The organism is Pyxidicoccus fallax (assembly GCF_012933655.1).
GTDB classification, from domain to species: Bacteria; Myxococcota; Myxococcia; order Myxococcales; family Myxococcaceae; genus Myxococcus; species Myxococcus fallax.
Genome location: NZ_JABBJJ010000017.1, coordinates 1 through 57671, shown reverse-complemented (window position 1 = coordinate 57671; position 57671 = coordinate 1). Strand labels below are relative to the sequence as shown.

Sequence of the window (57671 nt, the reverse complement as noted above, 5' to 3'; positions counted from 1 at the left end):
TCGTGCTGCTGCCCGACGAGGACCAGGTGGTCCTGGTCTGGCGGGGGCACCGCCGTCTCTCGCCCGCGGACATGTTCTGCCTCGACTACCTCGAGGTGAGACCCCAATGAGTCGGGGCATCGCGCCATGAGCAGCCCTTCGCTCGTCATCACCGGCCTGGGCATGGTGTCCGCCGTGGGGGCGGACCTGGTCGGCAGCTGCGCGGCCATCCGCGCGCGCATCAGCCGGTTCCGGGAGGTGGACACCTTCGGGACTCGCGAGGCCCACGCCGAGGGAGAGCCGCGGCCCGTGGTGGCCTCGCCCGTGCTGTCCGAGCGGGGGCCGGACTGGGCGGTGCGGCTGCTCGCTCAGGCATTGCAGGACCTGGTGCGCAATGCCCGGCTCCAGCGCAGGGATTTGGCGCGATACCGGCTCCTCCTGTCGTTGCCCGACCCGACGCTGTCCCCGGCCCACGCCGCGCTGCACTCGCAGCTGGTGCCCCTGCTCGCGGCCCGCACCGGCATGGTCACCGTGCCCACCAGCGCCGTGGCTCCGGGGGGAAACGCGGGCATGCTCCAGGCCGTGCAGGCGGTGCTGGCCGCGGCGGCGCAGACCCGCTGGGAGCCCTGCATCGTGGCCGGGGTGGACTCCCACCTGCTCTCCGAGGGACTGGCGCGGCTCGACCGGACGGGGCGGCTGAAGAGCCCACGCAATCGCGACGGCTTCATCCCCGGCGAGGGGGCGACCGCCGTGCTGCTGGAGCGGCGCACGGAGGCGCTCCGGCGGGGCGCGGCGCCGCTCGCCTCGGTGGTGTGCGCGGAGACGGCCGTCGAGCCGCGCGCCATCGGCTCGGGCGAGCCTTCCTCGGGGGAGGCGCTCACCCGCGTCCTCCGCGCCGCGTGCGCGGCGGGAGTGCCCGAGGGCCACGGCTGGGTGGTGTGCGATCTCAACGGGGAGAGCTACCGGTTCCGGGAGTGGGGCCTGGTCCGGGCTCGGTTGACGCCCCAGCTCAATGGGCTGCGCCGCATCTGGCACCCGGCGGACTGCCTGGGGGATGTGGGCGCTTCCACGGGCGGCATGCTGCTGGCGGTCGCCGCCCGTGCCTTTCAGCGGGGCTATGCCCCCGCGGACCGGGCGCTGCTGTGGGCGGGCTCCGACGACGGACACCGCACCGCGCTCGTTCTCACCAGACAATGACAGGGAGGTTCGAGGGATATGGCGACCAAGGTGGGCGTGAACCAGCGGACTGTCGTCCACAAGGACAGCGGCGGAGTGACCATCGCCGCACCCGATGTCTGCCTGACGCCGGCGCCACCCGCGCCGCCGGTGCCCATTCCCTATCCGAACATCGCGAAGTCAGCCGACACGGACAAGGCCGCGAAGTCCGTCACCGTGGACGGAAACCCCATGTGCCATGCGGAGTCCGTCTTCTCCACGAGCACCGGTGACGAGGCCGGCACCAACAAGGGCGTCGCCTCCGGGAAGACGCAGGGCAAGGCCGAGTTCGTCAGCTACTCCTTCGACGTGAAGGTGGAGGGCAAGGGCGCGGCGCGCGCCCTGGATTTGATGCTCCACAACGACAAGAACACCCCGCCCGCGCCGCTCGTCCAGCCGCCCCTCGTCGCCATCCTCCCGCCCGAGCCGGAGGAGAAGCCGAAGGAGTGGAAGCTCGTGAAGATTGAAGTCCTCTAGAGGCCGGCGATGCCCCCCATCAAGCAATACGTCAACCTTCCCACGGACGCGGCCCACCCCGAGCGCGGAGACACGCGCAAGCTCCAGGTCACCCCGAACACGGTTCCCAACGTGGGCGCGGCGGACCCGGTGGAGTGGTGGATTGAGCCGGACCCCAAGAACACCGACCCCATCTACCTGAGCCCCGCCCAGCGGGCCCGGCTCCAGAACAATGAGACGGTCCTCAACGCCGCCACGAGCAAGTTCGAGAACAGCCTCAACTTCCCGCCCGCCGGGGGCGACAAGTACGTCGTCAAGGTGGCCAAGAAGGGCGACCGGGCGAACTTCCTCAAGACGGACGAGTTCGAGACGTGGAGGAAGATTTTCTACACCGTCTATTACATGGGGGCGGGAGCCCAGAGCCTCTTCAACTCCCTGAAGCCGAGGTTCGAGGCGGCCTTCAAGGAAGGGTTCGTGGAGGTCGAGCAGGTCCAGATGGTCGCCACCGCCACGGTGATGGCGCGGGTGGATGGCACCCTGGGCAATGCGATTGGCCGGCCCCAACTCCACTACCTGAGAGACCCTCCCCACGGCGTCGTCGGCCTGAAGCCCGCCGGGAGCGGGACGCTCGTGGACAAGCCGTTCCACGTGGCCATCCTGGTGGTGCCGGACATCTACACGGTGAAGGAGGAGAGCCTGGCCAAGACGGGACTCCTGAGCGCCACCGGCACCAGTTCCGTGCCTTATTGCCTCCACACCGACCCGGCGAACCCGCGGGCCTTCGTGTACCGCGCCAAGGCGAGCTGGCCCGGCCGGCTCGCCATCGACGTGCTCGACAAGCTGTCCGTGGTGGGCGTGCCGAGCGAGCAACTGGGCAGCATGGTGGGCTGGGACCTCAACGCCGTGCCCGGTCTGACCAACCATCTGGCCGCGGCGCCCACCAACACCTTCGACCTCTCGCTCATCCTGGTCTCCGAGAAGACGGTGATGGGCTACAGCGCGGCCAACATCTGCATCGTCCGCACCAAGGATTCTCCCACCGACGTGCTCCAGACCTTCACCCATGAGCTGGGGCATGGGTTCGGACAGGTGGTGGAGAAGGAGGAGCGGTGGGACACCGGCGGCAACAAGCTGTCCGATGAGCACAACCCCAACTGGCATACGGACCCGTATGGGGGCCGGGGCAATCATTGCACGACGAACGCGGTGCTGAAGACCGCCCCCGCGTATGCGGGCCTCACCACCGGACAGTGGTACCGGCACGGGGGTTCTGGCCATCTGTGCACGATGTTCTTCTCGGGAGAGCCCAACGTGGAGCCGGATGGGAAGTTCTGTCCGAAGTGTGTCCCCCGGCTCACGCGGTTCAACCTGGATTCGACCTCGATGACGTCCCGGAAGTGGAGCTATTTCGGCTGAGGGAGTTCGCCATGAAGTTCGAAGTGCAGCCCTTTGGTTACTCGCACGACCCGGACGTGCCGGACGTCGAGATGGGGAAGGAGAGCATCCGGCTGACCGTCACGGAGGTGGTGTGCTCGGAGGACCATCAGGTGGAGCTCCGGTTCTGCGCCAATGCCCTCTTTCCGGCGGAGGTGGGTTGGCGCTACCACTCCCTGGGCGAGGCGCTGGTGCTGGTGGTCAACGACGTGGACCAGCATGACGGCTTCGCGGTCCGCACCTACAACTCCTTCATCCGGTTCGAGCAGGACCTCACCATCAATCTCAAGTCGCCACCCGCGCTGCCGCTGCCTCCCCGCGGCTCGCTGAAGGCCAACGATTTCCAAGGGGCCTTCGTGAATGGCGTGGTGTCCTTCCAGGCCGCCCCACCGGTCCACCGGCCCAGCGTGTTCCTGTACCTCGTCCTGGAGAACTACGTGTCCAACGTGGTGGGCCTGGACCTGGTGGACCGCCGTGCCGTCCCGTTCTGAGCGAGGGAGAGCTCCATGCGAATCCTGTCGCTGACCTTTGGCCGGACGGCGCGCACGCCGGCCTTGAAAGCCCCTGGCATCGCCATCGCCGTGACGCGGGAGCCGGAGCGGGAGCCGGGACTCATCGTCTACGGCACCTGCCGGGCGCGGCGCACGGACGTGCCCGCCGGACGCGAGGCGCTTCCGCGCGGCGTCCTGCTCGTCGCCGTCAACCCCGTGACGCAGGGCTCCGCCGTCCTCAACCTCGTGGAGGACCGGCTGGTGTTCGATGACGACGTGGAAGAGGAGGGGAGCGACTACGTCGCGTCCTTCCGCTGCGTCCTGGAGCCTTCCACCAGCATGGTGGCCCCGATGTTCTTCCACGCCTCCTTCCGGCAGTACGTCTCCGACGTGCTCTGGGTTCCCCTGCCATAGCCGCCCATGGATTTCTCCGTCATCGTCGTCACCCACAACGGTCTGGAGATGACCGTCCGCTGCGTGGAGTCCCTGCGCAGGAACCTCCCACCGAAGGCGGAGCTCCTCTTCGTCGACAACGCGTCCACCGACGGGACCCGCTCGTACCTGCGGGAGGTGGCCGAGCGGATGGGAGACGCGGCCCAGCTGCTCCTGCTGGACGGGAACGAGGGCTGGTGCGGGGGCATCAACGCCGGGCTCGCGCGGGCGCGCGGCACGTACCTCGTCCTGCTCAACAACGACGTGGTCGTCACCCCGGAGTGGCTGGCGGGCCTGCGCGAGTGCATGGACACCGCGGGCGCGGTGGTGCCAGGGCTGCGGCGGGTGGGGCTGGTGGGGCCGGTGACGAACTCCGCGGGTGGGCCGCAGCAGGTCGCCAACCCTCCGCCCTTCCACGCGGCGAGCCTGGACACCCATGCCCGGAGGCACCGGGCCGCCTTCCGGCGCCAGTGGGGGGCCAGTTACTTCCTGTCCGGCTTCTGCCTGATGCTCCACCGCGACTGCTACGCGGAGGTGGGCGGGTTGGATTCGCGCTTCTCCCCGGGCGGCTTCGACGACAACGACCTGGTGCTGCGCGCGCAGGAGCGGGGCTGGGACTGCGTCATCGCCGGTGACGTGTACATCCACCATGAGGGGAGCGCGACGTTCCGCGCGGTGGCGCCGGAGCTGCGCAGCGGGATGGTGAACCGGGCTCGCTTCTACGAGAAGTGGCGCGAGCGCCGCCGCCCGGAGCCGCGGCTCATCGCCGCCTACCGGGTGAAGAACGGCGAGGCCACCCTGAAGGAGAGCCTGGACGCCACCGCCCGCTTCGCGGACGGCATCGTGGTGCTGGATGACGGCTCCACGGATGGGACGCGGGCCCTGTGTGAGCAGCACCCGGCGGTGGTCCACTACGAGTACCAGGACCTGCCCTTCAACGAGCGCAGGGACCGCAACCACGTGCTGGCCATGGCCGCCGCGCGGGACGCGGACTGGATTCTGTCCGTGGACGCGGACGAGGTCTTCGAGATGGACCGGGCGCGGGCCCGCCAGTTGATGCGCCTGACGGACCCCCACGTGAAGGTGCTCGGCTTCCACTGGTACACCTTCTGGGAGCCGGAGCACACCTGGTTCCGCGCGGACGGAATCTTCGGGCGCATGTCCGGCTACCGGATGTACCGGGTCGAGCCCGGCCAGCGCATCGTGCTCGGCACCGAGAACGGGCTGCACTGCGGCAACATCCCCCAGTTCCCGGACGGCGCCGCGCGCTACACCAACATCCGGGTGAGGCACCTCGGCTATGACACCGAGGCGCTCCGCCGCGCGAAGCTCGCGCGCTACCGGCAGCTGGACCCGACTCCCCGGGCGGAGCTGGTGGGCAACAGTGACTACTCCCATCTGGTCAGCGGCACGGTGACGCTGCGCCGCTACGCACCGGCGGACGGGGTGTCGCTCTGCATCATCACCCGCGACGAGGAGGAACGGCTGGAGGGCTTCCTCGCCACGCTGGAGGCGTTCGTCGACGAAATCTGCGTCGTCGACAACGGGAGCCGGGACGGCACCCGCGAGATTGCCCGGCGCTTCACCGACAAGGTGGTGGAGTTGCCCACGGACCGGGTGGAGCTGGCGCTCCTACGCAACCGGTGCCTGGAGCTGGCGACGCGCCCGTGGATTCTGGTCATGGACCCGGACGAGGAGCTGTCGCCGCATGACCTGCCCCGGCTGCGCAGGCTGATGGATGACCCGGACGTGGACGCATACACGTTCCAGGTGTCGAACCACCAGAAGGAGGGGCCGCCGATGATGACGCTGGCCGCGCGGCTGTTCCGGAACGACCCGCGCATCCGCTACTCGCGCCCCGTGCACGAGACGGTGGAGCAGAGCCTCACGGCCCATCCGGAGCTGGTGGTGAGACCCTCCAACGTGCCACTCCAGCACTACGGCTTCCTGAAGGATGACCAGGCCATGGAGGCCAAGCTCCAGCGCTACTACGAGCGCAACCGCGCCTATCGCGAGGCCCATCCCGAGGACGCGATGGCCTGGTACAACGAGGCACTCCACCTCCAGAACGAGGGCCGGGAGGCCGAGGCCCAGCGCTTCCTGGAGCACGCCATCTCCCTGGACCCGTCGTTCCTCTCGCCGCGCAGCCAGCTGGCGCTGATGTTCCAGGAGCAGGCGGTGCGGCTGTGGGGCGCCCTCGCCGAGCGCACCTCTCCGGAGCATCCCGTCCATCGGGTCGCACTGGAGGCCCTGGAGGCGCTGTACCGGGTGACGCCCGGGAGACAGCCCATTGGCAGGGCTCGCGCGGAGCTGCTGCGATGAGCCGCGGCCCTTTTCGGTGGAGCCGGCGCTCGTTCAACAAGGGACTGCTGCTGGGAGGCGCGGGGGCCCTGGTGTCCGGAGCCTGTGTTCATCGTGACACACCCTCCATGCCTGCCCCCGCCGTGGCCACCTCATGGGAGGAGGGGCTCGTGGTAGTGCTGGAGGAGAGCCGTCTCCACCTCACCTACCGGCTCACCCAGGCCGTTGCTGGGAGCTTGAAGCACTCTCCGGTGGAGGGAACCCTCGTGGTCGCCATCCACAGCCACACCCAGCTTCCCATCTGCCGCCCCTTGTCCGCGGCGAAGTCCCTGGAATGGAGCGGACCGACGACGATTGACGGTGGCCAGCAGTGGCTGGCGACGGTGGACTCCCGGGAGCTGCTCGGACCGGGCGAGGCCGCGGGACTGTGGTTCCTGCACGCGTCGATGATGCAGTTCCGCTCGGGGGTGCTCGCGCTGGAGCGGGTGGGCTGAGTCTTTTCCCCGGATTGGCAGGTCACCGTGCGTACTCCTGTCGACCACTCCCTGCCGCCCCACCTTCCGGACGTGGCCCCTCCGCCCCGGGGACGCGTGGTGGTCATCGCTCCCACGCGGGCCGCCTGTGAGACCATCGAGCTCGCGGTGGGGCTCCACCTGGACACGTGGCTGGAGCGGCACCACGGCGCGCGGGTGCGCGAGCTGGCTCGCGCGAGGAAGGGCTTCGGCATCGTCGCCGGCACCGGGACGGGGAAGACGCTGGCCATCCGGCCCATCGCCGAGGAGCTCCTGCGCCAGCCGCTCCGCGTGGGCGTGGTGAACCGCGAGCGCGAGGCGACGCCCGAGACGCCCCACTGGAATGTCGTCATCGTCACCACGGGCATCGCGCGGCGCTGGTTCCAGAACGGCGACATCCAGGCGGACGACACGCTCGTCATCGACGAAATCCACCAGACGTCCGCGGAGCTGGAGCTGTGCCTCGCGCTGGGCAAGCGCGTGGGCTGCCGCTTCATCTGGCTGTCGGCCACGGTGGACCCGGAGTTCTACGTCCGCTACCTCGACAGCGCCGAGGTGCTCCAGGTCTCCGCCTTCGACCCGGCGAAGGCCGCGCGCGTCTCCGTCGAGCGACGCGAGCCCCTCGCGTTCCTCGACGAGACGTTCCTCGAGGAGGTCCAGGCGCAGCGGCGCGGCGTGGGCGTCTTCCTCCCCACCCGGGCGGCGGTGGAGCAGGTGGCCATCTCCGTGCGCACCCGGTGGCCCGACATCAACGCGGCCTGGTACCACGGTGGGCAGCCCATTCGCGTCATCCGGCCGTTCCTCGAGGGGACGGAGCCCCGGCCCTACCTGCTGGCCATGACGGCTGCGGGGCAGAGCGCGCTCAACGTGCCGGGGCTCGACACCGTCGTCATCGACGACACGCGCTTCGCCAACCTCATCTCCCAGGGGCGCAACGTGCTCACCCGCGTGCACCTGGGCAACAACGAGCTGCTCCAGATGGCCGGCCGCGTGCACGGCCGCGTGGAGGGCGGACGCGTCTTCATCCTGAGCGACCGGGACATCGACTTCTTCGCGCTCCGCCCGACGACGCCCGAGTTCCAGCTCGCGGGCGACGCCGAGCGCGTCGTCCTCACCGCCGCCGCCCTGGGCGTGCGCGCCGACACGCTGGACCTGCCGGTGCCGTTGGACAGGGCCGCCTACACGGAGGCGCTCCTGCGGCTGCAGGCGCGAAACGTCGTCGATGCACAGGGGCGGTTGACGTCGTACGGCCGCGCCGTGGAGGCGCTCCCGGTGGAGCGCGAGTGGGCGGAGCTCATCGTCCACGCGGAGGACGCGCTGCTGCCCGTGCTCGCCGTGTGCAGCGCCATCGAGTCCCTGCACCGCATGACGCGCGAGGAGCGGAACCTGGACGGCGTGCTCGTCCCCGGCAGCGACCACCTCACCGCGTACAACCTCTATGCGGACGCGTACCGCGAGGCGGGCTCGGTGGGCGAGGTGTACGGCCTGCCGCGCCACGTGTTCCACGCGGAGAAGCTGGCGCTCTGGGCGGAGCGGCGGGGCGTGCTCGTGAAGGCCGTGGAGGACGCGGCGCTGGCCATGGCCAGCGTCTACCGGAGCGTGGGCCTGGAGCTGCCCGAGCGGATGCCGCTGGTGGACGAGGACGTGCACCGGCGCCTCATGGACCTGCTCGCGTGTTACATGCCCTTCGACCTCGTCATCGACGAGCAGACGGCCGCGGGTGAGCCGGTGCGCGTGGCGAAGACGAGCGTGTGCCCCAACTTCGGCGCGGTGGCGGGCACCCTCCGCTACTTCGCGGACCGCTCCGGCGGGACGAACGCGTCCATCGAGGGGACGCAGGTGCCGCTGGAGCTGCTGCGCAAGTACGCGCGCCGCGGCGGCCCCGACGTGGCGTACGACGCCCGATACGACTCGGTGGTGCTGGAGTGGAGCCTGGAGCACTCCGGCTTCGAGCTGGACCGTGAAGTCGAGCCGCTCGCCGCCTGGGGGCCGGACGTGGCCCCGCGCGCGCGGCGGGTGCTCGCCGAGGCCCTGGCGTCCGGCGAGGCGCACCATCCGGCCGTGCAGCGCAACCAGCCGCTCATCGACGAGGTGCGTGAGGTGTGGCGCCGCTCGGGAGGGCGCACGCCCCGGCTGGAGGAGGCCGAGCTGGCGGCCCTCTACGAGACGCGGCTCGACGGGGTGGACTCCATGGAGGCGTTCCTGGCGCGCCCGCTGGCGCTCGACCTGGACGCGCTCGTCCCGCCCGAGGTGCGCGCGCCGTACCTGGAGCTGCCGGACACGGTGAGCCTCCGCGACGAGGACGTGGACCTCGTCTACGACGTGGAGGAGGACGAGGCGGGGGAGCCGCATGGAGTGGTGTGGCTCCAGCTGCCGGAGAAGCTCGCGCGCACGCTCGTGGAGGAGGAGCTGCCACTGTTCGACCGGCCGGTGCGCTTCCGCGTGCGCCGTGGGCGGCGCGGCCTCGTGCGCGGTGACACGCTCTATGACTTGCAGGACCAGCTCGAGATGCCGTGGACGCCGGATGAAATCGAGCAGGCGGGAGACGGTGGCCATGGCCGGGCGGCGCGGTCCGCTCGGGAGCCGCGCCGGCCGGGACGCCGGTGAGGCCGGGCGCTATAGCTGCGTGACGCCGCCGTCCACCGTCAGCTCGGCGCCCAGCACGTAGGAGGACTCGTCCGAGGCGAGGAAGAGGGCCGCGCGGGCGACCTCCTCGGCGGCGCCCAGGCGCTTCATGGGGATGCGCGCCATCATCTTCGCGCCGTAGTCCATCAGCACCTCGCGCGGGCTGTCCATCCTCGCGCCGATGGGCGTGTGGATGGCGCCCGGGCTCAGCGCGTTGACGCGGATGCCCCGGCCCACCAGCTCCGCGGCGAAGCTGCGCGCCAGCGAGCGCACCGCGGCCTTGGTGGCCGCGTATGCGCTGGTCATTGGCACGCCAATCGAGCCCGCCAGCGAGGTGTTGAGGATGATGGACGCCTTCTCGTTGAGGTGGGGCAGCGCCTTCTGCACCGTGAAGTAGGTGCCCTTGAAGTTGATGGACACCAGCTTGTCGAACAGGGCCTCGTCCGTCTCCTCCAGGGTGCGCAGCTGCACCACGCCGGCATTGGCGAACACGATGTCCACCTTGCCGAAGGCCTCCGTCGTCCGGGCGTAGAGCCGGTCCAGGTCCTCCATCCGGGAGATGTCACCCTGCACGGCCAGCGCCGCGGGGCCGAGCCCCTCCGCCGCCGCCTTCAGTGTCTTCTCGTCCCGGCCGAGGATGGCCACCCGGGCCCCCTGCTCCACGAAGAGCTGCGCTGTCGCCAGTCCGATGCCGCTGTTGCCACCCGTGATGACCGCCACTTTGTTCTGCAAACGCTTCGACATGACGCTCCTGAAACGGCGCGAACTCGCGCGCCGGGCCAACGGGCCCCTTCCCGGAAGCGTAGCAGCGCCGGGGAAGGGGCCTGGACGGCCGCCTGCCCTCACGCCGGGTCAATGCGCAGGAGCGCCGCGAAGAGCTCTCGCGGATCCAGACTGGGGGGCAGTCCTGACACCCCACCGTCATTCACCTCGACCACCGCCCAGCCGCCGTCCTCCAGCATGGCCACGTCCAGGGTGAAGAAGGGCGAGTCGATGCGGCGCGCGAGCGGCTCGAAGGCGGAGAAGTCGGGCACCTCCACGTCGAAGTCATGGTACGGCTCCGCGGCCAGCAGCCGGCCGCGCCCGAAGAAGAGGCGGAACTCCAGGTGGGCGGGCCCGGCGGGCGTCCGTCCAAAAGTCTTGAGGGGAAGGTAGCGGCGGACCACCAGCCCGCGCTCGAAGCGGTCCCCGCGCTCCTCGACGAGGTTGGCGCAGATGCGCTCGAAGTCCTCGCGCGTGGCGCCGGCCGGGACGAAGCAGGCCTCCGCCCACCGCTCCTTGGCCGACTTGACGTGGTCCTTCACGAGCCAGGGCGGCGAGCCGAGCGCCTTCGCCGCGTTCCAGGCCTCCGTCGCATCCGTCCCCTCCGTCCACACCGAGCGCGCGGTGTAGGGCGCGAGGCGCGGGTACCAATTGGGCAGGTAGTGGGCCGCCGCGTACTGCTCCGGCGTCGTCATCAACTGGTGGCCGAGCTCGGAGACGGCCTCGTCCAGCGCGGCGTACTCCTCGCCGGTGAGCATCCAGCCGCGGTACAGCAGCCGGAGGCTTCCGCACGCGGGCACCGCCGCCAGCGCCTGGGAGGCATTGCCCGACAGCAGGGCCGACAGGTCCGCCTGGTACGTGTCCACGCCGAGGGCCTCGGCGGCCTCGGCCTCCACGTCGAAGGTGTCGTACTGGTGCGGGTTGCGGCCGAACAGGATGGCGTGAGCGCGCTTCGGATTCCGGGAGGAGGACATCGCGAGCCTTTCGTCGGGTGGGCGCAGCGGGGCCATCCGACGTCGGCCTGCGTGAGAACTGACAGCACCGCGGCGGGCACACTCCGTGCGCCACCCGGCGGTGTTTCGTCTGTTCGTGTCCTCTGGAGAGAACGGACGGGCCCGCCAGGTGGAACCTGACGGGCCCGCCTTTTCCGCTACTGCACCTCGAGCCGGCCGACGGCGAACCCGGCGCGGCCGACGACGTCGTTGCCGAGCCGGTCCCTCAACAGCGCCTGGAACTTCGGACCGAGCGCCGTCCCGTCGAACACCACGCCGGAGTCGGCGCCGGGCCTCAGGGCGAGCTGCACCGAGTAGAGGACGGAGCCGGCCGGAATGGCCGTGTCGGTGGCCACCGCGCCCTCGCCCGCGGCCTTCTGGCTCAGGCCGGTGGTGAGCACGCTGGCCAGTGGGCCGCTCGCCGGGAGCTGCCCATAGGCGGCCACCGGGTTGACGCCCGGCGACAGCACCGCGCCCGGAATCATCAGCGAGCCGCCAGCCTGGACGCGGCTCGCGTCGAGCGGCAGGTTCATGCCCACCGCGTAGCCCGTGAGGTCCTCCAGGGTCACCACGTCCAGCACTACCGTGGTCTGCGTGGACGCCGGGTTGCTCACGAGGGCGATGCGGCCACCCGGCTCCGGCTCCACGTAGACGAGCCGCGTGCCGGCGATGACCGCGTCGAAGGCCGTGCTGGTGGCGCCCGTGAGGTCCGGCGTGCTGGCGGTGAGCGTGTAGCCGTTGCCGCGCGCGTCCAGGACGAGGTCTCCGAAGGAGGCCACGCCTTGGGTGGCGGCCACGGTGAGGGTGCCGGACAGCGTGGCGCCGGACGGGTTGTTGCCCAGCGCCACGGTGATGTCATTCGCCGCGTCCGTGCGGGTGTTGCCGTGCGCGTCCTGCACGCTCACCTGCACCGGGCCGAGGGCCAGGCCGACGGAGGCGCGCGAGGGCTGCACGGTGAAGGCCAGGTGGTGCGCCGCGCCCGGGGTGACGTTGAAGGTGTTGCTGGTGGCCGCCGTCAGGCCGGTGGCGCTCGCGGTGAGGGTGTAGCCGGAGCCCGCCCGGACGAGCGACACGCCGGGGAAGCTGGCCACGCCGCCCGCCGCGCTCACGACGGTGGTGCCGGACAGGGGGCCGCCTCCGGGGTTGTTGCCCAGGGCCAGGGTGATGCTCGCGGTGGAGGTCGTCACCGTGTTGCCGCCGGCGTCCCGCACCGTCACCTGGACCACCGGGTCGAACGTCCCGCCCGCGCTGATGTTGCCGGGCTGGACGGTGAAGGCGAGCTGGGTGGCCGCGCCCGCCGTCACGTTGAAGGCGGTGGACGTCACCGCCGTCAGCCCGGAGGCGGTGGCCTCCAGCGTGTAGCCCGTGCCCACCTTGTCCAGGCGGAGGTTGGTGAAGGTGGCCACGCCGTTGCTGGTCGTCACCGGGGACGTGCCGGTCAGCACCGCGCCGGTGGGGTTGTTCGCGATGGCGATGAGCACCGAGACGCTGGACGTCTGCACCGTGTTGCCGAAGGCGTCCTGCACCGCGACTCGCACCGAGGGCGTCATGACGGCACCCGCGGCCACGTTCGCCGGCTGGGTGGTGAAGGCGAGGCGGACGGCGGGGCCCGCCACCACGTTGAAGAGGGCGGACGTGTTGCTCGTCAACCCCTGGGAGGCCGCCGCGAAGCGGTAGTTGAGGCCCGTCCGGTTGAGCGTGAGGTCCGGGAAGGTGGCCACGCCATCCACCGCGTTGACGGTGAGAGTGCCGCCCAGCGTGGAGCTGCCCGGGTTGGCGGACAGCGACAGGGTGATGGGCGCCGTGGAGCTCGTCACCGTGTTGCCGTAGGAGTCACGCACGCCCACCTTCACCGCCGGGGTGATGGGCAGGCCCGCGGACACCACGTTGGGCGCATTCGTATAGAAGGACAGCGCGCTCGCCGCGCCATGCGTCACGGTGAAGGGGGCGCTGACGCCGGTGGTGAGGCTGTTGCCGCCGACGGAGGCCGTCAGCGTGTAGCCCACGCCCGACCTGGTGATGGACAGCGTGGAGAAGGTGGCCACGCCATTCACCGCGCTCACCGTCTTCGTGCCGTTGAGGATGCCCACGCCCGGGTTGTTGCCGATGGCCACGATGATGCTGTTGGTGGCCGTGGTCACCGTGTTGCCATGCGCGTCCACCACCCGCACCGTCACCGCCGGAGCGATGGCGACGCCGGCCACGACGTTCGACGGCTGCACCCCGAACTCGAGCCGCGCGGGCGCGCCCGCCGTCACGTTGAAGGCCGAGGAGTTGGCGGTGAGCCCCGGGGTGGAGGCGGAGAGCACGTAGCCCGTGCCCACCTGATTCACGGAGATGCCCGGGAAGCTGGCCACGCCGTTGACAGGGGTGACGGACACCGTGCCGGTCAGCGAGGCGCCGGAGGAGTGGGTGGCCAGCGCCAGTTCCACGGGCGTGGAGTGGCCCGTCACCGTGTTGCCGAAGGCGTCACGCACGGTGACGGCCACGGCCGGGTTGAAGGTCGCGCCGAAGGCGATGGTGCGGGGCTGCGTGGTGAAGACGAGCGTCGCCGCCTCGCCCGGCGTCACGTCGAACGGGAGGGAGGTGACGGAGGTGAGCCCCTGCGCCGAGGCGGAGAGGGTGTAGCCCGTGCCCACGCGCCGCAGGGACATGGCGCCGAAGCGGGCCACGCCGGCCACCGCGCTGACGGCGACGTTGCCCTGGAGCGTGTCGCTGGTGGGGTTGGAGGCAAGCGCCATCGTCACGAGGCCCCCGAAGGAGGTGGCGACATTGCCGCGCGCGTCGAGCGCCGTCACCTCCACCTCCGGGGCCACGTCGTCGCCCGCTCTCACGCGAGAGGGCTGCGTGGTGAAGACGAGCGTCGCCGCCTCGCCCGGCGTCACGTCGAACGGGCGCGAGGTGGCGGAAGTGAGCCCCTGCGCCGAGACGGCCAGGGTATAGCCCGTGCCCACGCGCCGCAGGGACAGGTTGCCGAAGCGGGCCACGCCGGCCACCGCGCTGGTGGTGAGGGTGCCCTGGAGCGTGTCGCTGGTGGGGTTGGCGTCGAGCGCCACCGTCACCACGCCCGTGAAGGAGGTGGCGATGTTGCCGCGCGCGTCGAGCGCCGTCACCTCTACCGCCGGAGCCACGTTGTCTCCCGCGCTCACGCGGGAGGGCTGCGTGGTGAACACGAGCCGAGCGGGAGCGCCCGCCGTGACGTTGAAGGCCGCGGAGGTGGCGGTGCTCCTCGTCGTGGAGGTGGAGGCGGAGAGCTGGTAGCCGGTGCCCACCTGATTCACGGAGACACCCGGGAAGGACGCCACGCCATTGACCGGGGTGACGGACACCGTGCCCGTCAGCGAGACGCCGGTGGGGTTGTTGGCCAGTGCCAGCTCCACGGGGGCGGAGTGGCCCGTCACCGTGTTGCCGAAGGCGTCATGCACGGTGATGGCCACGGTCGGGTTGAAGGCCGCGTCGATGGCGATGGTGGAGGGCTGTGTGGTGAAGACGAGCGCCGCCGCCTCGCCCGGCGTCACGTCGAACGGGCGCGAGGTGGCGGAAGTGAGCCCCTGCGCCGAGACGGCCAGGGTATAGCCCGTGCCCGCGCGCCGCAGGGACAGGTTGTCGAAGCGGGCCACGCCGGCCACCGCGCTGGTGGTGAGGGTGCCCTGGAGCGTGTCGCTGGTGGGGTTGGCGTCGAGTGCCACCGTCACCACGCCCGTGAAGGAGGTGGCGATGTTGCCGCGCGCGTCGAGCGCCGTCACCTCCACCCCCGGGGCCACGTTGTCTCCCGCGCTCACGCGGGAGGGGTGCCCCCTGAAGGCGAGCCTCGCGGCGGGCCCCGGGACGATGTCGAAGGTGGCGGACGTGACGCCCTCCAGCGCGGGGCTGGTGGCGCCGAGCTCGAAGATGCCCACCATGTCCACGGAGAGGTCCGCGAAGGTGACGACGCCGTCCACGGGGGTGGCGGTGAGGGTGCCCCGGAGCGTGCCGACGAGACTGCCGGCGAGCGACACGGTGACAGCGTCGGTGGACCCGGTGGCGGTGTTGCCGTATGCGTCCACCAGCCGCACCTGCACGGCCGGGGAGATGTGCGCGTCCACGGCGGCCGACGAGGGCCCGGTGACGAAGACGAGTGACTTCGCGGGGCCCGGCTTCACGCGGAACGCGGCGCTGGTGATGGGCGCCACGCCCGGCGTGGTGGCGACGAGCGTGTAGCCCTCGCCGGCCTTGTCGATGGACAGCTCGGTGAAGAGCGCCACGCCGTCGATGGTGTCGACGGTGAGGGTACCAGTGAGGGTGCCGCCCGCGGGGTTGGCGCCCAGCGCCAGGCTCACGGGCACGTGCCCCTGGACGGGCCTGCCAGCCGCGTCCGTCACCGTCACTCGCACGCCCGACGCGAAGGTGCCACCGGCCTCCAGCTCACCGGGCTCTGGCGTGAAGGCGAGCGCGCGGGCGGACGAGGGGATGATACCGAAGGGCTGACTCGTCGCGGACTCCAGGCCGTCGGCCCGGGCCACCAGCGTGTAGCCCTCGCCCGCCTTGTCCAGCGTCAAACCGGAGAAGGTGGCCACGCCCTGGGCGGTCCGGACCGGCGCGGCGCCGGAGAGGGTGGCGCCCGTGGGGTTGGCCTCCAGCGCGAGCGTCACGGTGACCTGCGCGCCAGCGACCGTCTTTCCGTCGGCGTCCTGCACCGTCACCTGCACCGCGGGGTCGAGCGCCGCGCCCGTCACCGCCTGCGAGGGCTGCACGGTGAAGGCCAGCCTGCGGGCCACCGGCGCCGGTGGCTCCGTCGGTCCCGGCGGCTTGGAGTCGCCGCCGCAGCCACTGAGGATGAGGGCGCTCGCGAAGACGAGGAGCGCCAGGTTCTTCAAGCTCACGGAGGTCATCTCCAGGAAGGGGGAGGTGGAGGCGCGGCTCACGGGCGGCCTCCCATGCGGTTGAGCAGCTCGGAGAGGTCGGCCGAGTCGATGCCGTTCACCGTGCCCGTCATGTCGCTGTTCCAGTCGTAGTGGGGCAGGGCCGTGGTGGACGGGTCGCTGCCCAGGCGGCTGGCGGCGGCGGCCAGGTCCACGAAGTCGAGCTGCTGGTCGCGGTTCCAGTCTCCGTTGCCGCTCACGCCCTTCTCGGCGGTGGCGGACGGGTACAGCTCCCACAGGCCGCGCCCGTAGGTGGCCACGCGCATCAGCGCGCCGGTGCGGCTGATGAACATGTCCGACACCCGCGCCAGCGGCAGGCCGGAGCCGAAGCGCTCCCACGTCTCGCCCGCGTCGGTGGAGCGGTACACGCCCAGCTCGGTGCCCACGTAGAGGGTGCGGTTGGTCAGGTCCGACGGGTCGTACTGCACCACGTCGATGCCCACGTTGGGCAAGTCATGGCCAGTGCCGTTGCCGTGCAGCGGCGCCCACGTGGTGCCGCGGTCCCGGGTGATGAAGAGGTGGCCCAGGGCGTCCGGCACCACCGTGGCGTTGTCGCCCGTGAGGGGCGCGACGCTCGCCGCCACGAACACGTCACCGGGGCTCGTCCCTTGCGGCGTGGTGGGCGGGAAGGCCGCCTGCGTGGTGTAGGAGAGCTGCTCGTCGAGGGCGATGGTGCCATTGCCGTTCACGTCGAAGCCCAGCACGCTGGTGCGCGTCCAGGTGCAGTTGGTGGTGCTGCCCTGGCAGTTGCTGGTGACGTAGAAGCGACCGCCGCTCATGCTCACGGCGTACAGGCCGTCAATGGTGGGCGACGCGGACAGCAGGCGCGTGTAGCCGGTGAGGCAGGGGCTGATGACCTGCCAGTTGCCCGTGCCGCTCACCCGGTGGATGGAGCTGTTGGTGGCCGTCAGCACGGTGTTGGGATTGGGGCTCGCCGGCGCCAGCGCGTAGCGGATGATGAACTGGTAGCCGTCCGTGGAGCAGCTGCTGATGGACCGGGGCGTCGGGTCCCTCGTCGTCCAGGCCGTGCCGGCGTTGCACTGGTTGTTGGCGGCCGTGGGGATGCAGTACTCGCTGCTGCCGTTGACGCTCGCCCAGTAGATGGTGGCGCCGGACACGGGGTTCTTCGCGGCCACGGCGCCGAAGCCGTCACCGCCGATGACCTGGTTGAAGGTGGTGGAGAGGGGGCCGGCGGACGGGTCGCGGAAGCGCGTGCCGTTGTCCTGCAGGCCCGTGTAGGCCAGGTACGGGTTGCCCGTGGCCGGGTCACCCGAGGCCACCGAGTAGCTCAGGTGGGTGACGATGCCGCGGTTCTGCCCGTCCCACGCCACCCGGTACGCGGGCGTGGCGTCGAAGAGGTTGCGCGACACGTAGAGGCCGCCGTCCGTGCCGGCCAGGGCCACGGACCCCGTCGCGGTGCGGACGATGAGCGCCCGGTGCCAGTCCGCGTGGACATAGTCCAGCGTGCCGCCCGTCACCTGGCCGTAGCCGCTGCTGGGCAGCCAATGGGAGACGTTCTCCCACGAGGGCGAGGAGGCCAGGCCGTTGCGCGTGCGCAGGCCGCACAGCATGCCGCCGACCAGGACGTTGTTGTCGTTGGCGGGGTCGACGGCGATGGCCGCGTTGTACCAGGCCTGCGCGTCATTCACGTTGACGCTGCCGCAGTCGCGCTCGCCATTCACGGAGGTGGTGGCGTTGGCGAGGGTGCCGGTGATGGACGTCCAGTTCGTGCCCGAGTTGATGGAGCGCCAGTACCCCGCGCCCGCGGAGCCGTAGTACTCGTCCTGGTTGCCGAGCTGCGCGTACACCACCGTCACCGGCGGGGTGGCGCTGGACGGCGTGCCCGCGGCCAGGGTGATGCGGCCCACGAGGGTGGAGGGAATGGTGCCCGCCGCCTTGCGCGAGCTCCACGTCGCGCCCGCGTCGGTGCTCGTCCAGATGTCACCCGGGTTTCCCGCGGCGCACCCGACCTCACCCGCCTCCTGACCCAGGCCGGGCTCCGGGGGCGGCAGGTTGGCGGCGCACGCGTACGTGCCGCTGAGGGCCCAGCGGCTCACGCCGCCCACCGCGCCCGTGTAGACGATGCTCCAGACGCTCTCGGACTTCTGGACGGTGCCCGAGTTGGGCAGGTCCACCAGGGTGAAGCTCGCGCCCGCGTTGGTGGAGCGGAACAGGCCCACCTCGGTGCCCACCAGCACGACGCTGGGGTTGGCCGGGTCCACCTTCACGGCGCGGATGCGCAGCGCCTTGACGGACAGGCCGCCGGAGCCCGCCGGGTACTGGCCGGACAGGCCCACCGGCTCGCCCCAGGTGGCGCCGCCGTCCTCGCTCTTCACGACGTGGCCGCCCGGCGTGTCCACGAAGTCACCGGCGCCCACGTAGAGCGTCTCCGGATTCGTCGGGTCCAGGTCCATGGCGCCAATGGCCAGGTTGCCCAGCGACTCGCTCACCGGCGCCCAGGTGGGGTTGGCCGTGCCGAAGTTGAACGTCTTCCACACGCCGCCGCCGCTCGTGGCCAGGTACACCACCTGCGGGTCCACCGGGTGCACGGCGATGCCGGAGATACGGCCCGAGTCCACCTCGTTGTAGAGGGTGCCGTTGAACTGGAAGTTGGCGTTGGTGGGCCCCAGGTTCACCCACGACAGGCCGGAGACGACGGCCTTGTTGGCGCCGGACGGCTCCGCGAACCAGTCCCACGGCGCGCGAGCGCGGGGCAGCGTCTTCTCCCAGCGCCGCGACTCCCGGTACGCCACGCGCGCCCGGTGCTCCATCACCTCCGGCGTGGGCACGCCCCACAGCATTCGCGAGGCGACGCGGCGGCGCATCGCATCGTCACCCTCCGCCTCGCCCTGCTCGGGCTCCGCCTCTCCGCGAGTGGCCATGAGCTCCTGGAGCACCTCCGGAGAGACTTCTCCGGCGCTCGGGTCCTTCAGGAAGTGGGAGATTTTCGTGCGCGCGTTGCGCGCCTTCCAGCGCTTGTACGCGCTGGCACCAGAGGGCACGGCCACGACCGCGACCACCACGACCGTCGAGGTCGCGATGAGCCGCCGATGACGCTTGAGCAAGAGGGGCCTCGTGTGGGGGGAGTACTGAACCCACACTCTCCGACGCGGCGCCTCCAAACGTCAACCATATGGCATTAGTACATTGTGACTGTACTGGCGTCTTGACTCGGGGTGTGGGGCCCTGCGGGTCAAGGTGTGCCCAGGACGCGGGGAATCCGTCCGGGGCCGGAGGCGAGGCGGGGCTGCCGCCCGAGCGTCGTCAGCCTGTCGTACGCGATGACGAGCAGGAGTGCGTAGAAGCCGAAGGAGACGAGCACGTGCCACCACGCATGGAACTGCGGGTTGGGGACGCCGTGCGCGGGGAGCACCTGGTTGAGGGTGGGGCAGAACTGGATGTCGCTCAGCCACAGGACGATGGCGAGCGCGTACGCGCCGATGCCGAGCCGGAACAGGCGCTTCACCCGCGCGTCGGGGCTTTTGCGCTGGAGAAAGTAGGTGCGGCCGAGCGCGTAGAACTCGAGCGACGCGAAGCTCACCTGGAAGAGGAAGAACTGGACAGTGCCCCGGGTGAAGGCCGTCAGGTACGTCACCAACACGGCGTGCGCCAGCAGCAGCAGCGGGAACCAGACGCCGAAGCGGCGCTGGGGCCGGTTCTCCAGGAGGATGTAGACGATGACGATGGCGAGGTAGAGCATCGGCAGCTCGTCCAGCATCTGGTACTCGCGCAGCAGCGTCGCGTGGAACGCGGTGCTGCCCACGCCCACCACGGACAGCAGCGCGAAGGCGAGGAGGAAGCGCCGCTCCAGCACGCGCCGGTGGAGCACGAGGCCGGCGAGCCCCACGAGCACCAGGACGAGGCTGGAGGCCGAGTTGAAGAGCTCGGCGACATGGTGGAGGTGCTCGTAGTTCGTCTCGCACCAGTCCACCGACGAGGTGCTCGGGCCCCAGAAGCCCACCGTGGTTGCCGACATAGGGCGGCGGACGGTAGCCGAGCCCGGGCGGGCCGGCGAGCGTCGGAAGGCCCGCCCCGGGAGGAAGCCGGCCGCGCGCCCGGGCCCCTCCGGGACGCGTGACGGTGGCCACTCTTCCCGGGAGGAGGCTCCCATGGCCAAGTGCGAGGTCTGCGGCAACGATTACTACCTGGCCTTCCAGGTCATCACCGCTGGCGTCACCCACACCTTCGACAGCTTCGAGTGCGCCATCCACAAGCTGGCCCCCATCTGCGACCATTGCGGCTGCAAGGTGCTGGGCCACGGCATCGAGGCCAACAACACCTTCTATTGCTGCGCCCACTGCGCCAACTCCGCCGGGGCCCGCTCCATCGTCGACAACGCGGACCACGCGCCCGCCCAGTGACGAAGATGGCATGACACTCGCGGTGCCACCTGGGGTAGACGGGAGGCATGACCTCCAGATCTTCCCTGGTATTCGCCGTGTCCGTGGGGTTTCCCCTCCTGATGAGCTGCGGGAGCCCCGTGTCCTCCAACGAGCCTGGCGCGTCGCTCGCGGTGTCGCAGTCGCAGGCGCTGGCCGACGGGACGCCCGCTTCCACGGGCGTGCTCGCCTTCCTGAATGACGGGTCCACCACGGTGGCGGTGCTGGACAACGAGGTGCCGCTGGACGTGCGCGCCGCGCAGGCGCTGATTGCCTGGCGCGCGGGGCCGGATGGCGTGGAGCACACGGCGGATGACCGCCGCTTCGTCTCCATCGCCCAGGTGGACGCGGTGGCCTACGTGGGCCCGGCCACGCTCGCGGACCTGGAGTGGTACGCCCGGGGCACCGGCCGCGTGACGGAGCTGCCGCTGGACGCGCTGGTGGGCCACTTCGACGGGCTCCCCTTCACGCTGGCCGAGGCGCGGCGCACGCTGAAGCTGGCCAACACGGAGAGCGCCTCCTCCCTGGAGACCACGTACGGGATTGCGCCGCTGGCGGTGCAGGACATCCTGGCCGCGCGCCCCATCGCCCACATGGTGGAGCTGTCGCGGCTGGCCAACGTGGACGGCACCGTGATGCAGCAGTTCAAGACGGCGATGTCCACGCTGGTGCCCGAGGGTGACCCCTGCACCATCGACACGACGTGCGCGGCGGGGCTCGTCTGCGAGGGCATTCCGAATGACGGCTCCAGCTCCTACGGGCGCTGCCGGAACACCGCGCCCATCGCGGGTGACGGCGATACGTGCTCCGTCTTCGCGCCGTGCCAGTCCGGGCTGTCCTGCCACGGCATCCCGTCCGGTGCGTCCGAGGGCTGGTGCCGGCCGGCGTGGATGACCGGGGAGTTCACCCAGTACGCGGACGTGGCGCTGCCGGCTTCCACCGCGCTGGTGGAGTCCGCCAACGTGGTGGTGGGGCTGGCCACGGTGCCGGAGGACATCATCGTGGAAGTGGACGTGGCGCACTCCTCGGCGCACCGGCTGGTGCTGACGCTGGTGGACCCGGGTGGGGACACGGCGCTGCTGTGGGACGGGCCGAACGAGGGCACGCCGCCCTCGCGCATCTCCGTGACGCGAGGCATCTCTCGCGACAGCTCCGTCAACGGCCGCTGGCGCCTGCGCGTCACCAACCCGTCCGGCGTGGGCAGCGGCACGCTGCGCTCGTGGAAGCTGAAGCTCAACAGCCGCTGGGACTGACGCGGGGAAGCGGCGCGCCGCGGTCCGGGCTGGCGTGGGAAGCGGCACGCCGCGCGCGTGGACGCTGAAGCCGGACCGCGGCGACGACTCACGGGCGGTGGTGGCACGCCGCGCGCGTGGATGCTGAAGCCGGACCGCGGCGACGACCGATGCCGCGGTCCGGGCCGGCGTGCGTAGGTGCGCCGGCTTGGGTTGTGCCGAGCGTCAAGCAGGGAAAGCTTTACGCGGGCCGGCGAAAACCAGCCGGGGCCCCACGCGCCTTCGCGGTAGATTGCGCCGTCAACCGGCGCTGGAGGACGCGATGGGCTGCTGCCACTACCACCCTGTCGGCGAGGGCTGCGACAACGCCTTCACCGTGGACACGTCTCGCGTCACCTTCGGGCGCGGGTGCCTCGCGGAGGTGGGGGACCGGGCCCGCGCGCTGGGGATGAAGCGCGTGGCGCTGTTCTCCGACGCGCGCGTGGCGCGGCTGCCCTTCTTCGAGAAGGTGCGCCAGTCGCTGCTCGCCGCCGGGCTGGACGTGGTCGTCTACACGGACGTGCACATCGAGCCCACGGACCAGTCCTTCCTGGCCGCCGCGCGCTTCGCGACGGAGGTCCAGCCGGACGGGTACGTGTCCCTCGGCGGCGGCTCGGTCATCGACACGTGCAAGGGCGCCAACCTCTACGCCACCTATCCGGCGGACTTCCTGACGTACGTCAACGCCCCGGTGGGGGCGGGAAAGCCGGTGCCCGGCCCGCTCAAGCCGCACATCGCGTGCCCCACCACGTCCGGCACGGGCAGCGAGGTCACCGGCATCACCATCTTCGACCTGCTCTCCATCTCCGCGAAGACGGGCATCGCGTCACCGGCGCTGCGGCCCACGGAGGCGCTCATCGACCCGGACTGCACCACGAGCCTGCCCGGCGAGGTGGTGGCCGCCAGCGGGCTGGACGTGCTGTCCCACGCGCTGGAGTCGTACACGGCGCGCCCGTACGTGCGCCGTCCCGCGCCCGCGCGACCGAGCCTGCGGCCCATGAGCCAGGGCGCCAACCCATGGAGCGACCTGGGCTGCCGCGAGGCGCTGCGCCTCATGGGCCTGTACCTGGAGCGCGCGGTGAAGGACGCGAGCGACTCGGAGGCCCGCGAGCAGACGATGTGGGCCGCCACGCTCGCGGGCATCGCCTTCGGCAACGCGGGTGTCCACGCGCCGCACGGCATGGCCTACGCGGTGGCCGGGCTGGTGCGTGACTTCCGCCCGTCCGGCTATCCCGACGGCGAGCCACTGGTGCCGCACGGCATGGCCGTCATCGTCAACGCTCCGGCGGTGTTCCGCTACACGGCGGAGGTCAGCCCCGAGCGGCACCTGGAGGCCGCCCAGGGGCTGGGCGCGGACACGCGCGGCGCCACGCCGAAGGACGCGGGCGAGGTGCTGGCCCGGGAGGTCATCCGCATCATGCGCGCGGTGGGCATGCCCAACGGGCTGGGTGGCGTCGGGTACACCGAGGCCGACGTGGCGGCCCTCACGGAGGGCGCCTTCCCGCAGCAGCGCCTGCTGCAGAACGCGCCCCGGGAGATGTCCCGGCCCGTCCTCACGGACCTGTTCCGTCACGCGCTGAGCTACTGGTAGTCCACTTCCGGGGAGACCACCGCCGTGTCCGAAGTCGAGTCCGACGACCGCTACCGCTACTTCCTGCCCATCACCACCCGGTGGATGGACAACGACGTGTATGGCCACATCAACAACGTCACGTACTACAGCTACTTCGACACCGTCGCGAACCACTTCCTCATCCACGAGGGCGGGCTGGACATCCATGCGGGCCCGGTCATCGGGCTGGTGGTGGAGTCGAAGTGCGCGTACCGCGCGCCGCTCGCGTACCCGGACCGGCTGCGCGCGGGGCTGCGCGTGGACAAGCTGGGCAACCGCTCGGTGACGTACGGCATCGGCATCTTCAAGGAGGGCGAGTCTCAGGCCGCCGCCCACGGGTACTTCGTGCACGTCTTCGTGGACCGGGAGACACGCAAGGCCGTGGCCATGCCCGAGCGGCTGCGGGATGCGCTCGCGCGCATCTCGGTGGGGTAGGGGAGCCGCCATGCGAACCTTCGTGTGTGTCGTCTCGAGTCTCGTCGCGGTGATGGCCCTGGCGGCTGAACCCGCCGACGCGGGCACCCGCCACGTGCCCCTGCGGACCGTGGTGGACTCGCTGGTCGAGGAGGCCGCGCGCATTACTCCCGGCACCGACGTGGCCATCGCGGTCAAGGACCTGCGCACCGGGGAGTACGCGGGCAGTGCGGACACGGTGCCGCACATTTCCGCGAGTTCGGCGAAGGTGTTCTGGGTGGCCGCCGCGCTGAAGAAGGCGGACGTGGCGAAGGTGTCGCCACTGGCGGAGAAGGTCTTCCGCACCTCCGACAACGAGGCCTCCGGTCAGGTCATCGACCTGGTGGGTGGGCCGGACGCCATCAACGGGTACCTGCAGTCACTGGGCCTGTTGAACACCGCGCTCACGAAGTGGAACTACGGGCGTCCGCGCCGCGCGACGAACTCGCCCCGGGCGCTCGACAACGACAACTATCTCTGCGCGGCGGACGCGGTGTCCTTCCTCCAGCGGCTGGAGAAGGGCGAGCTGCTGAAGCCCGCCGCCACCTCTCGGTTGCTGGGGTGGATGGAGCTGACGCCGCGAGACGGCTGTGGTGGCTGGCTGGGGACGCGACTGCCTCCCGCGGCGCGCGCGTCCCTGCGGCACAAGGCGGGCTGGCTGCCACCGGGCTGCTGCTCGGACGATGCGCGCTACAACATCCTCAACGAGGTGGGGTTGGTGCGCCTGCCGGACGGAGGACGTTACGCGGTGGCGATTCTGGCGGCGCATGGGCCGGACTGGCCCCGGCAGGCGTTCTTCGTCGAGCGTGCCTCGTGCGTCCTCTACCGAGCCCTCTCCGGAGACACGGCGCTGGACTGTGGCGAGGCGCTGGCGAAGCAGGGCGGGCCGACGCCCATCGTCGTGCCGGATGGGGGCACTCCGCCCAATTACGACTGTGAGTGAGACCTCATCGGGCGGGCCAGCGTCTATTCCGGGTCCAACGCCCAGGTGCCATTCGCCCAGTTCGTCAAGGACACCCCCGAGCCCGAGCTTCGGAGCCGCGCATTCCCTGAGCCGGCTCGCTAATGCGTAACTGAACGCCGTGCTCCGTGATGCCAGTTGCCCGCGTTTCCGCTGCGGGCCCCTGGTCATCGTTGGAGGATGGGTAGGCCCGTGTCTCAAGCCGCCTGCGTGACGTGCACCGGCGGCCGGCGCCCCGCCCACGGGCGGGCCTCTTCCAGCTGTCCCGCCAGCCGGAACAACGTCGCCTCATCCGCGAAGCGGCCGGCGAACTGCACACCGATGGGCAGGCCCTGGGCATTCCAGGAGAGCGGCACGGACATCGCCGGCTGGCCAGTGACGTTGAACACCGCCGTGTACGGGCAGAAGCCGAAGACGTACGCGTACCAATCCTCGGGCGCCCTCGGCACCGTCGCGTCCATCAATCCAAGCTTGTACGGCGGCACCGCCACCGTGGGCGTCAGCAGCACGTCGTGCTCCACGAAGAACGCCCCCACCGAGCGCGACACCTGGTTGAAGACCGCCAGCGCCGCCTGGAGCTCCGACACCTTGAGGTCCCGGCCGAGCTGCACCGCCGCCAGCGAGGTGGCCTCCAACGTCTCCGGCCCCGCCGTGCGCCCCAGCATCGCGCTGAGCCCGTCCGCCCAGTTCGCCAGCGCCGCCGCCCAGACCTTCGTCATCGCCGCGTTCAACGCCCGGGCGTCGTACGCGATGTTCGCCTCCACCACCTCGTGCCCCAGCTCCCGGCACAGCTTCGCCGCGTCCTCGACGGCGGCGACGCAGTCGGGGCTCACCGGCTCGCCTCCGGCCGCCGTGCGCGCCAGCGCGATGCGCAGCCGGCCCGGCTTGCGGCGCACCTCCTCCAGGAACGGGCGCTGCGGCGGCGGGGGGTAGTAGGGGTCACCCACCTCCGGCTCGCACGTCGCGTCCAGCATCGCCGCGCTGTCTCGCACCGTGCGGGACACCACGTGCTCACCGGCCATGCCGTTGAGCGCCTCGCCCACGTCCGGGCCCAAGGAGATGCGCCCGCGCGTGGGCTTCATGCCGAACAGGCCGCACAGTGACGCGGGGATGCGGATGGAGCCGCCGCCGTCGTTGGCGTGGGCCACTGGAACGATGCCCGCCGCCACCGCCGCCGCCGAGCCGCCGCTGGAGCCGCCCGGGCTGTGCTCCAGGTTCCACGGGTTGCGCGTGGGCCCGTGGAGGACGGGCTCGGTGGTGGCGTTGTTGCCGAACTCGGGCGTGTTGGTGCGGCCCAGCAGCACCAGTCCCGCCCGCTTGAAGCGCGCCATCAACGCGCTGTCATGCGGAAACACCAGCCCCTGGCCCAGCCGGCTGCCGAGGTCCGTGGGCACGCTCGCGGCATGGAGCACCAGGTCCTTGATGAGGAAGGGCACGCCGTGGAAGGGCCCCTCCGGGAGGCCCCGCTTCACCGCGTCCAGGGCCTCCGCCTCGCGCACGTCGATGACGGCGTTGAGCCGGGGATTCACTCGCGCGATGGCGGCCGCCGCCGTCCGTACCAGTTCCTCGGGAGTCACTTCTTTACGTCGGACCAGCTCCGCCAACCCCACCGCGTCATAGCGACTGTAGTCATCCAGGTGCATGGGTCCTCGCTGGCGCTCCGGGGAGAGAAGGAGCCGCTCCGGGCGCAATCCGACGATACTCCCGGTCCGGGACGGCTCGCGCTGACGCGGCCAGTCATGCTCGAGAAGCAAGACCTCGCTCGGCGGGCCCGGCCTCCGTGGGGGCGAGCCGTCGTCCAGTGCACCCACGCCCGAGGGAGCCGGCAAATGCCGTCCTGTACCGCCCGGCCCGCTGTTAGACGAGAGGGCCTGCCGCATCCGGATCCTTCCAGCCAGGAGCCCCTCGGGTCTCAATGACGAACGACCAGGTCCTCGACATCTTCGACAGGGGAGGAGAGATGGGCGCGCTGATGCGCTCCATCGATTGGGCGCGGACCCCCCTGGGAGCGGTGGAGACCTGGCCCACGAGTCTGCGCACCGCGCTGGGGCTGGTGCTCGGTGGCCGCTTCCCCATGCTGCTCTGGTGGGGAGACCAGCTCATCCAGCTCTACAACGACGCGTACCGTCCCATCCTGGGGGCCAAGCACCCCCGCTCGCTCGGGGCGCCCGGGGCGGAGGTGTGGGAGGAAATCTGGCACATCATCGGCCCCCAGGCGGATGACGTGCGCGCGGGCGGGCCGGCCACCTGGAACGAGCACCTGCTGCTGCCCATGCTGCGCAACGGGTTCCTGGAGGAGACCTACTTCACCTTCTCGTACAGCCCCGTGCCGGACGACTCGGGCCGGGTGGGTGGCGTCCTCGTGACGTGCCAGGAGACGACCGCCCAGGTGCAGGACGCGCGGCAGCTGCGGACGCTCAGAGAGCTGGGCACCGCGCTCGCGCAGACGCGCTCCGCGGAAGAGGCGTGTGAGGTGGCCGCGCGCATCCTCGGCGCCAACACCGAGGACGTGCCCTCCTGCCGCGTGTTCCTGGCGGAAGAGGCCGGCACGGTGGCACGCCGCGTGGCCACCGCGGGCTTCGTCGAGAGCGAGGAGCCGGCGGGGCCCTTCTCCCTCCAGCAGGGGGAGGGCGCGCCCAGGACGGGGCCGTGGCCGCTCGGCCAGGTGGCACGCACCGGCCAGCCCGCCATCCTCCGGGGCTCCATTCCGTCCTCAGGGGCCGAGGGAGTCCCGGAGGGGGGCATGCCCCATGCGACGGTCTGCGTGCCCCTGTCGCGCCCGGGGCAGCCCCACGTGGATGGCTTCCTCGTGTGCGGGACGAACCCGATGCGCCCGCTCGACGAGCGCTACCTGGGCTTCTTCCGGATTGCCGCCGACCAGGTGGTGACGGCCATCTCCAACGCGCGCGTCTGGCAGGAGGAGCGCCGCCGGGCCGAGGCGCTCGCGGAGGCGGACCGGGCGAAGACGGTCTTCTTCAGCAACGTCTCCCACGAGTTCCGCACCCCGCTGACGCTGATGCTGGGGCCGGTCGAGGACTGCCTGTCGGACACGCGGCATCCGCTGCCGGAGCCGCATCGCGAGCGCCTGGCGCTGGTGCGCCGCAACGGACTGCGGCTGCAGAAGCTGGTCAACAGCCTGCTGGACTTCGCGCGCCTGGAGGCGGGCCGGGCCCAGGCCCACTTCGTCCCCACGGACCTCGCCACCCTCACCGCGGACCTGGCCAGCTCCTTCCGCTCGGCGATGGAGGCCGCCGGCCTGGAGCTCACCGTGGAATGCCCACCGCTGCCGGAGCCCGTCCTCGTGGACCCGTCCGCGTGGGAGAAGGTCGTCCTCAACCTGCTGTCCAATGCCTTCAAGCACACGCTGCGCGGTGGAGTCCGCGTGGGCCTGCGGTGGCTGGGCGGCCGGGTGGAGCTGTCCGTGCGGGACACCGGCACCGGCATCCCCCCCGAGGAGCTGCCCCGCGTCTTCGAGCGCTTCCACCGCGTGCAGGGCGCCATCGGCCGGAGCCACGAGGGCAGTGGCATCGGGCTCGCGCTGGTGAGCGAGCTGGTGAAGCTGCATGGCGGCACCGTGGACGTGCGCAGCACGCTGGGGGAGGGCTCCACCTTCACGGTGACGCTGCCCACGGGCACCGCCCACCTGCCCGCCGGGGCGCCCGCGACGGGGCCGCGGACCTTCGATTCCGCCGGGGCCGCGGCCTTCCTCGTGGAGGCGACCCAGTGGAGCACCCCGCCGCCGGCCGGGCCCCCGCCGGAGGAGGGCGCGGCGGGGCCGGTGCCGTCGACGCTCCAGACGGGGGCGCGCATCCTGGTGGTGGACGACAACGCGGACATGCGCGGCTACCTCGTGCGCCTGCTCTCCGCGCACTGGCACGTGGAGGCGGTGGGGGATGGCCTGCGGGCCCTGGCCGCGGCGCGCGCACGGCCTCCCGACCTGGTCCTCTCCGACGTGATGATGCCGGGGCTGGATGGACTGGGCCTGCTGCGGGAGCTGCGCGCGGACGAGCGCACCCGCACCACGCCCGTGGTGCTCCTGTCCGCCCGGGCGGGCGAGGAGGCCACGGTGGACGGGCTGAAGGCGGGCGCGGACGACTACCTCGTCAAGCCCTTCGCCGCCAACGAGCTGCTCGCCCGCGTCAACGCGCAGCTCACCCTGTCCCGCCTGCGCCACGAGGCGCTCGCCGCCGAGCGCGCGCATGCGGCGGCCGCCACGCGCCTGCTCGCGGAGGCGGAGCGTGCCACGCGCTCGCGCGAGGAGATGCTCGCCGTCGTCAGCCATGACCTGCGCACGCCGCTCACGTCCGTCTTCGCCTCCGTGGAGCTGATGGAGCGCGCGCTCGCGGGGAGGGACGGCGAGGCCTCGCTGAAGAAGCACCTCGCCTCCATCCGGCGCGCCGCGGGACGGATGCGGCGGCTCATCGGCGACCTGTTGGATCTGGCGAGCATCGACACCGGGACGCTGTCGCTGGACAGGCAGCCCCATGCGCCGGAGGAGCTGGTGCGCGATGTCCGCGAGGCGTTCGAGCCACTGGCCCGGGAGAAGCAACTGGCGTTCGACCTCGAGGTCGAGCCCGGGCTGCCGGTGCTCGTCTGTGACAGGGAGCGCGTCTTCCAGGCCCTGTCCAACCTGCTGGCCAACGCCATCAAGTTCACGCCCGAGGGGGGCCGCGTGGCCCTCCGGGTCCACGCCCGCGAGGGAGGGCTGGACTTCCTCGTGGAGGACACCGGTCCGGGCATCGCCGCCGAGGCGCTCCCGCGCATCTTCGAGCGCCACTGGCACACCGCCCAGAAGGGCCGCGAGGGCCACGGCCTGGGGCTGCCCATCGCGCACGGCATCATCGCGGCCCACGGGGGACGCATCGACGTGGCGAGCACCCCGGGGCAGGGCAGCCGCTTCACCGTTCAGTTCCCGGTGGCCGTGGTGCCGGTATCCCTCCCGGAGGGACGCGCGCCGGAAGGTGGCGCCCGCTTCCCACGACCACCAGGGGAGCAGTTCCTGCAGGGCGGTGGCGAGCTGGGGGCGCTGATGCGCTCCACCGACTGGGCGAAGACGGAGCTGGGCGCCGTCGCCACCTGGCCGCAGAGCCTGCGGACCGCCATCGGCATGATGCTGTCGTCCCAGTTCGCCATGGTGGTCGCCTGGGGGCCGCGGTTCCGGTTCTTCTACAACGACCGGTACCGGCCCATCATTGGCAGCAAGCACCCGGCCGCGCTGGGGACCCCGACGCGGGACATCTTCCCGGAGGTGTGGTCCGTGATAGGCCCGCTCATCGAGCGGACGCGGACCGGTGAGTCCGTGGCGCTGGAGGACATGCTCCTTCCGCTGGAGCGGAGCGGCTACCTCGAGAACGCCTGGTTCACCATGGCCTACAGCCCCATCCGGGACGAGTCCGGCGGTGTCGGCGGCATGCTCGCGGTCGTCGTCGAGACGACGGAGCGCGTGGAGGGCGAGCGGCGGCTCGCGACGCTGCGCACGCTGGCGCGACAGGTGTCCGACGCGAGGACCCGGGTGGGGGCCCTGGAGATGGCCGCGGCCGTCCTCCAGAAGAACCCTTCCGATGTTCCCTTCGCGCTGCTGTACGTCACCTCCGGGGACGGGAAGAGCGCGCGGCTCGCCGCGAGCGCCGGGCTGTCACCGGGCGAGGCGGGCGCGCCGGCCGGGGTGGACCTCGTGGGGCCCGGCGCGGAACGCGACTGGCCGCTGGCCCGCGCGCTGCGCTCCCGCCAATTGGAGGTGGTGACGGACGTCGTCCGCCGGTTCGGCGGGCTTCCGGGAGGGACGTGTCCGGAGCCCGCCCACACGGCGGTGGTCCTGCCGCTGGCGAAGGCGGGCGCGGACCATGCGTCCTGCTTCCTGGTGGCGGGCGTCAGCCCCCGGCGGGCGTTCGACGAGCGCTACCGCGCGTTCTTCGAGCTGGCGGGCGAGCACGTGTTGGCGGCCATCGCGAACGCGGACGCCTATTCGGATGAGCGCCGCAGGGCCGAGTCGCTGGCGGAGCTGGACCGGGCGAAGACGGCCTTCTTCTCCAACATCAGCCACGAGTTCCGCACGCCGCTCACGTTGCTGTTGGGACCCGTGGAGGACGCGCTGGCGGACGCGACGAAGCCGCTCACCGGCGAGCGGCTCGCCATGGTGTGGCGCAACGTCCTGCGCCTGTCGAAGATGGTCAACGGCCTGCTCGACTTCTCCCGCGTGGAGGCGGGGAGCGCGCAGGCCGTCCTCGTCCCCACGGACCTGTCCGCCTTCACGTCGAGCCTGGCGAGCGCCTTCCGGTCCGCCGCCGAGCACGCCGGCCTGCGGCTGACGGTGGACTGCCCGCCCCTGCCCGTGCCCGTCCTGGTGGACCCCGAGATGTGGGAGAAGGTCCTGTTCAACCTCCTCTCCAACGCGGTGAAGTACACGCACCAGGGAGAGGTGGGCGTCTCGCTGCGAGCGGAGGACGGGCAGGTCGTGCTCGTCGTCCGGGACACCGGCGTGGGCATCCCCGAGAGCGCGCTCCCGCACCTCTTCGAGCGCTTCTACCGGGTGCGCGCCACGCGGGGGCGCAGCCACGAGGGCACGGGTATCGGCCTGTCGCTGGTGCGGGAGTTGGTGACGCTGCATGGGGGCACGGTGGACGTGGCGAGCCGGCTGGGGGAGGGAAGCGCCTTCACGGTGCGCCTCCCGGCCCGGCGGGCGGAGAGCGGGCCCGTGGTGGGCGCGCGGCCGGTGGTGGCGGAAGCGGCGCCCTTCGTCGAGGAGCTCCGGCACTGGACGCGCGCGCCCGAGCCCGAGTCCGGGGACGAGGCTGCCGCGGAGCAGGACCCGGCGCTGGCGGAGGCGCGCATCCTGGTCGCGGACGACAACGCGGACCTGCGCGCGTACGTCACCGGCCTCTTGCGGCGGGACGTCTCGCGGGTGGAGGCGGTCGCCGACGGGAGCGCGGCGCTGGAGCGGGCGCGGGAGTGGCGGCCGGACCTCATCCTCTCCGACGTGATGATGCCGGGGCTGGACGGCTTCGCGCTGGTGCGCGAGCTGCGCGCGGATGCGCGCACCCGGACCGTGCCGGTCATCCTGCTGTCCGCGCGCGCGGGGGAGGAGGCCACGGTGGAGGGGATGGTGGCCGGCGCGGACGACTACCTGGTGAAGCCGTTCAGCGCGCGCGAGCTGCGGGCGCGGGTGCGGACCACGCTGGAGCTGGCGCGCGTGCGGCGGGAGGTGGCGGCCCGCGAGGCCCTGGAGGCCTCGCTGCGGGAGGCGGTCCGGGCGCGGGACGAGTTCCTGTCCGCCGCGAGCCACGAGCTGAAGACGCCGCTGGCGGCGTTCCGGCTGAACCTGGACCTCATCGAGCGGGGGCTCAGCGAGGACTCACGCGCCAACGTCCAGGAGAAGCTGATGGCGGCGAGCCGCCAGGTGCAGCGGCTGCGCGCGCTGCTGGAGCGGCTGCTGGATGTCTCGCTGATGACGACGGGGCGGCTCCAGCTCGCGCGGAGCCGGACGGACCTGGGCGGGCTGGTGCTGGAGACGGTGGCGCGGCTGCGGGACGAGCTGGCGCGGAGCGGGACGCGAGTCGAGGCGCGGGTGGAGGACGGGGTGGGCGGCGACGTCGACCCGGCGCGGGTGCGGCAGGTGCTGACGGGCCTGCTCCAGAACGCGGCGGCCTATGCCCAGGGGCGGCCCGTGGAGGTGGAGCTCACGCGGCGGGCGGGGCGGGCCCGGCTGCGCGTCGTGGACCATGGCCCGGGCATCCGTCCCGAGGACCGGGCCCGCCTCTTCGAGCGCTTCGAGCGGGCGGTCCCCACGCGCCACCACAGCGGGCTGGGCGTGGGGTTGTGGATGGCGCGCGTCATCGTGGAGGCCCACGGCGGCGCCCTCTCCGTGGAGGACACGCCGGGCGGCGGCGCCACGTTCGTCGTGGAGCTGCCGCTCGGTGGGCCTGGAAGCGGGTAGCTACCTGCGCAGCCGCACGCGCAGCAGGGGCCGCAGCGACGGGCGCTCATTGCCGTCCACCGCGAGGGGGGTGATGGAGATTTCGCCCTGCGCCAGCGCGGAGGTGTCCGCGTCGGCTTGCGTCTCCGGCGCGCACTCGGTGGCGAGCCCGCAGATGGGGCCCTGCGCGATGTACGTGTCCGGCGCGTTCGGCACGGGCAGGTACGTGGGCCGAATCACCTCGGCGTGGCCCACGGATGTCACCGTGGGCCCTTCCACCTGCGCCGGGTCGAACTGCCCGGCCTCGTTCAGCACGACGGGGTAGTTCACGTTGAGGGCCACGCGGTCCGGCAAGAGGCGCTCGTCGCGGCCGACCGTGTCACGCAGCCGCTCGGCCAGGTCCTTCACGTACGTCGCCACGTGTGGCGCCGCCGCCAGCGTCTGCGAGAAGCCCGTGCCCGAGTCCGCCAGGTTGAGCCCGATGCTCACCGCGAGGGACGGCACGCCTTCCTCCGCCGCCGCCACCGCCGCGCCCACGGTGCCCGAGTGGTTCACCGCGCGCCCCACGTTCTGTCCGTAGTTCATCCCCGAAATCACCAGGTCGGGACGCTGCTCGCGGAACACGACGGACAGGCCGAACAGCACCGAGTCCACCGGAGTTCCCGTCACCGCCCACGACGCGCCCGTCCCCTCGCCGCAGGGGAAGCCGCCGCGCGTGGTGCGCATCACCACGTTGGTGGTGAGCGCGCCGCTGCTGCCACTCCGGTCCGCCGAGGGCGCCACCACCGTCACCTGATGGCCCGCCGCGCACAGCGTGTCGCGCAGGATGCGCATCCCCGCGCCGTTGATGCCGTCATCCGTCGTCAGGAGGATGCGCAGCGGACGTGCTGGCTCAGCGGGAGCCGCCGCATGGGCCTGAGCCCCCAGCCCGAGCACCGCCGCGGTGAGGAACGAGAAGAATCGATGGGTGTGCATGTCTTCCTCGAAGAGGCACCGTGCGCACGCCAGTACCGGGTCCCCCCAAGGGCCCGCGCCGCGCATTTCCGTGCCTCATCTGGAGAACGGAGCCCGGCCCGCGACGTCGCAGGCCATGCCTGCGATTGACGCAATGTTTCCATGCCAGTGGACACGTTTTGCGTGTCTCGCATGTCTTTCGGGCACTGCTTCCACTAAGAGAGTGGGTTCCATTCGTCTCTCGGAGCGAGAGAAGGGAGCCTCGTCATGCCCGGGTATCACCGTCTGGCCGGCCCAGGTGCGCTGGCCGCGTTGTCGTTCACCCTCGGTCTGGGCTGCGGCCCTGTCGAAGAGGCGCCGCCGCCTCCCGTGCCGGAAGCGGCGGCCGAGGCGTCGCAGCCGCTGGCGGTGCCGGGCTTCGCGGAGCTGCATCACCACATGTTCGCGGAGGAGGCCTTCGGCGGCGGCTGGTTCCACGGGGACCACCTGGGCACGCTGGCGAGCTGTGACGGCGGCCTGCCGGAGAGCGACCACGCCCGCGTGCGCATGGATTTGAGCAACATGCTCAACCTGTGCCCCAACTCGGGCAACGTGGACCTGAGCGGCGTGCCCATCCTGTCCGCCTTCTTCGGCATCGGCGGGGCGGTGGCCTCGGAGTTCATCGGCAAGATTGAGGGCACCGAGGGCGACACCGGCCTGCACCTGGGCCGCGCCACGGTGCACACGCAGTGGCCGCGTTGGGACACCATCGCGCACCAGCAGTCGTGGGAGGGCTGGCTGCGGCAGGCGCACCAGGGCGGCATGTCCCTGGTGATGGTGTCGCTCGTCAGCAACGAGTTCCTCTGCAAGGCGCTGCCGTATCAAAACCTCAAGCGCCCCTGCGACGAGATGGCCGACGTGGAGGTGCAGCTGCAGATGGCGCGCACCTTCGACGCGAACAACGACTGGGTGGAGATTGCCCTGTCGCCCTCGCACGCGCGCAACATCATCAACTCCGGCCGGCTCGCCATGGTGCTCTCCATCGAGGCGAGCAAGCTGTTCGGCACGAGGGACTGGCGCACGGAGCTGGACCGCTACTACTCGCTGGGCGTGCGCTCGCTGCAGCCGGTGCACCAGCTGGACAATCGCTTCGGCGGCGCGGCGCTGCACAACGCCATCTTCCAGGCGGCCCAGTTCCTGGAGACCTGCCACATCGACTACGACTGCGGCGTGACGACGGACTCCTTCACGCTCGGCTTCGACGTGTACAAGGACGCCGCCGGCAACTGCCGCAACACCAAGGGCCTCACCGCCGACGGCAAGGCGCTGCTCCAGGCGATGATGACCCGGGGCATGCTCATCGACGTGGCCCACCTGTCCGAGAAGGGCCTGCATGACGCGTACGCGCTGGCCCAGGCCAACGCGTACTACCCGCTCGTCATCTCCCACGGCCACTTCCGCGAGGTGATGAACCCGGAGCTGGCGGACGACGAGAAGACGACGCCGTCGTGGGCCGTGCGCTACCTGCGCCAGACGGGCGGCATCTTCGGCCTGCGCACCGCGCACGACGAGACGCGCGCGTATTCGCGCTCGGGCGTGGCGAACAACTGCCACGGCTCCACGCGCTCGCTGGCCCAGGCGTACGAGTTCGGCCGCCAGGGCCTGAAGGTGCCCATGGCCTTCGGCGCGGACCTCAACGGCTTCATCCAGCAGACGCGGCCGCGCTTCGGTGACCACGGCGCGTGCTCGGCGGGCTTCCAGGCGGAGGCGGACGCGCAGTCGCGGCAGCAGACCGTGGGCGGCCCGGCGCGGCTGGGCACGTCCTTCGACGAGTTCGGCCTCGCGCACGTGGGCCTGCTGCCGGACCTGCTGCGCGACCTGGGCCGCGTGGGCGCGAACACCACCGCGCTGACCGGCTCGTCGGAGTCGTTCCTGCGCGTGTGGGAGCGCGCTGCGGGCACGCGCTCGGGCATGGCGGACGCCGCGGCGGACATCGACACCAGCGGCGTGTCCCCGTACGTGGACAAGGCCACCCGCGAGGCGCAGTACCCCGTGCTGTGCGGTGAGCACTACGCGCCGGACTCCAAGGAGGTGGGCCAGGAGTGCCGCTTCGACGAGGAGTGTCTCAGCGACACGTGCAGCGCGGACGGCTGCGACGCCGTGGGCCTGTGCACCTGCGACTCGGATTCCGAGTGCGCCACCTCCCAGTACTGCGGCTGGGGCCTCAACGCCGGCAAGTGCATGAACAAGAAGCCGAAGGGCGCCTCGTGCCTCTACGGGCGTGAGTGCCTGTCCGGCTCGTGCAGCTGGCTGTCCTGCCGCTGAAGAGCGGGCTGGTGGGCCCGGGTCCGTCTTCGGGGCGGTCCAGGGCCCACCCCCGTACACCCGACGCTCCGCGACGTGTTCGCGGGGCGCCTGTCGGGGGGCGGGGCGGCCTCATGAGCATTGCGCGGCGCACCCGCGGGGCGTAGGGAAACATCGCCCCATGTCTGCCACTGCCCAACTGCTCGAAGCCGTCCGGAAGGAAGCCAAGCCGGGAATCTGGTCCAACGGTGTGAATCTCGCCCGCTCCGGCGCCGTGGTGCTCCAGGCCCAGAAGGCCGGCGAGCTGGAGCTGAGGGTGCGAGCCAAGGGCCGCCCGGTGCCCCTCACGGTGGTCCTCTACCCGAACGACGACGCGTGGGAGTGTGATTGCCCCAGCCAGGTGGACCCGTGCGAGCACGTGGTGGCGGCGGCCATCTCCATCCAGCAGGCGGAGAAGCAGGACACGCCGATGGAGACGGTGGCCACGCGCTGGTCCCGCGTCGTCTACCACTTCACCCGCGCGGACGGCGGCCTGGAGCTGCACCGGGCGCTCGCGCACGCGGACGGGAAGGAGGAGGCGCTGGAGGGAAGCCTCGCCTCCCTGGTCGCCCAGCCCGCGAAGGCCGCGACGCTGCAGGTGGAGCAGTCGGACCTGCTGGCGGACCGCATCCTGGAGCAGCGCCGCACGCGCGGCACGCTGGCGCCGGAGACGCTGGAGAACATCCTCAAGGTGCTGGAGAACGCGCGCAACGTCCTCTTCGACGGGCGCCCCGTGGCCGTGTCCGACGAGGTGGTCGCCCCCCGGGCGGTGGTGGAGGACCGGAGCGGGCAGCTCGTGGTGACGGTGACGAAGGACCCGCGCGTCGTCGAGGTGGTGAGCCCGGGCGTCGCGCTGCTCGGGGACGCGCTGGCCCGCCTGGGCGAGACGCAGATGACGGGCGCGTGGCTGCAGAACCTGCCCATCGTCCGCACCTACGCGCCCGAGCAGATGGGTGAGCTGTCCTCGAAGGTGCTCCCCGAGCTGGCGAAGCGCATGCCGGTGGACATGCGCAGCAAGCGCCTGCCCCCCGTGGACCGGGAGCTGAGGCCGCGCATCCTGCTGGAGCTGAACCAGCTGGAGTCGGGCCTGTCCGTGCTGCCCACGCTGGTGTACGGCGCGCCGCCCTCGGTGCGCATCGACGCGGGCCGGATGACATACCTGCGCGGCGCGGTGCCCGTGCGCGACGAGGCCGCCGAGCAGCGCCTCATCCACCAGCTGCGCGACGAGCTGAACCTCGTCCCCGGCCGCCGGCTGACGGTGCAGGGCCAGGAGATGGTGCGCTGGGCGGACAAGCTGCGGCGCTGGCGCGGCGACCTCGCCGGCGACGCGGCGGGCGTGGTGAGCCCGGATGTGAAGCTGCGGCCGCTGCTCCAGGTGCAGTCCGGCGTCACCGAGCAGGGCATCCCCGACGTGCGCTTCACGCTGGAGTTCCAGGTGGAGGGCGGCAAGGGCGAGGCGAAGTCCGTGGACGCGGCCGCCGTCATCCGCGCGTGGACGGAGGGGCTGGGGCTGGTGCCGCTGGAGGGCGGCGGCTGGGCGCCGCTGCCCCGCGCGTGGCTGGACAAGAATGGCCAGCGCGTGGCGGACCTGCTCGCCGCGCGACAGGCGGATGGCAAGGTGTCCAACCACGCCCTGCCGGAGCTGGGCGCGCTGTGCGAGACGCTGGAGCAGCCGCCGCCTCCGGGGTTGGACCGGCTGGCGCCGCTCGTCGCCGGCTTCGAGAAGCTGCCGCCTCCGACGCTGCCGTCGGACCTCACCGCGACGCTGCGCCAGTACCAGCTCCAGGGCGTCAGCTGGCTGGGCTTCCTGCGCGGGGCGGGGCTGGGCGGAATCCTGGCCGACGACATGGGCCTCGGAAAGACGCTGCAGACCATCTGCGTCTTGGGGCCGCGCACGCTCGTGGTGTGCCCCACCAGCGTGCTGCCCAACTGGGCCGCGGAGCTGAAGCGCTTCCGCCCGTCGCTCAAGGTGTCCGTGTACCACGGGCCCGGCCGCGCGCTGGACGCGGCCGCCGATGTGACCATCACCACGTACGCCATTCTCCGCCTGGACGCGGCGGTGCTCGGGGCGAAGACGTGGGACGCCGTCGTGCTGGACGAGGCGCAGGCCATCAAGAACCCGGAGAGCCAGGTGTCGCGCGCGGCCTTCGGGCTCAAGGCCGGCTTCCGGCTCGCGCTCAGCGGCACTCCGCTGGAGAACCGGCTGGAGGAGCTGTGGAGCCTCATGCACTTCACCAACCCGGGCCTGCTCGGAGGTCGCAAGCACTTCGAGGACAAGGTGGCCCGGCCCATCTCCGACGGCCAGGCCGGGGCCGCCGAGGGGCTGCGCCGCCGCATCCGCCCCTTCGTCCTCCGCCGCCTCAAGCGCGACGTGGCGCCCGAGCTGCCGCCGCGCATCGAGAACGTCATGCACGTGCAGCTCGATGAGCGCGAGCGCAGCGTCTACGACGCCGTCATGGCGGCCACGCGCAAGGAAGTCGTGGCCCTGCTCAACGAGGGCGGCAGCGTGCTCAAGGCGCTGGAGGCGCTCTTGCGGCTGCGGCAGGCGGCCTGTCACCCGGCGCTCGTCCCGGGCCAGCGGGCCAACACGTCGTCCAAGGTGCAGACGCTCGTGGACGCGCTCGACACCGCGGTGTCCGAGGGCCACAAGGCGCTGGTCTTCTCGCAGTGGACGTCCATGCTGGACCTCATCGAGCCGCACATGAAGCAGGCCGGCATCGCCTTCGAGCGCCTGGACGGCTCGACGGCCGACCGTGGCGCCGTCACCTCGCGCTTCCAGGCCGACGGCGGGGCGCCGGTGCTGCTGATGTCGCTCAAGGCCGGCGGCACGGGCCTCAACCTCACGGCGGCGGACCACGTGTTCCTGGTGGACCCGTGGTGGAACCCGGCCGCCGAGGCGCAGGCCGCGGACCGCGCGCACCGCATCGGCCAGGAGCGGACCGTCATGGTGTACCGGCTGGTGTCGCAGGGCACGGTGGAGGAGCGCATCCTGGGGCTCCAGGAGAAGAAGCGCGCCATCTTCGAGGCGGCCCTGAGCGAGGCGTCCGCCGCAACCGCCATCACCCGCGAGGACCTGCTCGAACTGTTCTCCTGAAGGAGCACGAATGCTGACATTGACCAGGTCGCACGTTCGGTTGGGGCAGGCCGCCGGCAGCAAGGCGGAGGCGATTCGAATCGTCGGGCAGACCATGGTCGAGGCCGGCTTCATCGAGCCCGGCTACATCGACAGCATGCTCCGCCGGGAGGGCGTCTCCGCGACGTACCTCGGCAACGGCATCGCCATCCCGCACGGCACGCCCGACGCGCGGGAGCTGGTGCGGGCGACCGGGGTGGTGGTGGTGCAGTTCCCCCGGGGCGTGGACTGGGGGAAGGACGGCCAGGCGCGCGTGGTGGTGGGCATCGCCGCCCGCTCGGATGAGCACCTCCAGGTGCTGGCCAACCTCACCGGCGTGCTCGGCGACGCGGTGAAGGCGGAGGAGCTGGCGCGCACGACGGACCCGGGCGTCATCGTCGTCGCGCTCAACGGAGCCTCCGCCGCGCCCGAGCCCGCGGCCGAGCTTCCGCCCATCACCGGGCCCTCCATTCAAGTCACCTCGCCGGTGCCCCATGGGTTGCACGCGCGGCCGGCCACGGCGCTCGTGGAAGTCGCCAAGCGCTTCCGCGCGAACATCACCGTCCAGTCCGGGCGCAAGACGGCCAACGCGAAGAGCCTGGTGACGCTCCTGTCGCTGGGCGCGGTGGGAGGCTCGTCGCTGACCATCACCGCCACGGGTGACGACGCGCAGGCGGCGCTCACCGCCCTCCGCGCGGCCTTCGAGGCGGGACTGGACGAGGAGGTGGCGGCGCCTCCTCGCGCGGCTCCCGCGGCCCCCGCGCCGGCTCCGGCCGCGCGGCTCGACTATGACGGGCCGCTGGTGGTGGGCATCTCCGCCTCGCCGGGCATCGCGACGGGGCCGGTGTGGGCCATCCAGCACGAGCGGCTGGAGGTGAAGGAGCGGGCGCCGGACCCGGCCCGCGAGCACCAGCGGCTGGACCAGGCGCTGGCCGGCGCCACCGCGGAGCTCCACAACCTGTACCAGGAGTTCCTCAAGAAGGCCGGCGCCGCGCGGGCCGCCATCTTCAAGGCGCACCAGGAACTGCTGGACGACCCGGACATGGTCTCCGAGGCGCACCGCCGCGTGGACACCGGGGCGAGCGCCGGCTGGGCCTGGCGAGACGTCTACGAGGAGCGGGCCGGCGTGCTCGCGGGCCTGCCGGACCCGTTGCTTGCCGCGCGCGCTGGGGATTTGCGCGACGTGGGCCGGCGCGTGCTGCGCCTGCTGGCGGACGTGGTGGAGGGCGCGGCCTCGCTGCCGGACCACCCCGTGGTGCTGCTGGCCGAGGACCTGGCGCCGAGCGACACCGCGAAGCTGGACCCGGCGATGGTGCTGGGGCTGTGCACCGTCGGCGGGGGCGCCACCTCGCACACGGCCATCATCGCCCGCTCGCTGGACATCCCCGCCGTGGTCGCCGCGGGGCCGTCGGTGCTCGACGTGCCCAACGGGCGGCAGTGCATCCTCGACGGAGAGGCCGGCGTCCTCGTGGCCCGTCCCTCCGAGAAGGATTTGGAGCGGGCGGCCTCGCGGCGCGAGCGGGCGCGGGGGCAGCGGGAGACGGAGAAGCTGGAGCGCTACAAGCCCGCCATCACCCGCGACGGCCACCGGGTGGAGGTGGCCGCCAACATCGGCTCCGCCAGCGACGCGGAGAAGGCCGTCAACGCGGGCGGCGAGGGCGTGGGGCTGATGCGCACGGAGTTCCTCTTCCTCCAGCGCGAGGACCCGCCCGGCGAGGAAGAGCAGTACGAGGCCTACCGGAAGATGGTCCGCGCGCTGAACGGGCTGCCCATCATCCTGCGCACGCTGGACATCGGCGGGGACAAGCAGGTGCCCTACCTGTCGCTGCCGGCCGAGGCCAACCCGTTCCTCGGTGTGCGCGGCATCCGCCTGTGCTTCGAGCGGGAGGACCTGTTCCGCACGCAGCTGCGCGCCATCCTCCGCGCATCGCTCGAGGGACCGGTGCGCATCATGTACCCCATGGTGGCCACCCTCGCCGAGGTGCGCCGGGCCCGCGCCATCACCGACGAGGTGCGGCGCGAGGTGGGCGCGGGGCCGGTGGAGACGGGCATCATGATTGAAGTGCCCTCCGCGGTGCTGCTGGCGGACCAGCTCGCGCGGGAGGTGTCGTTCTTCTCCATCGGCACCAACGACCTCACGCAGTACACGCTGGCGATGGACCGAGAGCACCCCGTCCTCGCGCCGCAGGCGGATGGCGTGCACCCGGCCGTGCTGCGCATGGTGGACCTGACGGTGAAGGCCGCGAGGAACGCGGGCATCTGGGTGGGCGCCTGTGGCGGCGTGGCGGGAGACCCGGCCGGAGCCCTGACGCTGACGGGGCTCGGCGTCACCGAGCTGAGCGTGGCCATTCCCACGATTCCGTCCATCAAGGCGCTGCTGCGGAGTGTCTCGCTGACGGATGCGGAGGCGCTCGCGCGCCGGGCGCTCGCCTGCGCGGACGCGGCGGAGGTGCGGGCCCTGGTGCGCGGCATGTTGTCCAGGACAGGGGAGGGCGCGTGACTCCGACGAAGCCCGGCATCGTCACCGTCAGCCTGAACTCGGCCATCGACCACACGCTGGACTGCCCGGGCTTCACGGCGGGCGCCGTCAACCGCGTGGTGTCCGAGACGCGCACCGCGGGGGGCAAGGCCATCAACGTGGCGGCGTTCCTGTCCGGCGGCGCCTCACCCGTCACCGCCACGGGCTTCCTCGGGAGGGACAACGCGCAGGTGTTCGAGGCGTTGTTCCGCGAGCGGGGCATCCAGGACCGCTGCATGCGCCTGCCCGGCTCCAGCCGCGTCAACATCAAGGTCGTGGACCGCGCGGGCGGCGCGGTGACGGACCTCAACCTGCCGGGTCTGCGCGTCCCGGACGGGGCGATGGAGCTGCTCACCGAGAAGGTGGAAGGACTCGCCGATGACAACGGGTGCTTCGTGCTCGCCGGCAGCCTGCCGGCCGGCGTGCCCGAGGACGCCTACGCGACGCTGACGGCGCGACTGCGGGCGCGGGGCGCGTTGGTGGCGGTGGACACCAGCGGCGCGCCGCTGCGGCACGCGGTGGCCGCGCGGCCCGACTTCGTGAAGCCGAACGCACACGAGCTGTCCGAGCTGCTCGGCCGGCCGCTTCCGGACAGGGCGGAGGTGGTGCGCGCGGCGCGGGAGCTTCACGCGACGGGCATCGCGCTGGTGGTGGTGTCACTGGGGGCGGACGGGGCCATCTTCGTCGCGCGGGAGGGCGTGCTGCTGGCGGTGCCGCCCCGGGTGGAGGTGGCGAGCACGGTGGGCGCGGGGGACGCCATGGTGTCCGGCGTGCTGGCGGCGCGGCTGGCGGGGAGCGACCTGGAGACGTGCGCGCGGAGGGCCACGGCCTTCGCCGCCGGCAAGCTGGCGCGGGTCGGTCCGGTGGCGCCCCCGCCGGAGCGCGTGGAGGAGTTGATGCGGGGGGTGGCGATTCATTCCCTGGGCAGTGCCTGAGCAGGAGTGAGGAGGAGGGACGACCATGGCGAAACTGGTAGCCATCACCGCCTGCCCGACGGGAATCGCCCACACCGTCATGGCCGCGGAGGCGCTGCGCCGGGTGGCCACGCTCAAGGGGCACGAAATCTCCGTGGAGATGATGGGCTCCGGAGGCGTGCGCGAGCCGCTGGACCCGGCGGCGGTCGGCGCCGCGGACGCGGTCATCGTCGCCGCGGACATCACCGTCGACGAGTCCCGCTTCCAGGGCAAGCGCATCATCCGGACCTCCACGGCGGCGGCCATCCGCGAGACGGACCACATCATCGAGGAGGCGGTGGCGCGCGCGACTGGCGCGGGCCCTGTCCCTGGCGGAGCGCCGGGAATGCACGCGCCACGGGCCGGCCCGTCGCTGTCATCGGCTCCGGGTGGGGCCGGAGGCTTCGCGGGTGGGGCGCCATCCGGCCCGGCTGCGTCGCCGTCTTCGGGCGCCGTGGGGACGGGTGGCTCCTCGGCCATGCAGCCCTCGGGTGCGGCGACGCCTCGAGGTCCGGCCGGAGCGGAGAGCGCGGTCGGCGCGCAGGCCGCCGCGCCTGGCGGCTCCGGCCGCCTCGTGGCCATCACCGCGTGCCCCACGGGCATCGCCCACACCTTCATGGCGGCCGAGGCCCTGACGCGCGCCGCGAAGGCGAAGGGCTACACCATCAAGGTCGAGACGCAGGGCTCCGTGGGTGCGAAGAACCTGCTGACGCCGGAGGAGATCGCCGCCGCGGACGCGGTCATCATCGGCGCCGACACGCACGTCTCCACCGAGCGCTTCGCCGGCAAGCGGCTGCTGAAGACGTCCGTGGGCGAGGCGCTGAAGCAGGCCGATTCGGTGATTTCGAGGGCCCTCGCGCTGCCTGAGGGCGGAACGGCGGCCACTCCGGCGGAGGCCGTGCCCCAGGTCCACACCGGCACGCGCGTGAAGGCGGAGCCCACGGGCGCCTACAAGCACCTGCTGACGGGCGTGTCCTTCATGCTCCCGTTCGTGGTGGCGGGCGGCCTCGTCATGGCGCTGTCCTTCGTCTTCGGCATCGAGGCCTTCGAGCAGGAGGGCACGCTGCCCGCGGCGCTGATGCAGATTGGCCAGGCCGCCTTCGCCCTCATGGTGCCCGCGCTGGCGGGCTACATCGCGTACTCCATCGCGGACCGGCCGGGACTGGCCCCGGGCTTCATCGGCGGCATGCTGGCGAGCGGCATCGGCGCGGGCTTCCTCGGAGGCATCGCCGCGGGCTTCCTCGCGGGCTACGTGGCGCGGTGGTTCCGGGACCACATCAAGCTGCCCGCCAACCTGGAAGGACTGAAGCCCGTCCTCATCCTCCCGCTGCTGTCGTCGCTCGTCGTCGGCCTGCTGATGGTCTACGTGATTGGCGCGCCCGTGGCCGCCATCATGCGCGGACTGACGGACTTCCTCACCGGGCTGCGCGGTGCCAACGCCATCCTCCTCGGGCTGCTGCTGGGGGCGATGGTGGCCATCGACACCGGCGGCCCCGTCAACAAGGCGGCCTATGCCTTCGCGGTGGGGCTGCTCGGCTCCAACGCCTTCACGCCGATGGCCGCGGTGATGGCCGCCGGCATGACGCCGCCGCTCGGGCTGGCCCTGGCGACGGTGGTGGCCCGGAACCGCTTCACGCTGCAGGAGCGTGAGGCCGGCAAGGCCGCCGCCGTGCTGGGTTTGTCCTTCATCACCGAGGGGGCCATTCCCTTCGCCGCCAAGGACCCGCTGCGCGTCATCCCCGCCATCGTGTTCGGCTCGGCGGTGACGGGGGCACTGTCCATGTGGTTCGGCTGCGGGCTGCGCGCGCCGCACGGGGGCGTGTTCGTGCTCGCCATCCCCAACGCGGTGCAGCCGGTGGGGCTCTACCTCGTGGCCATCCTCGCCGGCACGCTGGCGACGACGCTGGCCCTCGTCATCCTCAAGCGACCGCTGCCGGAGGCGCCTGTGCCAGCGAGTCCCTGACGCGCCCGGGGATTCGCGGTGAGTGTCTCGGGCCGGACGCGGGAGCGGTGGATTCGAGGCCCTGACGGTGCGAAGAAGGACCATGGTCCGCGTCCTCTTCCTGCTTGCCCTGGGGTCCATCGCCATGCTGTCTCCCGATGCCGAAGCCGCGAAGTCCGAGGCTCCCGCCGCCGCGCTGCACAAGCTCATCCAGAGCGAGTGGCAGTACCAGCTGGAGCACAGCCCGACGTATGCGTCCGTGGCGGGGGACCGCCGGTGGAATGACCGCTGGGATGACCTGAGCCTCCAGGCCATCGAGGCGGACCATCAGCACAACCTCCAGGTCATCGCCCGGCTGAAGAAGCTGGACCGCGCGAAGCTCTCCGCCGCGGACCAGCTCAACTACGACCTGTTCCTCCGCGACTACGAGCTGTGGGCCGAGGAGCACCGCTTCAAGTGGTACCTGCTGCCGTCTAACCACATGGGCAGCATCCCCGAGGGCATCAAGCAGCCGCCCGGCGTCCAGACGGCGTACCAGCTCGCGGACAACCTGCGCTTCGAGACCGTGCGGGACTACGAGGACTGGATTGCCCGGCTCAAGGGCTTCAGCACCTACGTGGACCAGGTCATCGCGCTGATGCGCGAGGGCCTGCGGCAGGGGCTCGTGCATCCCCAGCCCGTCGTGCGCAGGATGCCTTCGCAGGTGGAGAAGCAGCTCGTGGAGGATCCGGCGAAGAGCGGCTTCCACAACCCCTTCGAGCGATTCCCCGCCAGCATCCCCGCGGCCGAGCAGCAGCGGCTGGCCGCCGCGGGCCGCGCCGCCATCGCCCAGGGCGTGCTGCCCGCGCTGAAGCGCTACCACCAGTTCCTCACCACCGAGTACGTCCCCAAGGGCCCGGAGCAGGTGGGCATCTGGCAGCTTCCGCAGGGCGCGGAGCTGTACGCGTTCCTCGCGCGCAAGTACACGACGACGTCGCTGACGCCGGACGAGATTCACGCGCTGGGGCTGTCCGAGGTGAAGCGCATCCGCGCGGAGATGGAGGCGGTGAAGGCGAAGGCGGGCTTCCAGGGCTCGTTGGCGGAGTTCTTCCGCTTCCTGCGGAGCGACGCGCGCTTCTATTACAAGACGGGCGACGAGCTGCTGACGCGCTACCGCAGCCTGTCCAAGCGCATCGACCCGCTGCTGGTGCGACTGTTCAAGACGCTGCCGCGGCAGCCGTACGGCGTGGAGCCGACGCCGGAGGCCATGGCTCCGGACGCGACGACGGGCTTCTACTACCCGGGTGCGTCGGACGGCTCGCGCCCCGGTACGTACCTCGTGAATCTCTACCGCCCGGAGACGCGGCCCCGCTGGGAGATGGTGCCCCTCACGCTGCATGAGGCGGTGCCCGGCCACCACCTCCAGACGTCCCTGGCCGCGGAGCAGACCGGCATCCCCGACTTCCGGCGCTTCGGCTACCACGTGGCCTACGGCGAGGGCTGGGCCCTGTACTGCGAGACGCTGGGCGACGAGCTGGGCCTGTACGAGGACCCGTACGACAAGTTCGGCCAGCTCGCGTACGACATGTGGCGCGCCGTCCGGCTCGTCGTGGACACCGGCATGCACTCCAAGCGCTGGACGCGCCAGCAGGCGCTCGACTTCTTCATGGAGAACTCGCCGCGCCAGGAGCTGGACACCACCAACGAAGTCGACCGCTACATCGCGTGGCCGGCGCAGGCGCTGGCCTACAAGATTGGCCAGCTGAAGATTCGCGAGCTGCGCACGCGCGCCGAGAAGGAGCTGGGCTCCCGCTTCGACGTGCGCGAGTTCCACGACGTGGTGCTGCTCGACGGCTCACTGCCGCTGGACGTGCTGGAGAAGAAGGTCCAGGGCTGGGTGGCGGCGAGGAAGGCCGCGCCCGCGCCGCGCTAGGCGCAGCGGGCCACGAAGGCGGCCAGCTCCTGGTTGAAGCGCGCCGCGTCCTCGGAGAAGGGCGAGTGGCCGACCTCCGGGTAGAGCGACAGCTCCGCGCCCTGCACCCGTGAGGCGATGTGCTGGCTGGTGGCGGGCAGCACCACGCCGTCCGCCTGCCCGTGGGTGATGAGCACAGGCACCTTCAGGCGAGGGAGCACGTCGTCGCCATCCGCCACCCGCTGGCCGATGCCCAGGCGGACGTGGAGGGGGACGCGGCTGTTGTAGGCCACCACCTCCGCCAGCCGCTCCGCCGGCACGGGCTGGTGGGACAGCAGGCTCGCGAACTCCGCGAGCGCGGCGAGGCCCCCATCCGCGTCCTGGCCGAGCAGCCGGGGTACGAGCTGGAGGAAACCGGGCCCGAAGTCCGCGAAGAACTCCGGCCGGCCCACCCGCGTGAGCGCGCCGACGAACTGCACGCCCGCCAGTTGCGCGTCCCCGTGATGACGCAGGTAGTCCGTGACGACCACGCCGCCGTAGGACCAGCCCACGAGGACGGGACGGTGCAGGCGCAGCGCGGTGATGACGGCGTGCACGTCCCCGGCCTGGTCGCGGCTGTCGGCATACGCCCCCTCGGGCGTGTCCGAGTCGCCATGGCCGCGCAGGTCCATCGCCACGAGGCGGAAGTCCCGGGCCAGCTCGCTCTCGAACTGGTATCGCCACGCGAGGTGCGACTGGCAGAAGCCGTGGACGAAGAGCACCGCCCGGCCCTCGGGGTTGCCGGTCTCCGCCACGCATAGCTCCACCCCTCCGGCGCCCTTCACGGTGTGCCGTCGCACCGCGAGGGGCGTGACGCGGGCGGGCGCGGGAGTCGGGAGGGACGGCTTCGAAGCAGGGGAGGGCGGCATGGCGGCACCGGTGGGATTGGGGAGAGCGCGCTGCTTCCTCATACGAGCCTTCCCAAAGGGGTTGGCTGTCCCTGGCACTGACAGTGCTAGTGTCCCCGTCTCCCCCGAGCGAGCCGACCTTCAGGGAGCTTTCCCGATGCGTTTCATTTCCTCCGTGGCCTGCGCGGCCATGGTGCTGCTGCTGGCCACCGCCTGCGGCGAGTCCTCGAATCCGCCCGACGCACCCGCGTGCGGGCCCATGTCCTGTGACGGCTGCTGCAACGCCGGCACCTGCGAGCCCGGCACCACCGCGCTCGCCTGTGGCCAGGGCGGCGCCGCCTGCCGTGCGTGTGGCACCGGAGAGACCTGCCAGGAAGGCACCTGCGAGGATGCCCCGGCGCGGCCCGACGCGGGAGACGCCGACGCGGGGACGCCGGACGCGGGAGACACCGACGCGGGAACGCCGGACGCGGGGCCCCAGCAGACCGTCGTCCTCTTCGCCCCGCGCGGCGACCGGCCCGTCATCCCCGAGCCCAACGACCTGCAGCTCGACCCGAGCACGGGGCTGGTGCGCCTGCCGGTGTCTCCGGATGACTCTCCCGCCCAGCAGGAGTTCACGCGCGACTACCTCAATACCCTCGACGGCTTCTTGACGTCGGTCGCCGCCACCGCGCGGACCTCGGCCCCGCTCGACCCGTCCACCGTCAACGCCAACACCGTCCGGGTGTTCCGCGCCAGCGTCCCGCCCGTGCCCGGGGATGTCGGCGTCGGCTACAACAGCGACACGCAGCGCATCGTCGTCCACGCCCCGACGGGCTGGCCTGCCGGTGGGCGGTACGGCATCGCGGTCCTCGGCGGCGAGCAGGGGGTGAGGGACACGCAGTTCCGGCAGGTCGCTGGAAGTCCCGTCTGGCAATGGGTGCGCTCCACCACGCCGCTGGTGGACGACTCGGGCCGCAGCACCGTCCCGGGGCTCGCGGACGTGGATGCATCCGCCCTGGAGCGCCTGCGCCTGGCCTATGCGCCCTGGCTGAACGACCTCGTGAGCCAGGGCATCCGCCGCGAGGACGTGGTGGCGTTGTGGACCTTCACCGTGACGGGCCGCCCGCAGGCGTCGTTCGACCCGTGGAGCAATACGGCTCCGTATCCGAGCAACCTGCTCCTCTCCGCCGACGGGACGCGGGTGAACCTGCCGGAGCCGCGGCCGGGCGCGCCGGGGTTCCAGGTGGAGCTCACCCGGGGCCTCAACAAGCTGGACGGCTTCTCCACGACGGGAGTCATCGTCTCGGAGAACCACCCGACGAAGGGCGTCCTGAGTGAGGGCCAGTTGAACCCGGAGACGCTCGCCGCCGGCACCCGGTTCCTCCGCCTGGGAGGCGCGGGACCGGCGCCCTCCGTGGTGGCCTGCCTCAACTGTGCCTCCAGCCGGACGCCCGAGGGGGGCAACCCGACCTCGCCACCGGAGCTTCAGTTCGTCCCCCAGCTCCCGCTGGAGGAGCGCACCACGTACGCGGCCGTCATGACCACCGACCTGCGGGACCTGCGGGACCGGCAGGTGATGGCCGCGCCGGCCTGGGCGCTGCTGCGGCTGAAGGCCCCGCTCGTCGACAGCCAGGGCCGCAGCCAGGTGGCGATGGTGCCCGACTCCATCGCGCTCGCCCTGGAGCCGCTGCGCCAGTCCCTGAAGCCCGCCCTGGACGAGCTGGAGGCGCACGGCCTTCCGCGCTCCCAGGTGGCGCTGGCCACCGTGTTCCGCACGCAGTCCACGCTGAGCGCGCTCCGGGGGCTCTCGGCGGTGGTGGAGACGCTGCCCTCCGCGCCGAACTACGTCTCCGACATGACGCACCGGCTGGCGGGCTACGGCCTGCCCCATGACCAGCTCGGCTGGCTCTACGAAGTCTCTGTGCCCGTTGCCCACCTGCTCACCGGCCCCGGAGGCACCATCGACTCCACGCCGCCCCAGCGGCAGCGGGCGAAGGCGCTGCTGACGGTGCCGAGCGGGGCCATGCCCGCGGGAGGCTGGCCCGTCGTCCTCTTCTCGCACGAGCTGGGGGGCAGCCGGCTGGACCTGCTCTACATCGCCAACGAGCTGGCGCGCGCGGGCTTCGCCGCCGCCGCCCTGGACGCCGTCCACCACGGAGACCGGAGCACCTGCGTGGGCAGCGGCCTGGGCAGCGGCATCCCGGACATCGACAGCGACGACGACGCCTGCGGGGAGGCGCAGTGGTGCTTGAACCAGCCGGGCGCGGAGTCCCATGGCCGCTGCGTGGCGCCGCACCCCTCCATGCGTCAGGTCTGCGATAGCTCGCCGGGTGCGGAGGGGGACGTGTTCTGCGCCATGGCCGGGCAGGGCCGCTGCGTTTCCTCGGGCGACGGGCAGGGCTACTGCGAGGGCGGCGACTTCCGCCGGTATGACACCCCTCTGTATCCGGTCGCCATCTCCGGCTGGAACATGCTCCAGCCCCATTTGCCGTTCGCCACGCGCGACAACCTCCGGCAGGCGGCCGTGGACCAGGGGCAGCTGCTCCGCGTGCTCCGGAGCGCGGAGCTGGCCGCGGCGCTCGGCGACGTGAGGCTGGACACCACGCGGCCACACCTCGTGGGCGTGGGCCTGGGCGCGATGACGGGCTCGCTCTTCCTCGCGGTGAATGATGACATCCGGCGCGCCGTGCTCAACGTGCCCGCGGCCGACCCGCTGGAGCTCCAGATGACGTCATTCCCCATGATCTCCCGGCGGGAAGCGTATCTCGGCATGCTCGGGGCGATGGGCTACACGCGGGGGACGCCCGCGTTCGACGCACTCACCCAGCTTCAGCGCCAGGCGCTGGACGCGGCGGACCCGTGGAACGCGGCCCGGGCGCTCGTGGATCGCGCGGGCGCGCCGCAGGGGCGGCAGGTGTTCATCCAGTACGTCGAGGGGAACGCGACCTTTCCCACGCCGCTGACGGAGAAGTTCATCGCGGCGGCCAACGCGGGAGATGAGAACCGCTGCGCCGTCTCGCGCTGGAGCCTGCCCTTCCTGCCGGAAACCGTCCGCCACTCCTTCCTGCTCCAGCGCTACCCGAACGGCGTGGTGGCCGACGCCGCCCAGCGCCAGGTCACCACCTTCCTCCAGACCGGCACGGTGCCGCCGGCGGGCCCGAACTAACGGGAGGCCCGGGCGCGGCCCTTGCGCTTCCCCACGGGAGGCTTGGGGGCCGCGCCATCCTCGGCCCGCAGGAGGGCGTCCAGGTCATCCAGCCGGGACGCCCAGAAGGCCCGCTGCGTCTCCAGCCACGACGCGGCCTCGTCGAACGGCCGCGGGTTGAAGGACAGGAAGTGCTCGCGCCCCGAGCGCCGGCGCCGCACCAGGTGGGCGCGCTCCAGCATGCGGATGTGCTTGGAGACGGCGTTGAGGGACATGTCGAAGGGCTGCGCCAGCTCGGTGACGCGCGCCTCGCCGTGGAACAGCCGCTGGAGGATGGCCCGCCGCGTCGGGTCCGCCAGCGCCATCAGGGTGTGGTCCAGGTTGGAGTGCGTCGCCTTCGTGGTCATCACTCAACTCCCGGGTTGGGTATCGGACGGGGCGGGTGGAGTGTCAAGGCACGGACGGGTAGCCTCGGGGGGTCTCGACGTCCGCCCCCCGGAGCGCCCGCGTGAGCCACGGTATCCGAACCGCTGTCCTGTCGTTGGGTCTCACCCTCTCGCTGTTGGCCGCCCCGGCGCGCGCGGACGGCCTGTCCTTCATCCCCTACGGCGACAACTGCTGGGGCAGCGGCACGGACGCGGACGTGGACGGACTCAATGACGACTGCGAGTACCAGGTCGCGCTGGCCTTCATGCCCCTGTTCTGGTTCGACAGCGGGGAGAGCGGCCACGCGCGCCGGCCGTACTACGCGGTGAAGAGCCACAGCTTCTCCACCCGGACGCTGCGCGTCTTCTACCTGGACACCTTCTTCGAGGACACTGGCGTCACCACCGGCCACGACGGCGACCCCGAGTTTCAAATCTTCGAGGTGCACTACTCCGCGGGCCGCTGGTACCTCGACTGGGCGTACCTGTCCGCGCATCGCAAGAGTTCGTGTGACTCGTCGGCGTGGTACTCGTACGACCAGCTCGAGTACGACCTGGGCGACGCGCGCAACGCGTACCGCGGCTGGCCCACGCTGTACGTCGCCGAGGACAAGCATGCGACGTACAACACGCTGGCCACCTGCGACAAAGGCTGCTTCTCGCAGGACTACTGCAGCCGCCACACGGCGCAGTACCTCGACACGAGCAGCCGGCTGGTGGGGCGCAACGTGGGCTCCACCGCGGTGCCGTTGATCAACCAGGTCGTCCTCAACGGGAAGACGGAGCGGCTGCTCGACGATGTCGAGTTCACCGGTTGGGACAACCAGTGGTACCGGCCCAACTCCCAGGGCTACCGCCGGCACCTCAACGACTTCGGCTTCTAGTCCCATGTTTCCCGATGCTTCTCCGCCCTCCCGTGGCGGCTCTCGTGTCCGGACGCTGCTGGCGGTGACCGCTGGCGGAGCGCTGTTGCTGCTGGGCGGAGCGCTGGTGCTCCCCGACGAGGGCATGCCGTCGCCGCGGCCCACCAGCCTGGGCACCCTCGTCGCCACGTCCCACCGCGCGCCGGAGGCGGATGTGGAGCCGGAGCAGGTGGTCCGCGTGGAGCGCCAGTTCACGTCCGCGCCCGTTCCTCCGGCGGCCACCGGCGAGGCGCTCTCCGCCGCCCTGAACGAGGAGCGCGTCGTGCTGCAGACGTCCAATGCCTTCATCGAGGGCATCGACGTCAACCGCCCATGGGTGTGCACGGGCGAGCCGATGATGCTGTCCGCGCGCGTGGGCGGCATGCCGGAGCCGGACTCGGTGCACCGCTGGGTGTGGCCGGGGGCAGTGGGCGGCGCGGAGCTTCACCCCGGCTCGCGGCTCCAGTGGCGCGCGCCCGCCACGCCGGGCCGGTACTTCGTGCGCTTCCAGGTGTGCCGGGATTTGGGAGGCCGGAAGGTGGGCGTGCTGGCGGAGGCCCTCGCCGGCATCGACGTGCGCGCGTGCGGGAGGGGCGAGGGGCAGGAGGCGGACTCGCTGCGCGTCGAAGTGACTCAGCAGGGGCCGGGGGAGTTCGTCTTCCGCGCGGTGTCGTCGGGCGCGACGCCGTTGTCCGCGTACACGTGGGACTTCGGGGATGGCAACTCGACGGCGACCACCGAGCCCATGGCCTCGCACGCGTACGACACCCAGGAGATGGGCGCGCGGGACATCCGCGCCTTCACCGTGCGGCTGCTGGCCCTGAGCGGTGGAGGCGCGTCGCTCGCGGCCACGACGACCGTGCTGGTGCGGGGGCAGCCGCTTCCCGACGCACCGTCCGCGGCCACCCTGGACGTCCAACGGGAAGGGGAGGGTGGGGACTGGCGGAGCGAGGTGACGGTGCGCGTGCCGGAAGGGGACGACGTCACCTGGGCGCACGTCGAGCGCGTCACCCTGCACTGGGACGACCAGGTGGACGTCACCACCCGCGCGTGGAGCAAGGTCATCACCGTGGAGGAGGCGCTGGAGCGCGGCGGCTTCCGGGGGCACGTCACCGTGCGCGCGGCGGAGGTGTCGCCGGACGTCCGGCAGGTGGTGGACACCCTCCACGGCCGCGACGCGGCGGGCCGGGAGGTGGTGCTGTCCTGGGCCTCCTTCAAGCGGGAGGCGGCGCCAGCGGCGACCGGGACTCCAGCCCGGCCGCCGCCGAAGTACCCATAGCGCTCAGAACTCCGAGCCGTCCGCGCGCACGCCCGGGGAGGTGTTGCGCGTGGGCGTGGTCAGGGTGTTGTGGAGGACGAAGGTGCCGTCCGGATTCCCATCGGGAGAGCGGTTCGCGGACACGCCGTCCACGGTGGAGGAGTAGTCGTGCCGGTCCGCCACGGAGCCGTCCGCCTTCAGGAGCCGCACGGAGTCCGAGTCGTTGCCCAGTCCCAGCGCGTTGCTGCTGGCCACCACCGCGTTGCTCCTTCCGGCCGGAAGGCCCGCGGCGCCGCCGACGATGACCAGGCTCTTGCCCGCGGCGAGCGTCGTTCCGTTGGGGAACACATGGCGGCGGTTGACGGGGTTGGTGGAAGCGGCCGTGTCCCAGAGCGTCCAGCCGGAGAGGTCCACCGGGAACGAGCTGGCGTTGACGATTTCCACGAACTCGTAGGCGGCGTTGTTGTTGTTGGCGGCGGGCTCGTTGGCGAGCACCTCGTTGATGAACACGCGCCCGGAGCCCCGGGCGATGGTCAGCGGCGCGTCGCTGGTGTCCTGGCGGTCCGGGTTCGCGGTGTCCACCACGCGCACCAGCACGTTGCTGGAGTCGATTTCCGGCAGCGTCCACGCGTAGCTGCCCAGCTGCGCCGACACCGAGTCGGCCAGCACGGTCCACTGCGCGCCGCCGTTGGTGGAGGCCTCGACGCGCACCGTGTCCACGCCCAGGAACGTCCAGGTGATGGGGAGCGCGCGGCCGGCCTCGTACGTGCCGCCATTGGGGGACTTGAGCCGGAGGAACGGGTCCGTGCGCGAGCTCAGCGCGTACGTGCTCGTCACGGGGCGATGGTCGCTCACCGTGTTCAGGAAGTCGGGCACCCACTGGTCCGCGTAGATGACGCGGGCCGAGCCGGCCACGTAGCGCTCCGCCAGCTCATTGGTGACCAGGGTGTGGTCGACGACGTTCTCGAAGCCGATGGAGGTGTCGTCACCGGCGAGCGACAGCTCCCGGGTGATGAAGGTGTAGTTCGCCGAGTCGGAGACGAGGTTCTGGTACGGCGTGGGCAGCGGCGTGCCGGATTCGGGCTCCAGCGCGATGGACTCGTCCACGTCGTCATTCCAGTCGCCGAGCACGACCACGTGCCGCGTGGGAAGGTTCTGGTCGATGTACGCCTTCAGGTCCGCGCTCGCGCGCTGACGCCCCTCCCGGGGGGCCGTGGGGCTGGTGCTGCTCTCTGCGCGCATGTGGACGACGATGACGGTGAGCGGCGTCTCCACGCCCTGGATTTCGGTGGTGAAGTCCACGCGCAGGGGCGGGCGCTGGCCGTAGTCGGCCAGGGTTCCCGCGTCCGTCGGGAGGAGGCTCGCGCTCTGGAAGGTGAGCGTGTGGTCGTAGAGCACGCCCACCTTCTGGGTGGTGCCTCCATACGGAGACGTGCTTCCGGTGATGAACTGGGTGTTGTTGGAGAGGAAGCCGCTATAGCCGGGGAGCTGGGCCTTGAGCTGCTCGAAGTCGGTCGCGTCCACCATCTCCACCATGCCCCACACGCTGGCGCCCGCGTCACGCATGATGTCGCGTGCGATGGCAATCTGCCGGTCGTCGCTCGTGCCGCCGTCGGAGGAGGAGTTCGCGGGGCCTCGCTCGTCGTCGCCGAAGTAGGTGAGGTTCCACTGGCCCACCGTGAACAGCCGGGCCGCCGGCTGCTCGCGCACGGACAGCGTCAGCTCGCGCGAGGCGGTCTGCGCGTCCGCGCCCCGGACGGTGACGGTGACGGTGGACGTGCCCGTCGCGGTGGGCGTCCCGGAGAGCACGCCATCCGCCGACAGCGCGAGGCCCTGGGGCAGGGAGCCCTGCGTGACGGAGAAGGTGTACGGCGGCACGCCGCCCGTGGCCACGAGGGTGGTCGAGTACTGCCGGCCCACGTAGGCGTCCGGCAGGGCCTGGGTGGTGAGGCTCGGGGGCGTTCCGGCGTCGGAGCCCGCGTCCGTGTCACCGCCGGCGTCGGAGCCCGCGTCGGTCGTGACGCCGCTGTCCGCGGGTTCGGGGGCGGGGTCGGAACCGCAGGCGGTCAACAGCAGGAGGACGAGGAGTGGCGCGAGCGCGCGGGAGGACGACATGAACGGCTCCAGAGCGAGGAACGAAAATCGAGGAGGCCGGCACTCTATCCCGTTTTCGCTGGAGTTCGCTCAGAGGCCCCAGGCCCGGGGGCCACATGACGTGGATGGCAATCCGGGCCGTCGAGGGGCGAGGATGGGGCCGTGACGCGTGCGGGTCGCTTCCGTGATGTGAGAGGTTGAGGGTGGTGGCTCCTTCGCAGGACATCTACCGGTCCAGGCTGGAAGGGCGCGCGGAGCTGTTGGAGGCCGCGCGGCTCCGGTACCGGGAGCTGCTGGACCTCCTGCACGCACCCGACTGGGAGGCGCGGGTGCGCGCGAGGGTGGGGGCGCTGCGAAACGTGGGCGCCGAGCAGGAGCGCGTGGACGCGGTGCTCGTCATGGCCCAGCGGCGCGCTCGCGCCGAGGGCTGGCCCGAGCAGTCACCCACCACGCGACTGCTCCATGAGACGCAGCACCTGCGCGAGTCGGTCTTCCACGCTGTCTCCCGGAAGCTCGGCTCCGTGGTGGAGAACGCCAGCCCCGTCGAGCTGCTCCTGAGGTTGGAGGACCATGCACGGTGCGCGCCTCGCGAGGTACCGCCCGCGCGGCGCTGGGCCGTGGCCGTCGAGGTGTTGCCCGATGACCTGCCCGCCGTGAGGGACGGCGATGCGTTCGGAGCCCTGTTGCGAGGCCTCTTCGCCGAGCCTCACGCCTTCGCCGGGCCCCCACCGCTCCGCGACGAGGACCTCGAGACGCTGAGGAGCCAGTGGCCTGAGGGAGAAGCGGCGCTCACCGGGTGCTGGGCCCGGCTCATGAGGGCCGACCCGACGGGCGGCGTCGCGGCGGAGGTGCGCAAGCGCGCGGGACGCGAGTCCCACCACGCGCCTCACAGCGGGCCCGAGCATCTCGCGCGGGCGGAGTACTGGTACCAGCGCGCCCGCGCATGGCTGGACAGCCTCGTCCGCGAGCGGCTGGAGGCCGCACCCCCCACGCCCGCCGAGTGGCCGGAGGTGGCCTTCTGGCTCCGCGCGCGAGAGCGGTCGCAAGAGGCGCGGTTGCGATTCGCGGATGCGGAGTGGGAGCCACGGGCCGGGCTCTTCGAGCTGGCGTATGAGCTGTGGGAAGCACTCCACCCCGAGTGCCCCGAGGTCGACCGCTGGCCCGAGCATCGCTGGGCGCGGATGGTGGAGAGCGCCCGCCGGGCGGCACCGATATCGTCGAGCCCGGAGGCAGCGAAGGTGCGCGAGTTGCTGCGCACGTTCATCCTGTCTCGCTCGGTGGGAACCCCGCTCACGCGAGGTTGGTGGGAGCCCGACTCGTTGGAGGCGCTGGTGCACCAGGCCTGGAGCGTCGTCTGCTCGGGCGATGCTCCGTGAGGGGCACTCCGACGCACCCCCGTCGCTCCAAGCGCTGTCCTGGAGTCGCGGGCCGTTGAATCGCCGCCAAGCCTCTGACCCGATGGCGGAGTCTCCACGCTGCCCGCACCCGAGCCTTCCGTTCCGAGTGCTTCCAGCATCGCTGCACCTGGAGGCGATGCGCCCGACTCACCTGGCGCCGAGCTTTCCGTCGCATTCCTCTTCTCCAGAGGAAGCGACGCGCCTTGCTCATCTGGCGCCGAGCCTTCCATCGCAGCCCCCTCCAGCGGAGGAGTCCCCGCGCCTTCTGTCTCGGTGCCTTTGCTGCCAGCGCCCTCGGACGGTGAAGTCCCCGCGCCTTCTGTCTCGGTGCCCTCGCCGCCAGCGCCCTCGGGCGGTGAAGTCCCCGCGCCTTCTGCCTCGGTGCCTTCGCTGCCAGCGGCCCCCAGCGGAGGAGTCCCCGCGCCTCCAGTCTCAGCGTCTTCGGTGCCAGCACCCTCCAGCGGAGGAGTCCCCGCGTCTCCAGTCTCGGCGCCTTCGGTGCCAGCCCCCTCCAGCGGAGGAGTCCCCGCGCCTTCTGCCTCGGTGCCAGCGCCCCCAGGCGGAGGCGTTCGGCCGCCTCCGGCACCGGAGTCCTCCGCCGCCGCCAGCGCCTTCCAGAGCACCCGTCCCATGGGCTGGATGTTCTCAAGCGCGCCCTGCTCGTCGCCGCGCGCCACGGCTCGCACCAGCTCCGCCAGTGCTCCCCAGATGAGCCCCTCGCCCACCTGCACGCTTCCTGGTGCCAGCGCTCCCTCGCGCTCACCATTTGCCAGCACTTCCCGCACCAGCTCCCGTGCCTGAGTGCCGAGGGCCTCAGGCTCCAGCGAGTCGGGATGCCAGTGCATGAAGGTGAAGTGGAAGAGCTCCGGCTTCCTCGTCGCGCACCACGCCAGGTCCTCCCAGAAGCTGTCGAAGACCTCGCGAAAGCTGCGCTCCGGCTGCTCCGGCGCCAGCTCGAAGTCCACGCGTGCGATGCGGCAGAGTTCGGTCTCGGCCCACTGGCGCACCTCCCGCGCGAAGCCCGCCTTGCTGCCATAGCGCCGGTAGAAGCTGCCCACCGACATGCCCCCCGCCCTCGCCAGCTCCTCGGCACGCACGTGGCCGTAGCCGCGCCCGGCCAGCGCCGCCGCCGACTCGCGGAGCGTCACCTCGCCCAGGTTCTCCCAATCCCACCTCCCCATCGAGGTCCACATCCCCATCC

At 71.7% G+C, this 57671-nt stretch carries 36 protein-coding genes and 1 pseudogene (1 of these 37 running past the window's edge); 26 read left to right on the top strand and 11 right to left on the bottom strand.

The window, feature by feature from the left end; all coding sequences use genetic code 11:
• From HG543_RS05755 to HG543_RS05715, 9 genes are all read left to right on the top strand, one after another.
• Window positions 1-110 carry the final stretch of a DUF2169 domain-containing protein gene (locus tag HG543_RS05755; RefSeq protein ID WP_169343656.1) on the top strand. Its footprint begins 823 nt before the window's first position, so 110 of the gene's 933 nt are visible here — the last part of the coding sequence; its start codon lies beyond the left edge, outside the window; its stop codon occupies window positions 108-110.
• 16 nt (window positions 111-126) lie between these two features.
• Window positions 127-1176: a beta-ketoacyl synthase N-terminal-like domain-containing protein gene (locus tag HG543_RS05750; protein ID WP_169343655.1), complete on the top strand. Its 1050-nt coding sequence runs from the start codon at window positions 127-129 to the stop codon at window positions 1174-1176.
• Between the two features lie 18 nt (window positions 1177-1194).
• A complete protein-coding gene (locus HG543_RS05745) occupies window positions 1195-1671 on the top strand; it encodes a DUF4150 domain-containing protein (protein ID WP_169343654.1) in 477 nt (158 codons plus the stop codon).
• A 9-nt stretch (window positions 1672-1680) separates the two neighbouring features.
• The gene (locus HG543_RS05740) at window positions 1681-3066 is read left to right on the top strand and encodes a hypothetical protein (protein ID WP_169343653.1); all 1386 of its coding nucleotides are present in this window, start codon (window positions 1681-1683) and stop codon (window positions 3064-3066) included.
• Window positions 3067-3077: 11 nt separating this feature from the next.
• Window positions 3078-3575: a hypothetical protein gene (locus HG543_RS05735; protein ID WP_169343652.1), complete on the top strand. Its 498-nt coding sequence runs from the start codon at window positions 3078-3080 to the stop codon at window positions 3573-3575.
• 15 nt (window positions 3576-3590) lie between these two features.
• Window positions 3591-3989, top strand: a complete 399-nt coding sequence (locus HG543_RS05730) for a hypothetical protein (RefSeq protein ID WP_169343651.1) — start codon at window positions 3591-3593, stop codon at window positions 3987-3989.
• 6 nt (window positions 3990-3995) lie between these two features.
• Window positions 3996-6329, top strand: coding sequence for a glycosyltransferase (locus HG543_RS05725; protein WP_169343650.1), 2334 nt, complete (start codon window positions 3996-3998; stop codon window positions 6327-6329).
• Between the two features lie 149 nt (window positions 6330-6478).
• Complete coding sequence (locus HG543_RS05720; protein WP_169343649.1) at window positions 6479-6802, top strand: hypothetical protein; 324 nt, start codon at window positions 6479-6481, stop codon at window positions 6800-6802.
• Between the two features lie 27 nt (window positions 6803-6829).
• Entirely contained in the window at window positions 6830-9427 is a 2598-nt protein-coding gene (locus tag HG543_RS05715) for a DEAD/DEAH box helicase (RefSeq protein WP_343073283.1), read from the top strand.
• A gap of 9 nt (window positions 9428-9436) precedes the next feature.
• Here HG543_RS05715 and HG543_RS05710 read toward each other — a convergent pair whose 3' ends face one another.
• The 5 genes from HG543_RS05710 to HG543_RS05690 all read right to left on the bottom strand — a co-directional run bounded on the left by HG543_RS05710 (window position 9437) and on the right by HG543_RS05690 (window position 20076).
• Window positions 9437-10189, bottom strand: coding sequence for a glucose 1-dehydrogenase (locus HG543_RS05710; RefSeq protein WP_169343648.1), 753 nt, complete (start codon window positions 10187-10189; stop codon window positions 9437-9439).
• Window positions 10190-10287: 98 nt separating this feature from the next.
• A complete protein-coding gene (locus HG543_RS05705) occupies window positions 10288-11181 on the bottom strand; it encodes an ATP-grasp domain-containing protein (protein ID WP_169343647.1) in 894 nt (297 codons plus the stop codon).
• A 176-nt stretch (window positions 11182-11357) separates the two neighbouring features.
• Window positions 11358-16103: a beta strand repeat-containing protein gene (locus tag HG543_RS05700; protein ID WP_169343646.1), complete on the bottom strand. Its 4746-nt coding sequence runs from the start codon at window positions 16101-16103 to the stop codon at window positions 11358-11360.
• The gene (locus tag HG543_RS05695) at window positions 16100-19165 is read right to left on the bottom strand and encodes a beta propeller repeat protein (RefSeq protein WP_169343645.1); all 3066 of its coding nucleotides are present in this window, start codon (window positions 19163-19165) and stop codon (window positions 16100-16102) included. The genes HG543_RS05700 and HG543_RS05695 overlap by 4 nt, the downstream gene beginning before the upstream one ends.
• Window positions 19166-19293: 128 nt before the next feature.
• On the bottom strand, window positions 19294-20076 hold the full coding sequence (locus tag HG543_RS05690) for a ceramidase (RefSeq protein ID WP_169343644.1): 783 nt from the start codon (window positions 20074-20076) through the stop codon (window positions 19294-19296).
• A 133-nt stretch (window positions 20077-20209) separates the two neighbouring features.
• On the opposite strand from HG543_RS05690, the gene HG543_RS05685 reads away from it, so the two are divergent.
• The 5 genes from HG543_RS05685 (at window position 20210) to HG543_RS05665 (ending at window position 24758) form a co-directional block, all read left to right on the top strand.
• On the top strand, window positions 20210-20461 hold the full coding sequence (locus tag HG543_RS05685) for a metallothionein (protein ID WP_169343643.1): 252 nt from the start codon (window positions 20210-20212) through the stop codon (window positions 20459-20461).
• A 47-nt stretch (window positions 20462-20508) separates the two neighbouring features.
• Window positions 20509-21732, top strand: a complete 1224-nt coding sequence (locus HG543_RS05680) for a proprotein convertase P-domain-containing protein (protein ID WP_246356788.1) — start codon at window positions 20509-20511, stop codon at window positions 21730-21732.
• 271 nt (window positions 21733-22003) lie between these two features.
• Window positions 22004-23341 carry a hydroxyacid-oxoacid transhydrogenase gene (locus HG543_RS05675; protein WP_246356787.1) on the top strand — a complete coding sequence of 446 codons (1338 nt, stop codon included), beginning with the start codon at window positions 22004-22006 and terminating at the stop codon, window positions 23339-23341.
• 24 nt (window positions 23342-23365) lie between these two features.
• Complete coding sequence (locus tag HG543_RS05670) at window positions 23366-23797, top strand: thioesterase family protein (RefSeq protein WP_169343642.1); 432 nt, start codon at window positions 23366-23368, stop codon at window positions 23795-23797.
• A gap of 10 nt (window positions 23798-23807) precedes the next feature.
• A complete protein-coding gene (locus HG543_RS05665) occupies window positions 23808-24758 on the top strand; it encodes a serine hydrolase (protein WP_169343641.1) in 951 nt (316 codons plus the stop codon).
• 215 nt (window positions 24759-24973) lie between these two features.
• Here the strand turns inward: HG543_RS05665 and HG543_RS05660 are convergent, their stop codons facing one another.
• Window positions 24974-26419 (bottom strand): amidase, encoded by a 1446-nt coding sequence (locus HG543_RS05660; RefSeq protein ID WP_169343640.1) that lies wholly within the window; start codon window positions 26417-26419, stop codon window positions 24974-24976.
• Between the two features lie 272 nt (window positions 26420-26691).
• On the opposite strand from HG543_RS05660, the gene HG543_RS05655 reads away from it, so the two are divergent.
• Complete coding sequence (locus tag HG543_RS05655; protein WP_246356786.1) at window positions 26692-32709, top strand: ATP-binding protein; 6018 nt, start codon at window positions 26692-26694, stop codon at window positions 32707-32709.
• Here HG543_RS05655 and surE read toward each other — a convergent pair whose 3' ends face one another.
• Window positions 32710-33663 carry a 5'/3'-nucleotidase SurE gene (gene surE, locus HG543_RS05650; protein ID WP_169343639.1) on the bottom strand — a complete coding sequence of 318 codons (954 nt, stop codon included), beginning with the start codon at window positions 33661-33663 and terminating at the stop codon, window positions 32710-32712.
• A 246-nt stretch (window positions 33664-33909) separates the two neighbouring features.
• Here surE and HG543_RS05645 point away from each other — a divergent pair, with 246 nt between their 5' ends.
• The 6 genes from HG543_RS05645 to HG543_RS05615 all read left to right on the top strand — a co-directional run bounded on the left by HG543_RS05645 (window position 33910) and on the right by HG543_RS05615 (window position 46401).
• A complete protein-coding gene (locus HG543_RS05645) occupies window positions 33910-35946 on the top strand; it encodes a membrane dipeptidase (RefSeq protein ID WP_169343638.1) in 2037 nt (678 codons plus the stop codon).
• Window positions 35947-36106: 160 nt separating this feature from the next.
• Window positions 36107-39058, top strand: a complete 2952-nt coding sequence (locus HG543_RS05640; protein WP_169343637.1) for a DEAD/DEAH box helicase — start codon at window positions 36107-36109, stop codon at window positions 39056-39058.
• Between the two features lie 10 nt (window positions 39059-39068).
• Window positions 39069-41576, top strand: a complete 2508-nt coding sequence (gene ptsP / locus HG543_RS05635; RefSeq protein WP_169343636.1) for a phosphoenolpyruvate--protein phosphotransferase — start codon at window positions 39069-39071, stop codon at window positions 41574-41576.
• A complete protein-coding gene (pfkB, locus tag HG543_RS05630) occupies window positions 41573-42529 on the top strand; it encodes a 1-phosphofructokinase (RefSeq protein WP_211193751.1) in 957 nt (318 codons plus the stop codon). Before ptsP ends, pfkB begins: the two co-directional genes overlap by 4 nt.
• Before the next feature lie 25 nt (window positions 42530-42554).
• On the top strand, window positions 42555-44510 hold the full coding sequence (locus HG543_RS05620; RefSeq protein ID WP_211193750.1) for a PTS fructose-like transporter subunit IIB: 1956 nt from the start codon (window positions 42555-42557) through the stop codon (window positions 44508-44510).
• A gap of 82 nt (window positions 44511-44592) precedes the next feature.
• Entirely contained in the window at window positions 44593-46401 is a 1809-nt protein-coding gene (locus tag HG543_RS05615) for a DUF885 domain-containing protein (RefSeq protein WP_169343635.1), read from the top strand.
• Here the strand turns inward: HG543_RS05615 and HG543_RS05610 are convergent.
• Entirely contained in the window at window positions 46398-47330 is a 933-nt protein-coding gene (locus HG543_RS05610) for an alpha/beta fold hydrolase (RefSeq protein WP_169343634.1), read from the bottom strand. The genes HG543_RS05615 and HG543_RS05610 overlap by 4 nt on opposite strands.
• A gap of 94 nt (window positions 47331-47424) precedes the next feature.
• On the opposite strand from HG543_RS05610, the gene HG543_RS05605 reads away from it, so the two are divergent.
• Complete coding sequence (locus tag HG543_RS05605) at window positions 47425-50415, top strand: hypothetical protein (protein WP_169343629.1); 2991 nt, start codon at window positions 47425-47427, stop codon at window positions 50413-50415.
• Here HG543_RS05605 and HG543_RS05600 read toward each other — a convergent pair.
• Window positions 50412-50801 (bottom strand): ArsR/SmtB family transcription factor, encoded by a 390-nt coding sequence (locus tag HG543_RS05600; protein ID WP_169343633.1) that lies wholly within the window; start codon window positions 50799-50801, stop codon window positions 50412-50414. The two genes, HG543_RS05605 and HG543_RS05600, sit on opposite strands and share 4 nt — an antisense overlap.
• A 101-nt stretch (window positions 50802-50902) precedes the next feature.
• Between HG543_RS05600 and HG543_RS05595 the strand changes: the two genes are divergently transcribed.
• Both HG543_RS05595 and HG543_RS05590 read left to right on the top strand, forming a co-directional pair.
• Window positions 50903-51703, top strand: coding sequence for a hypothetical protein (locus HG543_RS05595; protein ID WP_169343632.1), 801 nt, complete (start codon window positions 50903-50905; stop codon window positions 51701-51703).
• 64 nt (window positions 51704-51767) lie between these two features.
• The gene (locus tag HG543_RS05590) at window positions 51768-53000 is read left to right on the top strand and encodes a PKD domain-containing protein (protein WP_343073282.1); all 1233 of its coding nucleotides are present in this window, start codon (window positions 51768-51770) and stop codon (window positions 52998-53000) included.
• A gap of 3 nt (window positions 53001-53003) precedes the next feature.
• Here HG543_RS05590 and HG543_RS05585 read toward each other — a convergent pair whose 3' ends face one another.
• The gene (locus HG543_RS05585; protein WP_169343631.1) at window positions 53004-55094 is read right to left on the bottom strand and encodes a lamin tail domain-containing protein; all 2091 of its coding nucleotides are present in this window, start codon (window positions 55092-55094) and stop codon (window positions 53004-53006) included.
• A 185-nt stretch (window positions 55095-55279) separates the two neighbouring features.
• Between HG543_RS05585 and HG543_RS55025 the strand changes: the two genes are divergently transcribed.
• Together HG543_RS55025 and HG543_RS55020 are read left to right on the top strand one after the other, a co-directional pair.
• Complete coding sequence (locus HG543_RS55025) at window positions 55280-56449, top strand: hypothetical protein (protein ID WP_171818451.1); 1170 nt, start codon at window positions 55280-55282, stop codon at window positions 56447-56449.
• Window positions 56450-57313: 864 nt separating this feature from the next.
• Entirely contained in the window at window positions 57314-57508 is a 195-nt protein-coding gene (locus HG543_RS55020; protein WP_246356785.1) for a hypothetical protein, read from the top strand.
• 26 nt (window positions 57509-57534) lie between these two features.
• Here HG543_RS55020 and HG543_RS56975 read toward each other — a convergent pair.
• Window positions 57535-57651 (bottom strand): annotated as a pseudogene (locus HG543_RS56975) (hypothetical protein); the annotation flags it as partial.
• Window positions 57652-57671 lie beyond the last annotated feature (20 nt).

Coding starts and splice junctions, on each gene's coding strand:
- HG543_RS05750 (WP_169343655.1), top strand. CDS start 127: ATGAGCAGCCCTTCGCTCGTCATCACCGGCCTGGGCATGGTGTCCGCC.
- HG543_RS05745 (WP_169343654.1), top strand. CDS start 1,195: ATGGCGACCAAGGTGGGCGTGAACCAGCGGACTGTCGTCCACAAGGAC.
- HG543_RS05740 (WP_169343653.1), top strand. CDS start 1,681: ATGCCCCCCATCAAGCAATACGTCAACCTTCCCACGGACGCGGCCCAC.
- HG543_RS05735 (WP_169343652.1), top strand. CDS start 3,078: ATGAAGTTCGAAGTGCAGCCCTTTGGTTACTCGCACGACCCGGACGTG.
- HG543_RS05730 (WP_169343651.1), top strand. CDS start 3,591: ATGCGAATCCTGTCGCTGACCTTTGGCCGGACGGCGCGCACGCCGGCC.
- HG543_RS05725 (WP_169343650.1), top strand. CDS start 3,996: ATGGATTTCTCCGTCATCGTCGTCACCCACAACGGTCTGGAGATGACC.
- HG543_RS05710 (WP_169343648.1), bottom strand. CDS start 10,189: ATGTCGAAGCGTTTGCAGAACAAAGTGGCGGTCATCACGGGTGGCAAC.
- HG543_RS05705 (WP_169343647.1), bottom strand. CDS start 11,181: ATGTCCTCCTCCCGGAATCCGAAGCGCGCTCACGCCATCCTGTTCGGC.
- HG543_RS05690 (WP_169343644.1), bottom strand. CDS start 20,076: ATGTCGGCAACCACGGTGGGCTTCTGGGGCCCGAGCACCTCGTCGGTG.
- HG543_RS05685 (WP_169343643.1), top strand. CDS start 20,210: ATGGCCAAGTGCGAGGTCTGCGGCAACGATTACTACCTGGCCTTCCAG.
- HG543_RS05680 (WP_246356788.1), top strand. CDS start 20,509: ATGACCTCCAGATCTTCCCTGGTATTCGCCGTGTCCGTGGGGTTTCCC.
- HG543_RS05665 (WP_169343641.1), top strand. CDS start 23,808: ATGCGAACCTTCGTGTGTGTCGTCTCGAGTCTCGTCGCGGTGATGGCC.
- HG543_RS05660 (WP_169343640.1), bottom strand. CDS start 26,419: ATGCACCTGGATGACTACAGTCGCTATGACGCGGTGGGGTTGGCGGAG.
- HG543_RS05655 (WP_246356786.1), top strand. CDS start 26,692: ATGACGAACGACCAGGTCCTCGACATCTTCGACAGGGGAGGAGAGATG.
- surE (WP_169343639.1), bottom strand. CDS start 33,663: ATGCACACCCATCGATTCTTCTCGTTCCTCACCGCGGCGGTGCTCGGG.
- HG543_RS05645 (WP_169343638.1), top strand. CDS start 33,910: ATGCCCGGGTATCACCGTCTGGCCGGCCCAGGTGCGCTGGCCGCGTTG.
- HG543_RS05640 (WP_169343637.1), top strand. CDS start 36,107: ATGTCTGCCACTGCCCAACTGCTCGAAGCCGTCCGGAAGGAAGCCAAG.
- ptsP (WP_169343636.1), top strand. CDS start 39,069: ATGCTGACATTGACCAGGTCGCACGTTCGGTTGGGGCAGGCCGCCGGC.
- HG543_RS05620 (WP_211193750.1), top strand. CDS start 42,555: ATGGCGAAACTGGTAGCCATCACCGCCTGCCCGACGGGAATCGCCCAC.
- HG543_RS05615 (WP_169343635.1), top strand. CDS start 44,593: ATGGTCCGCGTCCTCTTCCTGCTTGCCCTGGGGTCCATCGCCATGCTG.
- HG543_RS05610 (WP_169343634.1), bottom strand. CDS start 47,330: ATGAGGAAGCAGCGCGCTCTCCCCAATCCCACCGGTGCCGCCATGCCG.
- HG543_RS05605 (WP_169343629.1), top strand. CDS start 47,425: ATGCGTTTCATTTCCTCCGTGGCCTGCGCGGCCATGGTGCTGCTGCTG.
- HG543_RS05600 (WP_169343633.1), bottom strand. CDS start 50,801: ATGACCACGAAGGCGACGCACTCCAACCTGGACCACACCCTGATGGCG.
- HG543_RS05585 (WP_169343631.1), bottom strand. CDS start 55,094: ATGTCGTCCTCCCGCGCGCTCGCGCCACTCCTCGTCCTCCTGCTGTTG.
- HG543_RS55020 (WP_246356785.1), top strand. CDS start 57,314: ATGAAGGTGAAGTGGAAGAGCTCCGGCTTCCTCGTCGCGCACCACGCC.